The following is a 57,671-nucleotide window of genomic DNA, read 5'->3' on the forward strand; positions in this document are numbered from 1 at the left end:
CGCCCATCTGGACCTGGTGATCGACGGTGGCGCCTGCCACCTGGAGCCGACCAGCGTGATCGACCTGCGCGACCTGCCGCCGGTGATTGTGCGCGAAGGGCGTGGCGATCTGGCTCCCTTCCAGGTCTGAACCGCTCGCCGGGGCGACGCCTATTGCTGGCATCGTCCCGGCTTCCCGAGCGTTATGGTTTCTCTGCGCCTTTCTCAGGGTCATCCTCAGAGTCCTTTTCTGAGCCCTGCTCGTCGGCCTCTTGTTGTTCTAGCTCTTCTTGCTCTCGCTCGGCTTCTTCGCGACGCGCGATCTCGCGAGGGTCTTCGGTGTTTTCGTCGAGCCAGGTCCCACACTTCATGCAGTACTTGGCTTTTTCCTCGTGACGGTCGTAGCCGCAGCCCGGGCAGGCTTCATCGGAGTAGCGGTCGGCACGGATAGAGCGAATCACTTCGGCCGAGAACACCCCGGTGGGAATGGCGATGATCGAGTAACCCATCAGCATTACCGTCATCGAGATGAACTGGCCCAGCGGCGTGGTGGGGGTAATGTCGCCATAGCCGACCGTGGTCAGGGTGACGATCCCCCAGTAAATGGACTTGGGAATGCTGGTAAAGCCGGCCTCCGGCGGCTCGATCATATAGACCAGTGAGCCGAAGATGGTCACCAGCATGAAGACCGTGAACAGGAACAGCAGGATCTGATGCGAGCTGCGCTTGAGCGCCGCGACCAAAAGCCGGCCCTCGCCGACGAATTGCATCAGCCTGAGCACCCTGAAAATCCGCAATACCCGCAGCAGACGGATCACCACCAGTGAATGCGCGCCGGGAAGCAGCAGCACCAGCCAGGTCGGCAGGATCGAAATGAGGTCGATGATGCCGTAGAAGCTTCGCAGGTAGCGGGCCGGTCGCTCCAGGCAGTAAAGGCGCACCAATAGTTCGATGGTGAAAAGCCCGGTGAAGCCCCATTCCGCTGCCGCGAACAGCTTGCCATAGGCGGCGTTATAGCTCGGTACGCTGTCGAGCAGCACCACCGTGACGCTAGCCAGGATCAGCACGATCAGCGCGATATCGAAGCCCTTGGCCAGCCGGGTATCCGATTCGAAGATGACTTGAAAGATCCGGGTACGTAGGCCTTCGCCGGCGGGTTTGAGAGTGGGGAACAAGGGACCTCCCAGTCCTGGAGTTAAGAGCGGGCCTAAGGCGCAGGCACCGAAGCGATGCGCTTCAGGTGCGCGCGTCCGTTAGACCCGTGTACTGGTCAGGCTGGCGCATATAGGGCGCGGGCCAGCGCCAGCGCCGCCTGGCCGAAGGCTACATCGAGCCAGGCATCGTCCTTTGCTGCCCGATGGCTCAGGGCCGCGAGCAGCGTGGCGGCCGGGCTCGTCAGCCGATCATCGCCCAGGGCGACCAGCCGGTCCAGTGACTGGCGGGCCTCGTCCTTGAAACGGCTGTCTTGGCTGTCGGCCAGGGCGTCCAGCGCCAGGATGGCGCGCTCGAAGAGCGCCGCCGGATCGTCACCGGCCTCTGGCAGTGGCCACTGGCCTTCGCCCAGGGCTGCGCCGCGGGCCGCCTTGCTGGCCGTAGCGGGGCGCAGCGGCACCGTGGCGGCAAGCTCTTCGGCCAGCGCCCAGAGCGTCTCAGGGTCGCCGCCCTTGAGTTCGAGTTCCAGTTCGCGAATCGTGGCCCGGCGTCCGCCCGCCTGGACCTCGCCATCATCCAGTGCCACCTCGATGCGCCCCTGCTCGACCTCGACCAGCCAGGTGCGGCGGGCGAAGTCGGTGGCGAAGCGTGGCGCCAGGGCGGCGAGCGTCTCATCGCCCAGGGCCTGCATGGGCGCCAGCGCCTTGAGGCCATCGAGGTCCAGCCGGTTCTCGTCGATCGGCCATTCCCATTCGCCGCGCACCGACAGGCCACCCTGGCCGCTGCCGGTGGTCTTCAGGGTCTGCACTCGCCCCGTGCCGGTATCGCGTATGCGCAGCGCCACCCGCGCCGCTTCCAGGGCGCCATCCGGGGTGTCGTAGTAGGTGTTGGCAAGCGTACGGTCTGCGGCGGGGAGCGCCGCCAGACGCGGGTGACGGCGCAGTTGCTCGGGGCCTTCTGGCGCTAGCGCGAGCTTGAGTTCGATTTCCTGGCTCATGGCCGATGCTTCCTAGAATGACAAATTGGTGAATTCTTTATGACGTGAGTCGGTGCCACCACTATAATGTCGGCGCCATTTCCAACGCGAATCGCTTACCTATCATGGTGACATCTAATCCGTTTTCGGCGATCTTCGGTCGCTCGCCCTTTCAGCCGCTGCTTTTGCATATCGTCAAAGTCAGCGAGTGCGCCGACGAGCTGCTGCCCTTCTTCGAGTCCACCCTTAGCGGTGACTGGGCGGCGGCAGAACGCCACCGTGGCGCTATCACGCGCATCGAGCACGAGGCCGATGAACTCAAGACCGAGCTGCGTCTGAACCTGCCTAATACCATGTTCCTGCCGGTCTCTCGCTCAGACCTGCTGGATCTGGTCAGCGTGCAGGACAAGATCGCCAACAAGGCCCGCGATATCACCGGCATCATGCTTGGCCGGCAGATGCAGGTGCCCGAGTCGCTGGCGCCGACCATGCGCGACTACCTGAGGACCTCGGTCGCCGCCGTGTCCCAGGCCCGCAAGGCCCTCGGCGAGCTCAAGGATCTGCTTGAATCAGGATTCGGCAGCAACGTCGCCGATGTCATGCAGAACCTGATTCGTGAGCTCCACGTCCTCGAGCATCAGGCCGACGACCAGCAGGTGGCCATTCGTCGCCAGCTGTTTCAACTCGAGAATTCGCTGCCGCCGGTCGACGTGATCTTCCTCTACAAGATCATCGATTGGGTCGGTGAACTCTCCGACGGTGCCGAGCGCGTAGGCAGCCGCCTGCAGGTGCTGACCGCTCGCTGATTCTCCCTCGAACCCCCGCTTCCACGTCCAGGTGAGTGCCATCTTACGCACTCGCCAAGGATTGGCGCATCGAGGCGTGTCATGGCGGGTCTTCAGTCATCCCTAAGGATGTAGCTTTTATGTCGATCATTGCGCAACACGGCGACATCTTCATTATTCTGGCCTGTGTATTCGGCTTCTTCATGGCCTGGGGCGTTGGGGCCAATGACGTGGCCAACGCCATGGGCACGTCGGTGGGCTCAAGGGCCATCACCATCAAACAGGCGATCTTCATCGCCGTGATCTTCGAATTCCTGGGCGCTTGGCTCGCCGGTGGCCAGGTCACCGAAACCATCCGCAAGGGCATCATCGACCCGGCACTGCTCGAGAGCGATCCGCAACTGCTGGTCTACGGCATGCTGGCCTCCTTGCTGGCCGCCGGTACCTGGCTGCTGGTGGCCTCGATGCGCGGCTGGCCGGTGTCGACCACGCATTCCATCGTCGGCGCCATCGTCGGCTTCGCGATGGCAGGCCTCGGTCTGGAGGCGGTCGGCTGGGCCAAGGTCGGCCAGATCGCCGCTAGCTGGGTGGTCTCGCCGCTGATGTCGGGCTCGATCGCCTTCATGCTGTTCAAGTCCGTGCAGCACCTGATCTTCGAAAACCGCGATCCTTTCGCCGCCGCCAAGCGTTACGTGCCGATGTATGTGTTCCTGGTCGGCTTTATCGTCGCCATGGTGACGCTGACCAAGGGGCTCAAGCACGTCGGCCTCGATCTCAGTTTTGGCGTCAGCCTTGCCTACGCGGTGTTGATCGGCCTTGCGGTGATGGCGCTCGGCGGCGTGCTCGAGCGTCGCATCAGCCGTAACCGCACGGAGGATGATGCCTTCGGCTTCGGCGGCGTGGAGCGAGTGTTCGCCGTGCTGATGCTGTTCACCGCCTGTGCCATGGCCTTCGCTCACGGTTCCAACGACGTCGCTAACGCCGTTGGCCCGCTGGCCGCCGTCATCAGCGTGGTCTATAGCCACGGTGATGTTGGCGGGGCTTCGCTGGTGCCCTGGTGGGTGCTGGTGCTGGGCGGCGGCGGCATCGTGGTCGGCCTGGTCACCTACGGCCACAAGGTCATCGCCACCGTCGGCACCGGCATCACCGAGCTGACGCCGAGCCGCGGCTTTGCCGCCACCCTGGCCGCCGCTACCACCGTGGTGCTGGCCTCGGGGACCGGCTTGCCGATCTCGACCACTCATACCCTGGTCGGGGCGGTGCTCGGCGTAGGTCTGGCGCGCGGCATGGCAGCGCTCAACCTGCGCGTGATCGGCACCATCGTCATGTCCTGGCTGATCACTCTGCCGGCCGGTGCCTTCCTGGCGATCATGTTCTTCTTCATGTTCAAGGGCATGTTCGGCTAAGCGCAGTAATTTGCTGCTTCGCGCGACGCAAATGCCTCGCGCTTAGCGCGCTTGCCAGTCGTCATAAGGCGGCACCGTGAGGCGGTGCCGCCTTTTTTCACCTTTGATATAGTCGTGGTTGGTGGGCTCGCTGCCCGATTTCACCCTCTAGCTGCCGGAGTGCGGCCCTTGAATACGCGCTTTCCCTTCGTCGATTGGTTTCGTCAGTCATCGCCCTACATCAATGCTCACCGAGGACGAACCTTCGTGGTGCTGATCGAGGGCGAGGCGATGGCGGCGGGTCATAGCGAGTCGCTGATTCAGGACCTGGCGCTACTGCATACCTTGGGTGTGCGGCTGGTGCTGGTGTTTGGCATTCGCCCCCAGGTCAATGCGGCGCTGGTCGAGGAAGGCATCACGCCGCGACTCGAGGAGGGCCGTTGGGTGGCGGATGACGCCATCATGGCGAGGGTCGAGCGCATCGCCGCCGAGCAGCGGCTGTGGTTCGAGGCCCGGCTGTCGCTGGGGCTGCCCAACACGCCCTTGCACGGCATCGAGCTGACGGCGGTTTCCGGCAACCTAGTGATGGCCAAGCCGCTGGGTGTGCGCAACGGGCTGGACTTCGCCCGCAGTGGCGAGGTGAGGCGGGTGCGCGCCGATGCAGTCGATGCGCTGCTCAAGCAGGGCTCGCTGGTGGTGTTACCGCCGCTTGGGTTCTCGAGTACCGGCGAGGTGTTCGACCTGGACGCCGCCGAAGTCGCCCAGCAGGCCGCGGTGGCGCTGGGCGCCGATAAACTGGTGCTGCTTGGCGATGCCGAAGGCCTGCATGACGCAAGCGGCGCCCTGCAGCGCCAGTTGACGCCGGCCGAGGCCGAGCCGCTGATGCAAGAGGCGGCGCCCGGCAGCGAGCTTGCTCGCCATCTGGCAGCGGCCTGTGCCGCGGCACGTCATGGTGTGGCCCGCACGCACCTGCTTTCCTGGCATGACAGCGACGCGCTGCTAGGCGAGCTGTTCACCCGCGACGGCGTGGGCACCATGATCACGCAGCATCGCTACGAGCAGCTGCGCGATGCCGAGCTAGGCGACGTCGGCGGCTTGCTCGAGCTGCTCGAACCCTTGGAGCGGCGCGGCATGCTGGTGCCGCGTTCCCGGGAGCGCCTGGAGCACGAGATCGAGGACTATCTGGTCATCGAGCGCGACGGCATGATCATCGGCTGTGCTGCCCTGCATGAATATGCGGATGCCCAGATGGGCGAGCTGGCCTGCGTGGCCGTGCATGGCGATTATCGTGGCGGCAATCGCGGCGAGCGGCTCTTGGCCGACGTCGAACGTCGCGCCCGGCGCCGTGGGCTTTCGGCGATGTTCGCGCTGACCACCCATACCGCCCACTGGTTTATCGAAAAGGGCTTCGGGCTCGCCGATATCCACGACCTGCCGCCGCTCAAGCGCGATGCCTATAACCATGCCCGCAAGTCGAAGATCCTGCTCAAACCCTTGAGTTGATGACCGGCGGCGTGCCCTGCGGGGTCGCCGCCCGCTTGCCTGGTGGATTAGCCTTTCGCCACGCCTGCCTCCTGCATGAGTGATGCGCTGGGAGTCTGCCGCTAGAGCCCTTTGGGAGCGTCCGTCGCGAAGCCCGTTGCGAGAGTCCGTGGTACGGGCTTGCAGCGCGAGTGTCGCCGCCAGCGACACCGGATTCGGCGGATGTCGCCAAAATAATACATTTTAAGTATTTGATTTATCGGTTATTTTTATTTTTCTGTGATATGGCGTCGCCAATTGGAGACGGATGTGGCCGGCCATGAGTGCATTTTCGCCCCTTATGAGCGTCCCTGGCCAAGTTGGCACAGGTGTGGCGTTTTTAAGTCATTGAAAATAAAAGAGTATCAAGTTTTTTGGCACGCTCCTCGCAATATGTAAATCGAGCAAGCAAGGGATTCGGTTCATCACGGCTCGAACCGTTTCCTGGCCGGCCTGTCAGGGCGCATTTACTACCCTGTGCATGTCACCCGATCGGGTCGGCCCGCGTCTGCTCCACGCGATGTGTGATTGATGTAGCGATGAGACGGGTACCGCCGACAGGCATGGAATGGTACCGCTACGGGCAAGGATGCTCTTGGCAAGGATGCCTCGCCCCCTCGGGGGCTGAATCCGGCGGCGACGCAGTAAGCGGCGCTGCCACCTGAACGAAGAGGGGATGCGTCCTCACACAAGATGGTCAGCTTCTGGCGAGTGACGATACCGTCTTGTGACTTCGGGGCTTAGGCCCAGAAAGAATGTCGACCAGTCCGCCCAGACGCGTCTGCTCCCCCGACATTGTTTCACCTGAAGTTCCCTGCGTATTGGGCCGGCTATGCCGGCCCTCTTTTTTTGCCTATGACTTTTGCGCCTACGACTTTTCGCATACGACTTGGCGTGGCTCAGCATGACCAGGTCGCGACCATGCCCAAGGTCTGGTTCATTTGTCCGACCGGCTTCGGTGTGCCGTGAAAGGTCGCGGTCGTTCCCGGCAACTCTGGTATCCTGCAGTGGTAAGCCCCATGACATCGTCCCAACTCCTTCTGCAAAGAACTCTTGTCATGACCACTCAGGTCTCGCGCCGTTGGCGCCCCCGTTCCCTGCTGCAGCTCGTACTGCTGGCCTTTCTAGTGGTAATGCTGCCGCTGGGCATCTTGATGTTTCAGGCCGGCCAGGCGCTCTCCGAACTGACCCGGCTCGCCGACGACAGCGCGCGCCAGGCGGTCGAAGAAACCCGCCGTGCTCGGGCCCTGTCGTCGCTCGCCGTGGAGATGGAGCGCAGTGCCCGCCAGTATGCGGTGCTCGAGGAGCCCGGCCTGCGCGAAATCTATACGCAGCGAGCCGACGAATTCGAGGCCATGCTGGCCAGGCAGCAATTGTTGTTGCCCGATAATGCCGACGCCCGGGCACTGGCCAGCCGCATCGATAGCCTCAAGACCCTGCTCGATGCCCCGGTAGAAGACATTCAGACCCGGCTCGATGAGTTCGTGCCCTTCGCTCAGCGCACCGAGGCCGTGCGTCAGGCGACCAACCGGCACATCGACGCCCGCATCGAGCGTATTCGCGAACAAGCCGGCGGCGTCCAGACTCGCCTATGGGTGCAGACCACGGCACTGGTCTCGGCGAGTCTGTTGCTGATGCTGCTGTTTACCTGGTTGATCATTCGCCCGATTCGCCAGCTCGAGCGGCGCATTCTGAGCCTGGGTAGCGCCGATCAGCCTGCGCCGTCGAAGGGGCTTCAAGGGCCGGCGGAACTGGTGCAGCTCGACGAGCGACTCGACTGGTTGTCGGCTCGGCTGGGCGAGCTGGAGGCTCAGAAACGCCAGTTCCTGCGCCACATGTCCCATGAACTCAAGACCCCGCTGGCAAGCGTCAGGGAAGGCACGGCACTGCTGTCCGACGAGGTGGCCGGCGAGCTGACCACACGTCAGCACGAGATCCTCGAGTTGATTGAGGCCAGCGGTGAAGAGCTCCAGCGCCTCATCGAGCAGCTACTCGACTACAATTTGCTTCAGCACCACGCCGAAATCAGCGTCGATCGTTTCGATGTCACCGCGCTGATCAGGGAACTGCTGGCCAAGCATCAATTGGCCCTGGACGCCAAGGGCATGCAGGTGAACTGGCGCGACCGGCCGCTGGACTGGCAAGCCGATCGTACCGCCACCGGGCGCATCCTCGATAATCTCTTGTCCAACGCCATTGCCTATGGCGAGGACGGCGGGCTGCTCGAGCTGCGCGCCCAGCAGCGTGGCGACCTGCTACTGCTGGAAGTGGCCAACAGCGGCGATGAGATTGGCGCTGAAGACCGCAAGCAGGTCTTCGACCCCTTCTATCAGGGACGCGCCCGACGCAAAGGGCCGCTCAAGGGATCGGGAATCGGCCTATCGGTGGCCGCCGACTGTGCCAAGGCCCAACAGGGTCATCTGGAGCTGGTCGACGACGCTCGCCTGGCGGTGTGTTTTCGCCTGACCTTGCCCTGGCAGGCCTGTAGTGTGCAGAGCGAACATCAGCAGGATACGAATACGATAATGATGCCGTCGCCGCAGCATCGTGCGGCAGACGCAGACGCAAGGAACTCATGACTCATGCTGTACCGCACCCTGACGGGGCTGGTCGCCGTTTCGCTGCTGGCAGGATGCCAGTGGCTGCCGGCGCAAACGTCCTCCACGCCACCGACGCTGACGGAGCTGCCCTCCGGCTGTCAGGAAGAGTGGCCTAGCCTGACCGTGAACGCCTGCCAGACCGAGGCCTGGGTGGCCTTCGGGCTCGCCTCTCAACGCGGCGATCGTGACTGGCGTGACCGCCAACTGGCGCGCCTCGATGGCGACGATACCCAGGAGCGGCTGGTCCGCGCCGTGGTGCTGTCCTGGGGCACCGAGAGCGAATGGAACAAGGCCTCTGAACTCTACAAGGCCGACTTGGAAAAGGCGCCCGAGGAGTTGCAGCCGCTGCTGCGCTACTGGCTCAACGAGCTCGAAGGCCGCCGTGCCCTGTCGGCCAAGCTGGCCGAGCAACGTCAGTCGCGCCAGGCGCTGACCGAACAAAACGCCGCTCAGGCCGAGCAGCTGGAGGAGATGGCCCACAAGCTCGAGGCCCTGAGCGATATCGAGCAAAGCATCAACCTGCGACAGCAGGCCCCCTGAGGCGCGATGCGCCGGGCGCCTGGCAAGCTTTGTCTGAATAGAAGGGAGATCACCGTGAAAGACGCCGCGCAATTGACCGGCGCCCTCAAGGGCAACAAATCCAGCGCCCATATCTTGCTGGTCGACGACGACGCCAGCCTGCTAAGGCTTCTGGGCATGCGGCTTGAAAGCCGTGGCTTTCACGTTACCACCGCCGACAGCGGCCGCATGGCGCTGGATCGCCTGGCCATCGAACGCCCGGACCTGGTGCTGTCGGATCTGCGCATGGACGAGATGGACGGCCTGGCGCTGTTTCAGGAAATCCAGCGCCAGGCCCCGGGCCTGCCGGTAATCATCCTCACTGCCCATGGCTCGATCCCCGATGCGGTGAGCGCCACCCGCCAGGGCGTGTTCAGCTTCCTGACCAAGCCCGTCGACCGCGACGAACTGTTCACGGCGATCGACGAGGCGCTGCTTCAGGCGCCGGCCGCCAGCGACGGCGACGACGCCTGGCGGTCGGCGATCATCACCCGCAGCCCGCAGATGGAGCGTATTCTCGACCAGGCCCGCATGGTGGCCGGTGCCGATGTCAGCGTGCTGGTCAGTGGCCCCTCGGGCTCCGGCAAGGAGCTGCTGGCGCGTGCGCTGCATGATGCCAGCCCGCGCGCCGACAAGCCGTTCGTCGCCATCAACTGCGGCGCGCTGCCCGAACAACTGCTGGAAAGCGAGCTGTTCGGCCACGCCAGGGGCGCGTTTACCGGCGCGATCAGCCAGCATGAAGGGCTCTTCCAGGCCGCCGATGGTGGCAGCCTGTTCCTCGATGAAATCGGCGACATGCCGCTTTCCCTACAGGTGAAACTGCTGCGCGTACTGCAGGAGCGCCAGGTGCGGCCGCTGGGCTCGACCACCTCGGTGCCGGTCGATGTACGCATCATCTCGGCCACGCACCGCGACCTGGACCGCGCCATGCATGAGGGCGACTTCCGGGAGGATCTGTACTATCGCCTCAACGTGGTTAACCTGCGCCTGCCGCCGCTCAAGGAGCGCGCCGAGGACGTGCCGCTGCTGGCCAAGCACCTGGTCAGCCAGGCCGCCGCCCGCCACAAGCCCTTCGTCAAAGGCTTCTCCACCGAGGCGCTAAACCTGCTGGCGTCTTCGTCCTGGCCCGGCAACGTGCGTCAGTTGGTCAACGTGGTCGAGCAGTGCGTGGCGCTGACCAGCGCGCCGATCATCCCCGAAGCGCTGGTCGCCCAGGCGCTGGTGGCCGAGGAGAATGCGTTGCCGTCGTTCAATGACGCCCGTGCGAGCTTCGAACGGGGCTATCTGATCAAGGTGTTGAAGATCACCGAAGGCAACGTCACCCAGGCCGCACGCATTGCCGGGCGCAACCGCACCGACTTCTACAAGCTCCTGGGGCGCCACGAACTCGAACCCAGCAGCTTCAAGGCCGTGGCCAAGAGTGACAGCTAGTCGGCCTCGTTCTGGCGCTGTGGATCTTTGGCCTGATCCTTGGCTTGAGTGGCTGCCTGGTCCGGGGCCGGCGCCGACTTGAAGCGCCGCTTCACTTCCACCTTGAGCCTGCCTTCGCCCAGCCGGGCGGTCAGTTGCTGACCGGGCTGGGTATCCTGACTGCGCCGGATCACCCGGCCCTCATCATCGGCTAGAATCGAGTAGCCGCGCCCGAGCACGGCCAGCGGGCTGACCGCCTGCAGTTCCCGGACCAGCGACGACAGCCGCTGGCGATGTTCGGCGAGCTGGCGGGGCAGGGCCGCCATGAGCCGGTTGTCGGCCTGAGCGAGGCGCTGGCGAGCGCTATCCAACTGCTGGCGCGGGTCGAAGGCCTTCAGGCGGGCGCCGGCGTGTCGCTGGCGGGTGCGGGCTTCCACAAGCCGTGACTGCATGGCGCGCTGTAGGCGTCCTTCGAGCTGGCCAAGATGCGCGCGCTGCTGGGCGAGCCGCTCACCGGGATGACGCAGCCGGGCGCGCAGGTGATCCAGGCGCTGGGTCTCGGCGTCCAGCCGGCTGCGCTGGGCGCGGGCGAGGCGGGAAAGGGCGCTGTCGAGCCGCTGGCGCAGGGCCGTCTGGTCTGGCACCAGCCGTTCCGCCGCCGCCGAAGGCGTCGGTGACCGAGCATCGGCGGCGAAGTCTGAAAGCGTGACGTCGGTTTCGTGGCCCACCGCCGAGAGCACCGGCAGCCGCGAATGGAAGATCGCCCGGGCCAGATGCTCGTCGTTGAAGGCCCAGAGGTCTTCGAGGCTGCCGCCGCCGCGCGTCACCAGAATGGCGTCACGCTCAGGGTCGAAGCGTGCGTCGCGGTTAGCCAGCGCCAGCGCCCGAATCATCGCCGGCGCCGCCTCCTTGCCCTGTACCGGCACCGGCAGCACGCTGACCCGGGAAAGCGGCCAGCGAGCGGCAAGCACCGCCAAGACATCGCGGATCGCCGCGCCGGTCGGTGAGGTCAGCACCAGCAGGTGTCGCGGCGGACAGGGCAGCGGGCGTGCATTGGCAAACACTCCCTCGGCGCCGAGCTGATGCTTCAAGCGCTCGAAGGCCGCCAGCAGGTCGCCCTGGCCGGTCGGCTGTACCGCCTCGACGATCATCTGATAGTCGCCCCGGGGCTCGAAGATCGACACCTTGCCGCGCAGGCGTACCCGATCACCGTCGTTCAGCGGGCTGCCCACGAAGCGCGCGCGATTGCGAAACAGCGCGCACTTCAGCTGGGCGCGCTCGTCCTTCAAGGTGAAATAGACGTGTCCCGAGGCCGGCCGCGCCACCCCGGAAAGCTCACCCTCGACCCAGCAGTCGCCGAAGTCGCGCTCCAGCATCAGCCGGGCGCGGCGGTTGAGTTCGCTGACGGAAAGGGGCGGGGTATCGGCCTGTGGCATGGCGGCGGCATCCTTGATCGAAACGCCGCTCAGCCTAACATGCCGGCGGCTGTTGGCTCTGGCACTTTGGGGCTCAATGTCAGTCGCGGCTAGTCAGGCGCTCTGGTTCGCCAGGCAATCGGTTCCCGCCCCTAGGCGACCGTCTGGCCGAGACGCTTGAGCAACAGCGGCAGGCAAAGCACCAACAGGGTGATGCGCAGCAGGTGGTGGGCGGTGACGAAGGCCGGGTCGATGCCCAGTGAAAGCGCCACCAGGCTCAGCTCCGGGGCGCCGCCGGGCATGTAGGCGAGCAGCGCGGCGGCAATCGAGATGCCGGCCAACTGCTGGGCGCCCCAGGCGGCGAGGCCTGCAATGACCAATAGCCCCAGGGCCTGAATAACCGCCATCGCCAGGGTGTGGCCGACCGTGGCAAGCGAGGTGCCGGTAAAGCGAACGCCCACCGACACGCCGATCAGCACCTGGGCCAGGGCGATCAGCGTGGGCGGCACCGCGGCATCGCTTACCCCGGAAAGGTGCAGCGCCGCCGAGGCCAGCGCCGGGCCGAACAGCAGGGCGTTGGGCAGTCGCAGGCGCTTGCCCAGCCAGGCGCCGACAAGCCCCGCCGCGACTAGCCAGGCGGTATCCATCGCCCCCGGGAGCCACAGCCAGTGCGCGATATCGGTGCGATTCTCCGGCATGCTGACATGGCCAAACAGCGGCAGTGCCAGCGGGATGGCCAGCAGCAGGATCAGAATGCGCACCGCATGGGTCATGCCGACCACCCGCAGGTCGGCACCGGATTCCAATGCCATCAGGGTGACCGCCGATACACCCCCTGGCACCCCGGCATAGAGAGACGTTTCCACCGAATAGCCGCCGATCTTGCGCGAGAACCACACCGAGAAGGCCATCATGACGGCGGTGGCCAGCAGCATGATGGCGAGACTCGCGCTCCAGGCCGCCACATCGATCTCGAGGCCCTGATGAAAGGCCGAGCCCAGCATGACCCCGATCACCACCAGCACGCCCTTGCGCCCGCGCCCGGGGGAGCGCAGCCGTGCCCCGCCAAGGCTTGCGATGGTGGTCGCGATCATCGCGCCCAGCAGCCAGGGCAGTGGTAGGTTGAGCTGGAAGGCGATGGCGCCGCCGGCAAGCCCTAGGCCAAGCGTGGGCAGAAAGCGGCACAGGGCGATGAAACGGGAGGTGAGGGGGGTATTCAAGCGTCGGTGACCTCCTGTCATGGTGTCAGGCCCCGCCGGGATAAGCGGGGCCCGATGAAACGCGAGCGATGACCCACAATGATGCTGATACGGAATGACTCAGTCTTGCTGGGGTTCCTCGCGCGGCTTTTTGGACAATAGCTTGGGCACTAGCCAGGGCAGCACCAGCAATGCCGCCGCGGCGATCCATAGGCCAAGCGAAATGCCCGACTGCCAGAGGATATCGATATCGCCGCCGCTGATCGATAGCGCCCGGCGCAGGTTCTGCTCCATCAGCCCGCCCAGCACATAGCCGAGAATGACCGGCGCCAGCGAGAAGCCCAGCTTGCGCAGCAGATAGCCAAACACACCGATGATCAGCATCAGATAGATGGCGGTCAGATCCGAGTGCAGCTGATAGACGCCGACGAAGGCCAGGATGGCGATGGCCGGCACCAGCACCCAGCGGGGTATGGTCAGCACCCGCGCGAACACCCCAGCCAGCGGCAGGTTGAGCGCCAGCAGCACGATGTTACCGATATACAGCGAGGCGATCAGGCCGCCGGCCACTTCGGGACGTTCGGTGAACATCATCGGGCCCGGTGTGATGTTGTAGAGCATCAGCGCGCCGAGCAGCACGGCGGTGGTGCCGGAACCCGGAATGCCCAGCGTCAGCATCGGCACGAAGGAGCCCGCCGCCGAGGCGTTGTTGGCCGCCTCCGGGGCCGCCAGGCCGCGCATATCGCCCTTGCCGAAGGTGCCGTCCTTGTCGGAAAGGCGCTTCTCGGTGGTATAGGACACCGCACCCGCCACCGAGGCGCCGGTCCCCGGCAGTATGCCGATGATGAAACCGAGCACCCCTGAACGCCAGATGGCGCCCTTGCAGTAGAGCACTTCCTTGAGACTGACGAAGACGCGGCCCAGTGGCGGTATCTCGTCGTCGGCGTTCTTGCGATTGGCATGCTCGAGCATCAGCAGGATCTCGCTGATCGCGAACAGGCCGATGATCATTACCACGAAATCGATGCCGTCATAGAGCTCTGGCATACCGAAGGTGTAGCGCATCACGCCGGTGCCGGAGTCCACGCCCACGGTGGCCAGCAGCACGCCCAGCACCGCGCCGATGGCGGTTTTGACCGGATCCTTGCCCATCATCACCGACATCGACGAGAAGGCAAAGACCATCAGCGCGAAGAACTCGGCGGGGCCGAACATCACCGCCACTTCGGCGAGTAGCGGCGCGAACAGCGTCAGGCCGATGATGGCGATGGTCGCGCCGATAAAGGAACTGACCGCTGACAGGCCCAGTGCGGGGCCGGCAAGGCCTTTCTTGGCCAGCGGGTGGCCGTCGAGCGTGGTCATGACCGCACCAGCATCGCCGGGCACGTTGAGCAGAATGCTCGACATGCGGCCGCCATACTCGGAGCCGGTATAGATGCCGGCCAGCAGGATCAGAGCGGATTCGGCCGGCAGGCCCAAGGTATAGGCCAGTGGCATCAGAATAGCGATGCCGTTGATCGGCCCGATGCCCGGCAATGCCCCGAAAAGGGTGCCGAGCAGCGCGCCGAGGAAGGCCAGGCCCAGGTTGAGGGGCGTCAGCGCGACGCCGAAGCCCTGGATCAGGAAGTCGAACATGGTGGCATTCCTCTAGGTAATAGCGGCAAGCCAGGTGCCGGTAGGCAGGCCGATACCCAGGCCTTCGGTGAACAGCACATAGCTGCATGCCGACATCAGCACACCGGTGATCAAGGCCTTGGTCCAGGTGGCATCGAACAGCCGTGCCAGCGCGGCGACCACCAGCACCGAGGTGGGCACGAAGCCAAGGCGAGTGAACAGCAGGGCGTAGACCAGCAGCAGCCCCAGTACCACCAGAAGCCGGATCGACAGCGCACGGTTCGGCCAGTGGCCGTCGGCGCCGGGTTTGAAAATCAGCACCAGCGACAGGCCGGCAAGCAAAATGGAGAGCCCCAGGGGGAAGGCCTTGGGGCCCACGGGTTCATAGCTGAAGGGGACGTCCAGTTGAATGGCCTGGACGGCGACGAACGCCGCCAGGCCGATCAAGACGATCCCCAAGAGCCGGTCAGCGACCGGCTTTTGGATATTGCTCATTTCAGTCCCACTTCCTCGGCCAGGCTCTTGAAGTCGGCGACCTGGTCTTTCACATAGCTGTCGAATTCATTCCCGAAGCGAGACATCGGGAAGAGGCCGCGCGCCTGGCGAAGCTCGGCGAACTTCTCGGACTCGGACAGTTCGGTGAGGCGCTGAACCCAGGTGTAGTAGGCCTCGTCGTCGACCTCAGGGCCCATGTAATAGCCGCGCCAGATCGGCCACTCGACGTCGTAGCCTTGCTCCATAGCGGTGGGAATATCGGCGTAGGGTCCGCCCATGCGCTCTTCGGACAGCGCCGCCAGCACGCGAATCTTGCCGCTCTCGAGCTGTGACTTGAGCTCGGAGAGATCGCCGGTGAAGACCTGAATGTGATCGCCAAGCAGTGCCGCCAGCGCTTCACCGCCGCCTTCGAAGGCCACGTAGCGCAGATCGCGCGGGTTGATGTCGCCGGACTTGGCGGTCAGCGCGGCCTTCATCCAGTCCTGGCTACCCACGGTGCCGCCGGCGCCGAAGGCGATCTCGCCCGGATTGTCCTTGAGGTCGGCCATCAGTTCATCGAGGGACTGCCAGGGGGCGTCGGCATTGACCACGATGGCGCCATAGTCGACGCCCAGGGCGCCCAGCCAGCGAACCTCGTCGGCGTCGTACTGGCCGAACTTGCCAAGCGCCAGGTTGACGGCGGCGCCGGTGCTGGCAGCGACGATCAGGTTCGGATCATCGGTGCGCACGCCGTTGACGTGGTTATAGGCCACCGCGCCGATGCCACCGGGCATGTAGGTCACCATCATCGGCTCATCGATCAGCCCGGTTTCGAGCAGACCATTGGCGGCCAGGCGACAGGTGAGGTCGTAGCCACCGCCGGGCTTGGCCGGGGCGATGCATTCGCTTTCGCCGGCGGCCTGAACCTGACCCGCGAGCAATGCGCCGCCCAGCAGGGCAATGCCCGAGGCGTGGCGAATGGCTGTATTGATCTTCATGGCGATCTCCTGTTCTCTTGTTATAAGCGGCTGATGACCAGCCGCCGGCTTGCTTTGGTGATGCCACCCTGTTTTGTGATGGCCAGCGCGATGCTATGCCTGCCACCTTTCATCAACCTGTCACTTTCCCTGTCACCCCCTGAGACATTGGTCGTATGCGCCTGCTGGTCATCGAGGACGATCCGCTGATCGCCCGCTCCCTGGAACACGCCCTGCAACCGCTGGGCAACACGGTCGAGGTGTTTCGCACCTACGCCGAAGCTCAGGCCGCGCTGCGCCATGATCGCTTCGATCTGATCCTGCTCGACCTCGGCCTGCCCGATGGCGACGGCCTGGATCTGTTGGCGGCCCTGCGGGATCGGGGCGACACCACCCCGGTGCTGATTCTCACCGCCCGGGATGGCGTCGATGACCGGGTCAGCGGGCTGGACCTGGGCGCCGACGACTACCTGGCCAAGCCGTTCTCGCTCGCCGAGCTCGAGGCCCGGGTGCGCGCCCTGCTTCGGCGCAGCCAGCAGCGCAGCGACAACCGGCTGCGCTTCTCACGGCTCTCGTTCGACCCGGCCACCGGCACCGCCGCCTTGGACGACACGCCGATGGCGCTGCCGCGCCGTGAGCTATTGTTGATGGAAGGGCTCTTGCTGCATGCCGGCAGCATTGCTCCGCGAGAAACCCTCGAGCGTCGGCTGTTCGGCTTCGACGAGGTCGGCTCCAATGCCCTCGAGGTCTATGTCAGCCGGCTGCGCAAGCGCCTGCAGAACACTGGCCTGAAGATCCGTACCTTTCGCGGTCTGGGCTATCGCCTGGAAGAGGACCAGGCGCAAGGCCGGGAACAGGGGCGTGAAGAGGGTCGAGAACAGGGTCGAGAGGACGAAACGGCGTGATCGAGGTAGCCGGCTCGCTCAAGCGGCGTTTGGCGGTATGGCTGTTGTTGACCGTGACGGGCCTCGGGGCGCTGCTGATGATCGAGGCCTGGTCGAGCACCCACCGGGCCGCCGAGCGCGCCTTCGACAGCCAGCTCGAGGCCGCCGCCCTGACCATCGCCGAGGCCGTGCAGTGGCAAGGTGGCGAACCGCTGGTGGAAATACCGGCGGCGGCGCTGCAGATCCTGGCCACCCGCCACCAGGAGCGAGTCTTCTATGCGGTGCTCGATGCCGACGGCCAGCCGGTCTCGACCAATATGCCGTTCACCATTAAGCCTGAATGGCGCGCACAGGTGGCCGACGCCCCCTGGACGCTGACGACCGCTTTCGACGACACCTCCTGGCGGCTATACGGCCGCGAGTATGACTCGGCGGGCTGGGTGTCCCAGGAACCGGTGCAGGTCTGGGTCGGGCATACCCGCGCCGGGCGCCAGGCGCTCGGCGATGAGCTCTTCGAGCGCACCCTTTCCCGCTTCCTGGCCATGGTGCTGCTGGCGGGCATTCTGATGGCGATGGCCCTGCGGGTGGCGCTGGGCCCCATGCGTCGGCTGCGTCGCCAACTGCGCCACCGAGATGCCGACGACATGGGCCCGCTGGACGCCCGGGTGCCGGAGGAAATGCGCGAACTGGCGCAGACGCTGGATCATCTTTTCGCCCGCCAGCGCCACAGCCGCGAAGCGCTACTGCGTTTCACCGCCGATGCTAGCCACCAGCTCAAGACGCCCTTGGCCGGACTCAAGAGCACCAGTGAGCTGGCGCTCAAGAGCCAAGACCCCGCCGACTGGCAGGCCGCGCTGCTGGCGGTGCACGATGGGGCCGACCGCACCAGCCGTCTGGCAAGCCAGCTATTGAGCCTGGCCCGGCTGCGTCATATCGGTGAAGAAGGTAAGGTCACCCCGCTGGATATCGTCGCCGTGCTGCGCGAATGCGTGCTCGACTGGGCCGGGCGCGAGGTGGCGCGCGACCATGACCTGGGCCTCGCCGAGCTGCCCGGCGGGCCGCTCTGGGTGCGCGCCGACGGCTGGGCGATTCGCGAGCTGCTGGGTAACCTGATCGATAACGCCCTGCGCTACACCAAGGCGGGCAGCGAGATCACCCTGGGGCTTTCCCGACACCGCGACACGGTTAGCCTCTACGTCGAGGACGATGGCCCCGGCGTGCCCTTCGAGGCCCGCGAGCGACTATTGCAGCCCTTCGAGCGCGGCGGCCGCCAGGATACCGATGGCTCTGGGCTGGGGCTTGCCATCGTCGACTCCATCGCCCGCCAGTTGGGTGGGCGGCTATCGTTGAGCGAGCGCAGCCCCCACGGCCTGATCGTGACGCTGCACTTGCCCCTTATTGACCCCCCAAGTGACCACGACGCCAGCCGCCCTGGTGAGCCGGGCGCGACAAGAGAGACGCCGCCATGACCCTGCATCGCCACCGTTTCGCCTGGATGCTGCTAGTGCCGCTTTGCGCGCTGGCGCTGTCCGCTCGTGCCCAGGCTACACCGCTGGTGGTCGAAGCGGCGCTGGATATTGAAGTCGTGGAGCCCTTGCTCGAGGCCTTTCGCAGTGCGCATCCCGAGATCGACCTGGAATTCCATGATCGCTCGACGCTCACCGTCGATGCGCTGGTCAGCGAGGCAGACCCCGCGCCGGACGTGGTCATCAGTTCGGCGATGCCCTGGCAGATGGCTCGCGTCAACGAAGGCTACGCGCAGCGGCTGGATTCTCCGGCGGCGCGCAACTGGCCGGCTTGGGCCAAGTGGCGCAACGAGGTATTCGGCTTCACCTTCGAACCCATCGTCATGGCCTACCGGCTCGATCTGTCGAAGCAGATGATGCCGCCGCAAACCCATGCCGACCTGCATACCCTGCTGACCACCGAAACGGCGCAGCTGCAGGGCAAAGTGACTACCTACTCACCGCTTAAGAGCGGTGTGGGCTTCTCGCTGTTCCAGCAGGATGCCCGCTATACGCCGCGCTTCTGGGACCTGGTCGCCGGCATGGGGCGGGTGAACGCCCAGCTAGAAGGCAACACCCGGACCATGCTCGAGGGCCTGAGCGACGGGCGCTATTGGCTCGGCTACAACTTGCTGGGCTCCTACGCGATGGTTTGGGCGCAGGAGCACCCCGAGGTGATCGTGCAGGTGCCGCAGGATTATTCGCTGGTGATGATGCGCATGGCCTTCATCCACCGCGACGCCCCGCATCCGGCAGCGGCCGCCGCCTTCGTCGATTTCCTGCTCGGCCGGGAAGGCCAGCGGGTGCTGGCCGGCCAGACCCCGCTGTTCAGCGTCCGGCCCGACATCGTCGGCCCCTATACGGCGGCCCGGCTGCGCGATCAGGTGGGCGATCGTCTCTATCCGATTCCTCTCAACGCCTCGCTGCTGGCGTTCGTCGACCCTCAGCGCCGCGATGCCTTCCTGGCGCGCTGGCGCCGCGAGTTCGAACACCCACGGCCGGCAGCCGACGAACAGGTTTTCATCCAGGACTCGGATTGATGGAAGGTGGGGCTCGGCGTTATAATGGTCGATTAACTTCCCCTCACCACATCCTCCATCTGCTCAACATTGGGTGTTGCCGATATGTTACGTATGGCGCAAGAAGCTCTTACGTTCGATGACGTATTACTCGTTCCCGGCTACTCGGATGTCCTCCCCAAGGACGTCAGCCTCAAATCCCGCCTGACCCGCAATCTCGAACTGAACATCCCGCTCTGCTCGTCTGCCATGGATACCGTGACCGAAGCCCGCCTGGCCATCGCCATGGCGCAGGAAGGCGGCATCGGCATCATCCACAAGAGCATGACCATCGCCGGCCAAGCGGCCGAGGTGCGTAAGGTCAAGAAGCACGAGAGCGTGATCGTCAAAGATCCGGTGACCGTTAGCCCCCAGGCCAAGCTCACCGACCTGCTGGCGATGGCCGACGAGTACGGCTACTCCGGCTTCCCGGTGGTCGAGGGCGAATCACTGGTCGGTATCGTCACCGGTCGTGACATGCGTTTCCAGCCGGATCACAGCGACAGCGTCGAAGCGATCATGACGCCGCGCGAGAAGCTGGTCACCGTACCGGTCGGCACGCCGCTCGAGCAGATCAAGATCAAGCTGCAGGAAAACCGCATCGAGAAGATCCTGATCGTCGATGACGAATTCCACCTGCGTGGCCTGGTCACCGTGCGCGACATCGAGAAGGCGCGCACCTACCCGAGCGCCGCCAAGGACAGCGACGGCCGCCTGCTGGTCGGCGCTGCTGTCGGCACCGGCCCGGAGACCCCGGACCGCATCACCGCACTGGTCGAAGCCGGCGTCGATGCCATCGTCGTCGACACCGCCCACGGGCACTCCAAGGGCGTGATCGACCGCGTCGCTTGGGTCAAGGAACACTTCCCCGAGGTACAGGTGATCGGTGGCAACATCGCCACCGCTGATGCGGCTATCGCGCTGGCTGAAGCCGGCGCAGACGCCGTCAAGGTCGGCATCGGCCCCGGCTCGATCTGCACCACCCGCATCGTGGCCGGCGTCGGCGTGCCGCAGATCAGTGCGGTCGCCAACGTCGCCGAGGCGCTCAAGCCCTACGACATCCCGCTGATCGCCGATGGCGGCGTGCGCTACTCCGGTGACCTGTCCAAGGCCATCGCCGCTGGCGCTAGCTGCGTGATGATAGGTGGCCTGCTGGCCGGTACCGAAGAAGCGCCGGGCGAAGTCGAGCTCTACCAGGGCCGTACCTACAAGGCTTACCGTGGCATGGGCTCCATGGGCGCCATGTCTCAGACCCAGGGCTCTGCCGACCGCTACTTCCAGGACAAGTCCGAAGGCGCCGAGAAGCTGGTACCGGAAGGCATCGAAGGCCGCGTGCCCTACAAGGGCATGATGAGCGCCATCGTTCACCAGCTGATGGGCGGCCTGCGCGCCTCCATGGGCTACACCGGCTGCCGCAGCGTTCTCGAGATGCGCACCAAGCCGGAATTCGTGCAGATCACCGGCGCCGGCTTCAATGAGTCTCACGTCCACGACGTGCAGATCACCAAGGAAGCCCCGAACTATCGGGCTAGCTGATCACAGCATGCGCTAGACGGCGGCGGGGCTTATCCCCGCCGTTCGTTTTTTGACCCGCTGGTTGACTGACCCGGGACCCAGACTCGGTTTCTTGACCAGCGAGCTTTTGGACTGGCTTGCGGCCTCACAGAGATGTTTTCTTCATGACCGATATTCACGCCCACAAGATCCTGATCCTCGACTTCGGCTCCCAGTACACCCAGCTGATCGCCCGCCGCGTGCGCGAGATCGGCGTGTACTCCGAAGTACGCGCCTTCGATATCACCGAAGACGAGATTCGCGAGTACAACCCCAACGGCATCATCCTCGCCGGTGGCCCAGAGTCCGTCACCGAGCTCGACTCGCCCCGCGCGCCGCAGTGCGTGTTCGAGATGGGCCTGCCGGTGCTCGGCATCTGCTACGGCATGCAGACCATGGCCGAGCAGCTCGGCGGCAAGGTGGCCGGTTCCAACAAGCGCGAGTTCGGCTACGCCCAGATTCGCCTGGACGCCGAAACCGCGCTGTTCAAGAACATCTCGGATCATATCGACCACGACAGCGGCAAGAGCCTGCTCGACGTGTGGATGAGCCACGGTGACAAGGTTGCCGAAGTGCCGGACACCTTCACCGTGACCGCCTCTACTCCGAGCTGCCCGATCGCCGCCATGAGCTGGGAAGAGAAGCGCTTCTTCGGCGTGCAGTTCCACCCCGAGGTGACCCACACCCTGCAGGGCCAGCGCATCCTCGAGCACTTCGTGCTGGATATCTGCCAGTCCGAGCGCCTGTGGACCCCGGCCCAGATCATCGAAGATCAGGTCGCCCGTGTGCGTGATCAGGTCGGCGACCGCCACGTGCTGCTCGGCCTGTCCGGTGGCGTCGACTCCTCCGTGGTCGCCGCTCTGCTGCACAAGGCCATCGGCGATCAGCTGACCTGCGTGTTCGTCGATAACGGCCTGCTGCGCAAGGCGGAAGGCGACCAGGTGATGGAGACCTTCGGCCAGCACATGGGCGTCAAGGTGATTCGCGTCGATGCCGAAGACCTGTTCCTCGGCAAGCTCGAAGGCGTCAACGACCCGGAAGCCAAGCGCAAGATCATCGGCAACACCTTCATCGATGTCTTCGATACCGAGGCCGCCAAGATCGAAGGCGTCGATTTCCTGGCCCAGGGCACCATCTACCCGGACGTGATCGAGTCCGCCGCCAGCAAGACCGGCAAGGCGCACGTGATTAAGTCGCACCACAATGTCGGTGGCCTGCCCGAGACCATGAAGCTCAAGCTCGTCGAGCCGCTGCGCGAGCTGTTCAAGGACGAAGTGCGCAAGCTCGGCGTCGAGCTCGGCCTGCCCTACGACATGGTCTATCGTCACCCCTTCCCGGGGCCGGGCCTGGGCGTGCGCATTCTCGGCGAAGTGAAGAAGGAATACGCCGACATTCTGCGTGAAGCGGATGCCATCTTCATCGAAGAGCTGTACAACGCCGGCTGGTACCACAAGACCAGCCAGGCCTTCGCCGTCTTCCTTCCGGTGAAGTCCGTGGGCGTGGTCGGCGACGGTCGCCGCTACGAGTGGGTGATCGCCCTGCGCGCCGTCGAGACCATCGACTTCATGACCGCCCGCTGGGCGCACCTGCCGTATGAGCTGCTGGAGAAGGTTTCCAACCGCATCATCAACGAGCTGGAAGGCGTTTCCCGCGTGACCTACGATGTGAGCAGCAAGCCGCCCGCGACGATCGAGTGGGAGTGATAGCCAGGGCAGGGCGGATAAGCGCCGCCTAGCTCCGCCGCATTACCCGCGTCATATGAAAGCCTGCCGTTATCGGCAGGCTTTTTTGTTGCAGAACGTGACCAAGCTAAGATTAACTGGGATTCAGCGGCCGAGGCGGTGGCCGATAGAACGGAGCAGGAGACAACAACGCTACAGGAGTCGCAGGGAAAGGATGTGATCCCCGGGCGGCAGCGTGTTTTTTCTGTGAGTAAATCGCTTGGCTCGGGCCCCTGGCCGCCGGAAGGGCGTCAATGGGCGAGTTGCAAGATGTGTGATCCTCGACGTTGAAGCAGAGGGTAGCTTCCGGCCCCATAAGAGTTACCCCATGCCCTAGCGGATAGCCCTATCCGTGTTATGCCGTCGAACGATGTTTGTTTTTATTACGCTTGGTTATAATCGATTTATAGTAGAATCCTATAGTAGGGTGTGCCCAAGAGTGCGGCATAACACGAATGAACGTGCCGGCGCGTTCAAGTGGATAAACGCGCCGGCTATCTAGTGCCTGTTAACTTTTAAAGAGCGATCGCGTACATTGGCCAAATTTAATCGAGGCGATACTTTTATATGAAAGCAGAGACTATCGATAGGGAGGCTGGGGACTCTGGTAAAGGCTTTAGGTTACAGCTCATAAGGGCGATAAAGCTAATGCTGAAGACGATTAATCAGGATGCAAACACAGTATTTTTCACTGCGGTTGAGAACTTTGAAGATGTTTCTCATCAGACTATCGTCGATGGTGAAGTTGTTAATTACTTCGAAGAAGACAAAAATTATGATCTGAAAGGTAATTTCACGATTTTTAGCCACCCTGTTACTAATACGCTGGTCAGCTTTTTTGACATATATGTGGACCAATTTCGTACCAGTGACAATGTCTATTTGGGGTTTTATACAACGAGAGAATTTGGAAAGGAAAGGAAGTCCAAGCTCAAAAGTGGTGAGCAAATAACTTTGCCAGAAGAGCCGGTTTTAAAAGCTCTTCAGTCTTTAGATGATGCTTCAGATGAAACGGTTAGTTTAGTAAAGGACATTCTCGTTGAAGAGTACGCATCTCAGTATGAAGGAAAATCCAAATCAGGAAACTTGGAAACGCTTCGAAGTATAAATGTCGGAAGGTTTAAGGAGTTTTTGAGAAAGATCTCGTGGCATTTCGGTCAGGAAAATGAGGATGCGCTCAAGAAGACGGTTTTAAAAGATATTGAAAGTTCACCCATTCACAATAATGCACACATAGGAAAAGAAAATATAATATTTTGCTTGCTGATGGATAAGTTGAGTGAAAGGCAAAGTAGTGATAATTTAGTTGATAAAATGGTTCACAGTTCAGATGTAAAATTAATTTTCAAAGAAGCAGAGTCACAAATCCCTGATGAAAGTATAGATCCTACATGGCGCTATATTTCTGAGTTGAAAAATGATGTGACCGACAAGCGCAATTTGAAAGAAAAGGTTCTTTCAGTGATAGAGGATATTCCAGATCGTAGAATTAGGCAGTTAGCAAGGAAAGCAAGTGGTTCGAAGTATGAGGAGCATGAAGCAGACAAGTCTTTTTTATCTTTGAAATATCGTGTTTTTGAAGCCTGTGAAGAATATTTTTCAAGTAGTGAATATGTGGCTCCTGAAAATGGAGGCGATTTAGATGCGGTTCTTAATATACTTGTGTCGAAAGCGGTCGAAGATGTTTCTAAGTTAAAGGCCGATTATAAATATACGATTATCCAATGATAAAACAATAGAGGGGATTGTTTGGAATTTGTTTGACGGCTGCTTTTTAGCTTTTGATGAGTATGGTGATGAGTGACGTAAGCACAAAGAAAAGGCTAATGTATCTAAGTGGTGAAGATTTTTATCTTTACTGCTATTCCATTTTCGTGATTTTGGATTTTTTAGGCTGCCGAGATTGTAAGTATTTTAGAGACTATAGAAAGCTGGCGTTTTTAACTGACGTTATCAGTGATGATAATAAAGTTTATGTGATTTCTCATTCTTCAGGAGAAAAGCTAAACCCTAAAGATTTTGAGTATTTGCTTGATAGCTATTCAAGCGGATTAACTAGAAGGAGTGAAATTCTTAAGTTGTTGTTTGTTCTTGAGAAGAGAGGTTATGTAAGTCTAATCAGAGGTAAAGCTCAAGAGATTGATGTGACTTTGACTAAGGGAGGTCTTCCTGATGACTTTTTTGGCAGCAATGTTTTCGATTCAGAATTTAAGAATATAAAAGACGTATCAAAGAAAGTAGGTAGGCTAGCGACGTTAACCCTGGATACCATGTTAAAAAAAATTTACGTTGAGAATGGAGTTCGCACATGGGTCTGATGCGAGTTAATAAGCTTGTGTATGAGGGGGATAAGTATTATTTCGAATCTGAAGAGTTCGATAAGAATATCATCTTAATTGAAGGTGATAATGGAACAGGGAAAAGCACTTTTTGCAACTTGATTTATTTTGCATTAGGTGGTGAAGTTCCTATATTTAGAAAAAATAACGATAAGCGTCACGATGAAATTACTTCAGATAGCGATAACTATGTCGATCTTTATATATCGATCAATGATGAGAGTTATATACTAAGGCGCTACTTTGGCGATAATGAAATAACTGTAATTCCCTATAGGCGGGAAGTTGATAAAAAATGCTCAGAAGATAATGAAGGCTTGCTTGAAGAACAGGTGAGGTTTGTTCTTTCGGAAGATGAGGTTGAAATATATCCTGTTAATAGAAGCAAAGATGCTGCATATGTTTTTTCTGACTGGATTCTTGGGAAGTTGGGAATATCAGTGGTTGAGCTTTTTCATGGATACAACACGTTTAAGATCAACATGTCAGATTTGATGCGTTTGATTTATCATGATCAACAGCCGAACCCCGAGGGTATTTATAAAAAGCCAGATACTAATTCAACATATGTTTCTGATTCTGAGTTGGTTAGAAAAGCTATTTTCGAACTATTGGTTGGTAAAGCTTATTCTGATTACTACGACTCTATTGTCGAGGAAAAAAAGCTCTCGAGAGAGAAAAGTTTAGCTAAAGAGGTTGTGAATGAATACACGCTGTTAGCCGATAAAATGCGGAAAAATGGCGAGACTAAAAACGTCAGTTTCTTGCAGAAAGAAATATCAGATAAAGAAAAGCAGATTGACAACCTGCATGATGAAAGAAAGATGTTTAAGCGTAATAGGTCTGGGTCGAATACTATCAATCAAGATATTGAGTCGTGCAAGAAAGAATTAATTGAATGTGAGCTCAGATTAAGTCGATTGAAAGGAAGTTTGGTTTCTAATCTAGATGAGCGTTACAAATTAAACGTAGTTAGAAGTGAAGCTGCTTCAGAAATCAGGCGTATTGAAAAAGTCATTTTTTCTCACGATCAGTTGAATATATTTACATCAGATACTTGTCCATACTGCTTAAATCATGTTGATCGTGTGGAAGGTCATTGTGTTTGTGGTGCTTCGATTGAAGAAGAGCAATATGAGAGGTTTTTCTACACGTCAAAAGAATATAAAGATATTTTAAAGTCAAAGCTTAAGACGCTGTCAACAATTAAAGCCGCATACGACGATTGCGACTCTGAGGTTCAAGAAACAAAGAAAGAAATCGAACTGGTAGAGAAAAAATCGGTGCTGTTGCGTGAAAAGCTACAGGGAATGCTTGAGCGAGTGGATGAGATTGTCGATATAGAAAGCTTAAATGATATTGACGATAAAATATTGCAGCTCAGAGAGGATGTTGCGAATTTAAATCAATTGTTAGAAGTTGAGTCAAAGTTGGAGCGTTTTCAAAAAGACTTTGATTTGGTTGGCTCCAAAGCAAAAGATGCCGAACTAAAAAGGAAAGGTCTTGAGATTAAAGCTCAGCAGGATGTTGCCTCAAAAGTTAATGCTTTCAGTAAGAAATATGATGAGCTGATCAAGAACACCTTGCCTGATTGTAGGTCAGCAAAGATCACGCTTGATAACTATTTGCCTTCGATCAATGATGGTCTTTATCGGGAAACCAGCGCGCTTGTTTCAATTAGATTGATGTACTTTGTTACTCTGATGCATTTGTCGTTGTCTGATAGATCGGTGACATTCCCTCGCTTTCTGCTGATTGATACGCCTGAAACTGCCGGGATTGAGTTAGACTATTTACAAAACTGTATTGGGCAGCTTGAAGACTTAAAAGAATATGGGGTTGATTTCCAGGTTATTATTTCAACAGGAATAAATAAGTACCCAGATTCACTGAAAGGCAGTCGTGTGCTATTTATGCCAGATAGGAAGCAGAAGGAGCACATGCTTTTGAAGGAGAAACCATCGGGGACAGGCCCTAATTAACGGATGCCTGTGAGTCGCTGACGAAATCCAGTAAGTCCTCGAGCCACCGGCGGCAAGCGGGTCGCCATGATCAGGGCGGATGCGGTGGCGTACAGGGTCCACTCTCCGAGATCGGCAGGAGAAATCGGGGACAGACCCCAATTAACGGATGCCTGCGAGTCGCTGACGAAATCTGGGGAGGCGCCGCGCCACCGGCGGCAGGTGGGCCGCCATGATCAGGACGGATACGGTGGCGTACAGGGTCCATTCACCGAGGTCGGCGCGCACCACCCAGAGGCCGGTTCTCAGCAGCCGCGGTAGCGCGATCAGCGAGACTCCCAACATCAGACTGATGGCGAAGGTGAGTTTGGGGCCGGAGAAACGGTTGACCTGGGCGCCGGGCTATTTAAGCTCCAGGTCGCCATCGTATTCAATGCGCCTGGGCTCATTTGTCACGGGGTCAATGAACTCGAAGCCCTTGGAGAGCAGCTGCAAGGGGCGCGTGTAGTCGTCCGGGGAGAGCGGCTGCAGCACTGGGTAGTAGCGGTCATTCAAAATCGGCCAGCCGAGTGACTGCATGTGCAGGCGCAACTGGTGGCGGCGCCCGCTGACGGGGTGCAGTTCGAACAGCGCCTGGGTGTCGGTCTGCTGCACGCAGCGAATCACCGAATGGCTGTTGGCGTCGCCCTCGCTGACCCGCATGCGAAAGCGCTGCTCGCTTGGCTCGATGCGATTCTTTACGTCCCATTGCTGGCCCACCAATGACTTGTCACCGTCTATCTCGGCGATGGCCTGATAGGTCTTGTGGATATGTCGTGACTTGAACAACTGGTGATATAGCCCGCGGGTCTCGGGATTGAGGGAGCACAGCACCAGTCCTGCCGTGACTCGATCCAGACGATGCACCGCCTGCAGCGTCTCGATTCCCGTGCTTTTGCGCAGGCGCTGTTGCAGACACTCGTTCACGTAGCGCCCGCCGGGCGTAACGGGCAGAAAGTGCGGTTTGTAGGCCACCAGAATGTGCTCATCTCGATAGAGGATCTTCTCTGCGAAGGGAATGCTCGGCTCGCTTGCCACTTCGCGGTAATAGAACACGCGTAGATGTGGCTTGAAGGGCGAGGCCGGCGTAATCCATGAGCCGTCATCGCGATGGACCTTGCCGGTGGCCATGCGCTCACGCCACGTCGCCTCACCGATGGCCGGAAACTTGAGCAGCAGATACTCCAGCACCGTCGACACACCGGGATTGACCTGAGGCAGGCTCAGCTTCGAAGGGCGTGCGGAAATGGACATGTAATGCATCACTGGTCGGGAAGGGGCTGGATGAACAAGAGAGAGAAAGCCTCACCCTAACGGCGGTCGCCTAGTGTAACTGAGAGAGGAATTCCTGTCGGGCTTGGCATGATAGGGCTGAGTGATGCGGCCAATCTGCTGGCGGCGGGGCTCGAGCCGGACGCCCTTGCCGCCATGTGGTGAATCTCCCCGAACCCGGCCAACGGCGGGTTGTTTTTTGCCTCGCGTCTGCGCGTCCGGCTATTCTGCGCTAACCGATTCCGCTTATCTTGCTAAGGAGCCCTGAAGTGCCTCCCTCCATGCCTATCCTCTCACGCCGCCAGGTTCTCGGGACCATGACCGCCGCCGGTGCCATGCTCGCCGCGGGCCAGCCAGCGTTCGCCGCCACCTCGGCCTCGACCACCTCCGCTGCCACCTCCGACCTCAACCAGCGGCTGGCGGAACTAGAGCGCGCGGCTGACGACCGCGTGGGCGTGGCCCTGATGAACGTGACCACCGGTGCGGTGGCCAGTCATCGCGGCCACGAGCGCTTCTTGTTCAACAGCACCGGCAAGTTCTTCATCGCCGCAGCGGTGCTGGCCCGCGTGGATGAAGGCAGCGAGACGCTGGATCGCCGCATTGTGGTCGAGAAGGGCGATCTCGTCGGCTGGACGCCGATCACCGAGAAGCGGCTGGGCGAGCCCGGCCTGACGGTTGCCGAGCTGTGCCAAGCGGCGGTGGCCTGGAGCGACAACGCGGCGGCGAACGCGCTGATCGAGAGCGTCGGCGGTCCTGAGGCGGTCACCGCCTTCCTGCGCGCCATCGGTGATGACACCACTCGGCTGGACCGCGTTGAGCCCGATCTAAATACCCACGACCATGAGGGCGACGAACGCGACACCACGACCCCGCTGGCGATGATGGTGACGCTACGGACCCTGCTGCTTGGCGACGCCCTGTCGCCGTCCTCCCGGCACCAGCTCGCGGCGTGGATGATCGAGGGCAAGGTCGGCGATGCGCGGCTGCGCGCCGGCATGCCGTCTTCGTGGCTGGTCGGCGAGAAGACCGGCACCAACGGCGTGGGCAACGCCAGCGATATCGGCATCGGCTGGCCTGGCGACCGCGGCGCGGTGATCGCCGTCGCCTATACCCTGATGCCGAGTGCCACCAAGACGCAGCGCGACGATACCATCGCCGCCGTCGGAAGGCTGGCCGCCCGCGTATAATCTCGCCCCCGGTGCGGTATCGGGCATGGCCCGATTCGCGCCGGTATATATGCCGCCGCGAAAATCACGGCGATATGAACGCGGCAAGAAGAAGTGGGCGACCCTTGAGCACCACGCCGTGCGAGGCGCTGGCCTACTAGCTCGACGTGGATATGCTGCACGAGAATGGCAGCACCTAGCGTTCCTGCGAGCGGCCACAATTCGCTATCGGCAAGTAGGTTAGGTGCGCCTTTTGCCGGCGTATAAGAAATGCTCGCATGGTCCTGTCGAAAGCGAAGGGATGGCGAACCCTCTCAAAGACGAGTGCACGCTATACCGCGCGCATTCGTCTGCCTCATCAGCCACATCTGTACGCCCATTCCCATCAGCGCCACTACCCCCGCGCCCACTGACAGCATGTCGACCGGTACCTGCATGGCAAGGGCTAGGCCGCCGACTGATGCGCCGATAGCACTCCCCAAATAAAGCGCCGATTCGTTCAATGCCACCGCCAGGTTGCCGTCACCTTGGGCTTCGCGAGCTTTCATCAGTTCATTATTCTGCGGTACCTGTAGCGCCCAGCCCACGGCGCCCCAGAGCGCGATGGGGATCAGTGCCAGCCAGGGATTGATTCTCAGCAGCAGCGGTAGCGCGATCAGTGCGGTTCCCAGCAGCAGCATGATGGCGAAGGTGAGCTTTGGCCCGGAGAAACGGTCGACCAGGGCGCCGATCAGGAAGCTGCCGAGCACGCCGCCAACGCCCCACACCCACAGCGAGAGCGTTACCGAGTTTTCGCCATGGGCGCTGATCAGTGGCGCGATGAAGGTATACATGCCCAGGCTCGCGATGGCGGCCAGCAGGGATATGCCGAGCAGGCCGATGACCCGGCGGTCGATCAGAATGGAGAGCTTGCGGCGCATCGGTACCACCTGGGCGGCGGGTATCGCCGGTAGGCGGAAGATCAGGCCGACCAGCGTCACTAGCCCGATCAGGGCGATCAGCCACAGGGCGGCCTGCCAGCCCCAGTGCTCCGCCAGTATCAGGCCGAGCGGCACGCCAAGCACGGTACCACTGGCCATGCCGCCCATGATGATCGAGATCGTCTTGCCGCGTTCGGCGTCTGGCGCAACGCTGACGGCCGCCGCAATGCCGATGGCGAGATAGGTGCCGGCCGCCATGCCGGCCAGAACTCGCCATGCCATCAGAGCGACAAGGCTGGTCGACAGGGCGCTGGCTGCATTGGCGATGACGAATAGCCCCAGCATCAAGAAGAGCCCGCCACGCTGCCGGTGGGCGGGCAGCAGGGCGACACAGAGTGGCGAGCCGAGCCCGTAGGCCAGTGTGAAAGCGGTGACGAGTTGCGCGGCCACCGAGACGGAAACCGCAAAGTCGGCCTGGATCATCGGGATCAACCCGGCGGTGACGTAGGAAGCCATGCCCAGGGCGAAGGCGCCGGTGGCGACAAGGTAGGTCGTGCTGCGTGAAGCCTGTGTCATGCGTACGTTTCCTTTTTTCTAAAAGGCGTAATCAAGCGGAAAGTACGCGCAGTCTGCTGCTAGTATGAGGGGGTTACAATTTAACCTCTTATGCTATTACTAAAGGCAACAGCATGGCTCAGGAACGAACCCTCGCCCGGACCCGGCATGAGCTCGCCGACTTTTTACGCACGCGGCGTCAGCGGGTAGCGCCGGAATCGGTCGGGCTGCCTGCGGGTACGCGACGGCGGACACCAGGGTTACGGCGTGAAGAGGTGGCGGCGCTCGCGGGTGTCGGGGTGACCTGGTACACCTGGCTGGAGCAAGGGCGGGAGATTGGGGTGTCCTCCACCTTTCTGGACAACCTCGCCAAGGCGTTGCAACTGGACGCTTCAGAGCGGCGCCATCTTTTTTTGTTGACCCATCAGCGCCCGCCCGTCGAGCCGGGTAAGACTTGGTGCCAGGTGCCGCCCTTGGTCAAACGCCTGATGAATGACTTGTCGTCGCGGCCAAGCTACGTGCTGAACCTGCGTTGGGACGTTCTGGCCTGGAACGAGGCGGCAGACCGCGTGTTCAACTTCGCGGCGCAGCCGGTGGAGTATCGCAACCTGCTGTGGATGCTTTTTCTCGACCCCGCCCTGCGGCGGATATTTGCCGATTGGTCGGCTCAGGCGCCGCAGATACTTTCCAGTTTTCGGCGCGACCATGCCCGCGCGGAAAATGACTTGGCCATCGACTCCCTGGTGGCCGAACTCAAGAAGGTTGCGCCGGAATTCCGGCAGTGGTGGCAACAGCACGACGTTCACGCACCCTGTGAGGGGCGCCGGTCGTTGGGTATCGAAGGGCTCGGCGAGGTCGGCTTCGAGCACACCAGCCTGATCGTCGATGAGGTGAGACATCTGCGCTTGGTGGTGTATGCCGTGCAGGAGACGGATCCTCGAGCAGAGGCGTTCGCGGGGTGGGTAAGTGGCGAAAAGCTAGGAAGCTAGAGGGAGCACGTCACTGCTGAGCCTCAGGCGTTATTGTGTTGTGTTAAAAGCCTGCCCTGACCGGCAGGCTTTTTTATTGCCAAGTGCTTGTTAGTTAAGGCTAACTCGAGGGTGGCCTAGGCAGAAGGACTCTCCCAAGGCCATACGCCTGATCAATCAACAACCTGATAGAGATGCAATGAAGCGCAATATACTCGCCGTGTTGGTTACGCTAGCCAGTTTTCCTGTCTGTGTGAGTGCCAAGGATGCGCCCGCCAGTCCCCCCGATGTGGCCGACCGCGTCATCGAACAGCAGCGTGAGATGCTCAAGGAGAGCACCGAGGGCACTGGTTTCGGCCCGCAGTCACCCCGTGATATCGACTCGAGCGCCGGGAGCAATCCGGTGGTTTTCAGTGCCGCCCCCGCCTCTGCGGACATGAACCTGTGCAACATACACTTCCACAAGAATGCCGAGCACAAGGGCGGGGAGTTCACCGAGTACGCCGGCAATGGCGATGGTCATGGTTATCACAGTGGCTATCGCTATGCGGGCGACTTCAGTGAGTCAGAACTTAGGCCTGTCAGCGAGGCGGTGTGCCCAAGCGAGCATGGCCGCCTTGCGCCGGGTGACACCATCGAAGTGCATTACGTTTACTCGACGGCCCAGGTCGAGCCTGGCTCGACGCTGGGCGCGTGCATGAATGCAGCCAACAAGAACCCGCAGTTGCGCGTAGAGACGCAGGTGTACGCGCTGGTCAACGACGCCGCCGCCAGGGACTTCGGCGAACTGGCCGCACACGGAATCCAAGACGGCCTACACCAGGCGTTGAATATTCCGACCGACACCGGCGAGCCGGTGCAATATGCGGGCTCGACGACGGGGCCGGCATATAATGAGATCGGGTCGCCCTTTCAGGTCACCTGGAGCGTTCGCCCCGAGGTCGCCAAGGTGAATATCCGCTCCGTGGGACAATGGTGTGAAGGTAATGTCTTCGCGGAAGATCATGCTCACGGGGTGAGGAACCTGGTGGTTAACCCGGAGCTGCTGTCACCGCTTTCACGATAGCTTCACGAATCAGCGTTGCTGGTGAGACGCTTTGGCGGGCATGTTGCGTCAGCGCTTCGTCGATTCGCTAGCGTGTTATTTCGCATCGCCGCTGAGCCAGGCCGGTCGCTGGCATAGGTGGGGATCTCACCGAACAGAGTAAGGCGCGTATGAAGACAAAGGGTCTATGGCGACGGTGGCTAGTGGCCGCGGTGGCGCTGACGTTATCAAGCCTGGCGATCGCTCAAGCGTCGAGCGAAGACAGCGAGGAAACCCGCTGGTTCGTCGTCGATTCGCTCAACGTGGGGCTGGATGCTCCACCCGAGGCGGTCGAGCGCGTCACGCCTCGGCAGTCGATGCGCAGTTTTCAGGCGTTGACCGAAAAGGAGGACTTCGCGGCGGCGGCCCATGTCCTCAACCTTGCTGATGTGCCCCCAGCGGAGCAGCAGCAAAAGGGAGCCCAGTTGGCCCAAGAGCTGGCCGAGGTGCTCAAGCGCGGCGAGCTGCTGCAGGTGTCCGATCTCTCCGGGCGCCAGGATGCCGCCATCGAAGATGCCTCGGGGAAGAACACACAGGCCGGCAAGCCGCGCCGAAACCTGAAGCTGGCATCGCTGAAGGCCAATGGCGAAACCTATGACATTCGCCTGGGCCGGTACCGGGTCGGCGACGAGGAACCGGTGTGGCTGGTCATGCCAGAGAGCGTGTCATCGATTCCTGCGCTCTATGAGCGATACGGTCCCTCCTGGGTTGAGGCCTATATTCCCAAGCGCTTCAAGGCCTCGTTCGGGGTGCTCAAGATTTGGGAGTGGATCGCCATTCCGGTGTTCCTCATGACCGTGGGGCTGGTGGGGTACAGCATCCACGGCCTAGCCGGGATAGCGATGCGCTGGCTACCGTCCGGCGCACCCACCATCTTCGTCAGCCGCATCAAGGTGCCCCTGGCGCTCATCGCTATGTCCCTGATCACCCAGGTGCTGCTCAACTATGTGGTCTCGTTCTCGGCCGTGGCCACCACCTCCTTCCGGGTGCTGCTGATCGCCATACTGGCCTGGGGTGCCGGCACGGTGGCGATTCGCCTCGTCGATACCCTGATGCTGAAGATGATTCGTCGTTTGACGGGGCAGATCGATGACACCAAACCCAAGGACGAGCGTAAATTCCTGACCACGCTCTATGCCCTGCGCCGGATCATCATCCTGATCTCGGTCACCGCCGTTACCATCTATGTGCTCAGCCAGATCCAGCTCTTCGAGACGCTGGGGTTGTCCCTGCTGGCATCGGCCAGTGTGTTGACGGTGCTGGTGGGTATCGCCGGCCAGGCGGTGCTTGGCAATATCATTTCCTCGTTCCAACTGTCGCTGGCCAAGTCGATTCGCATCGGCGATCTGGTGCAGTTCGAGGGGGAGTGGTGCTATGTGGAAGGCATCTTCTATACCTTCATCCGCCTGCGTGCCTGGAACGAGCGGCGCTTGATCGTGCCGGTCACCTACTTCATCTCCCGGCCCTTCGAGAACCTTTCGGTCAAGAGCACCAAGGAATACAGGTTCCTGGAGATTCCCTTGCACCTGAGCGCCGATGTCGAGTGTCTTAGAGATAAGTTTCTGGAGTTCGCAAAAGAGGAAGACAACGTCATCGAGCACCACAAGCTATCGTGTTACGTGACGGGGCAGGTCGAGATGGTCCAGACGATCACCTGCTACCTGATGACCTCAGATCCCCACGCTGGCTGGGTCGCGGAAATGAATGTGCGCGAGAAGATGATGGCCTTCATTCGCGATAACCACCCCGAGTGGTGGCCGAGATCGGCGATGGTCATCAGCCGTCACGATATCGAGGGCGATTTGCCTAAATTTAGCGAGAAAGGCTGAGACCATGTTTTGGCGTGATGAACGCATGCCCCATGTGGAACTGCGCAGAGTCGAGGACGGGCGGAAGGTTCGCTATGCCCCGCATAGCCATACGCAATGGTCCTTGGGCGCCATCATCGACGGGCAAAGCACCTTTCGCTATCGACAAGAAAAGATACCGGTCAGTGAGGGGGCGTTGGTCATCATCAACCCTGACTGGGTGCATGCCTGTAATCCGGTCGATAACGAGCCCTGGGCCTACCTGATGTTGTACGTTGACACCGAATGGCTCGCCAAACTGCGATACGGGGCTGGTCTTCTCGATACCCCTGCCTGGCAAGATATATCGCTCGCTACCATCAATGATGCCGAGTGGTATGCAGGCTATTGCCGGATGGCGAAGTGCCTGCTGGATCCCGGCCGGGAGCTGCTGGAAAAGCAAACGGTAGTGGTGGAGTACCTGACCGCCTTGATGCACGAACTCTCAGGCCATGCAGCCAAGCAGCAGCCGGAGGCACCCGATAACCTGCAATTTTTGGCGGATTATTTGAAGGATAACGCGACCGCGGACGTGTCCTTGGACGCGCTGTGCGAGCTTTCCGGATATAGCCACGGGCATTTGATCCGATCTTTCAAAAAACACTTTGGTTTCACGCCACATGCGTATCTGATCAATTACCGGGTTCAATGCGGACAACGGCAACTGAAAGGCGGCAAACCTATTGCTGAGACCGCGGTGGACACGGGGTTTTCTGATCAACCACATTTCCAGCGCACCTTTAAAAGGCTGCTGGCTGCTACTCCCAGGCAGTATCGGCAGTCGCTACTCAACCAGCAAAAAGACACAACTGGCGACGAGTAACAGCGCCAGTGTCCGGTTCAGGGTGACCAGCACCTTAGGCTGTTGAATGTAGTGGCGCAGGAAGGCGCCAGCGTAGACCCAGCAACTCAGTGATAGCCAACAAATGGGCACATAAAGCGCTGCAAAAATGATGATCTCAGCCAGGTCATTACCGCTCGTATAAGCGCCTATGCCGGACGCTGACGCTAGCCAGGCCTTGGGATTGAGCCATTGCATGATGGCGCCGGTCATGAAGCCGGGTGATGGTTGCTGGTCACCAGAGGACAGGCGGCCGTCCGCGCGGAAAAGCTGGAAACTCAGATAAAGTAAAAAGGCGATACCGGCCCAACGCAATATGGCATTGAAGCCGGGGACAACGCTAAGTAGCGAATGAAGCCCCAGGCCGATGGCCAGGAAAAGAGCGACGAAGCCCAAGGTCGCCCCGGTGACGAAGACTAGCCCTTGGTTAATGGGATGACGGGTGCCGCTGCTCAGGCACACCAGGTTCACGGGGCCTGGAGAAATAGAGGCCGCTAAGGCAAATGCCATCATGGGTAACATCAAGGTGACGGCCATTGTTTCCTCTTTGTTCATCAATTCTCGCTGAAGCTTGCGATAGCCTCAGCGCGAAGTATTGAACAAAATTGCCGTCGTCCATGCGGGCGCTCTGCTGGTTAGGTTGCCCCGTGAGAGTGAGTGCGCCGTCGAATCAGTCGCTGTCCTTTGACTCGGACTCAGGCTCGGGCTCGGAATCTGACTCTGACTCTGATGCGGGTTCGGGCTCGGGCTCGGGGGCGGCCGGGCGTCGCGCCACCAGGGTAATCTCCACGTTAGAGCCGCCGTGCAGCTTGGGTGACTCGGTGCAGGTGCGTGCCGGGTAGTTCGGTGCGGTGAAGAACTCCGCGTAGACTCCATTCAACTCTTCGATCCGATCCAGGTCGGTGAGGTGTATATCGACGCGGACCGCGTCCTCCATCCCGCAGTCCACCTGTTCGAGGAGGTGCACGAGGCGACGCATGACCAAGTGGGTCTCTTCGGCGATATCACCTAGCACGGCTCCGCCGCCCTGGATATCCGCCGCGGTAAGGCCTGACAGGTGCACGTAGTCATCGTCGAGCACCACGTGGCTGCCGGGAAAGGCCGGGGTAGGCAGGGTTGAATCGTTGTGAAACATCGGCATCGGGACGTCCTCCTTGTCGTGTGGCCGTAAGACTTTCAGACAGGCCAGATGCCGGGGATGTTCCTGGCAGGGTACCGATTGTCTCGTATCACAAGCGCCGACGAGGCTCATTGGCCTGCCACTGAGGCAGGCTTTTTGCATTCCGTTCCCCCCTCATCCATGCCATGTGCCATCATTCGTGGCCAGTCAACGAGCCCCTATTTACCAGACGGTGAGGCAAGACATGAGCAACACCCCCTTTCAGGCGCTGGCCTGCCCGCTGGATGGCGATGTGCTGCACAAAAACGGCAACACCTGGCGCTGCGGCGTCGGTCACAGTTTCGATATAGCCAAGCAGGGCTACGTGAACCTGCTGCCGGTGCAGAAGAAGCGCTCCCACGACCCCGGCGACAGCAAGGAGATGGTGGCGGCGCGTCAGCGTTTCCTGAATGCCGGCCACTACCGGCCGATTGCCGAGGCCGTCGGCCGGGTTGCGCTGAGCCACTTGGCAAGCGATGAGCCAAGCGATGCGTCTACCGACACCCCACTGAGCTGCCTGGACGCCGGCTGCGGTGAGGGCTACTACCTGCGCGAGCTGGCCAAGGCCTGGGGTGAGGCAGCAGACGAAACGACAGGCGGTGGACAGACTCTCTCCTTACTGGGTGTGGATATCTCCAAGTGGGCGGTGCTCGCCGCCGCCAAGCAAGGCAAGCAGGCCGGTCAGCAGGCCAGCTGGGTGGTGGGCAGCAACGCCAACCTGCCGGTGCAGCCCGGCACATTGGATATTGTGCTGTGCATGTTCGGCTTTCCCGTCTATCCGCAGTTCGCCCGCGTGATGAAGCCAGGTGGCATGCTGCTGATGGTCGAGGCCGGGCCGGATCATCTGCGGGAACTGCGCGAGATCATCTACCCGAGCCTGAAGCCCGAGCGCACCGAGGCCTCTCAGGTACCTGAAGGGTTCACGCCCTTGGCCACAGAGAGCATTCGCTATTCGCTCGAGCTTGCGGGCACTGAGGCCATTGCCGATCTGCTGGCGATGACACCGCACCTGTATCGCACCGGCGCCGCAGGCCGCGAGAAGGCCGCGGCACTGGAAGCGCTGACCGTCACCGTGGACGTGCGGCTGTCGTGCTTGTGTCGTGACCGCTGGTAGGGGAGGGCATGGCACTTATCGCTAAACTATCGCGCGCTATTTTTTTGCCAGAGGTTGATAGCAAGCTATCGTGCCCCCACCCAAGTGGGTAAACCAAGCCATTTGATACCGTCATTTGATATCGCCATCCGATACCGAGGAGCGTTTCATGAGCCAAGGCAACGAGTACGTCCCACCGAAGGTTTGGACCTGGGATCAGGCCAGTGGCGGCAAGTTCGCCAGCACCAACCGTCCCATCGCTGGGCCGACTCATGACAAGGAGCTGCCGCTCGGCAAGCACCCCTTCCAGCTCTATTCCATGGGCACGCCCAATGGGGTGAAGGCCACGGTGATGTTCGAGGAGCTGCTGGCGCTTGGCCATAAGGATGCCGAGTACGATGCCTGGCTGATTCGCATCGGTGATGGCGATCAGTTCGGCAGCGGCTTCGTGGAGATCAACCCGAACTCGAAGATTCCGGCCCTGCTGGATCATAGCACTACGCCTGCGACCCGGGTCTTCGAATCCGGCGCCATTCTGCTGTATCTCGCCGAGCGCTTCGGGGAATTCCTGCCGAATAGCCTGGCGGCCCGCACCGAGACCTTGAACTGGCTGTTCTGGCAGATGGGCAGCGCGCCCTTCCTGGGCGGCGGCTTCGGCCACTTCTACGCCTATGCGCCGGAGAAGCTCGAGTATCCGATCAACCGCTATGCCATGGAGACCAAGCGTCAGCTCGACGTGCTGGACCGTCGCCTGGCCGAGTCCGAGTACCTGGCCGGGGATGAGTACACCATCGCCGATATCGCCAACTGGGCCTGGTACGGCCAATTGGTGCTGGGCCGGCTGTATGATGCTGCCGAGTTCCTGCAAGTGCAGGAATACACCCACGTGCTGCGCTGGGCTAAGCAGATCGATGAGCGTCCGGCGGTCACTCGCGGGCGGATGGTCAACCGCACTTTCGGTGAGCCGGAGATGCAGCTCCACGAGCGCCACGACGCCAGCGACTTCGAATTGAAAACCCAGGACAAGCTCGAAACTCAAGACTAGGGTTAGCGCTGCCGGCCGCGCGGGCAGCTAAATGACCTGTGGATCACCCAGCGCCCATGAGGAAACCCTTGTGGGCGCTGTCCTGTTGGTGGTCTCGCCAATTTCCACTCTTGGGTGAGGTTAACCGTTAACAACACCGATCATCGCCGCCGCCAGTGAGCGTCGCGGCCGGCTGCGGCCCTGGGAGAAACGTAATGATGGGAGCTAGGTTATGAAAGCGCTGCTGCGCACCTATATGGAGGCATCGCTGATTCTTCGCGTCAGCATCGCGCTGGTGCTGGGGGTCGTGGTCGGCCTGCTGGGCGGCCAGGAGGCTGCCCAGTGGCTGGCGCCCTTTGGTGAGCTGCTGCTGCGGCTCTTGAAGTTTCTGATCGTGCCGATCGTGCTGTTCACGCTGATGGTCGGCATCAACCAGGCGCCGCTTGGCAGCACCGGGCGTTTGGGCCGCAAGCTGTTCGGCTACTACGTGGTGACCTCAGCGCTGGCGATCATGGTTGGGCTGGCGGTGGCGACCTTCTTTGCTCCCGGCAGCGGCATGACGCTGGATGAAAGCGCTCAGATCAGCGTGCCCGATAACCCGGGCATCGCCAATGTGCTGCTGAACATCGTGCCGGATAACATCGTCGCCGCCTTCGTCGATGGCAACCTTCTGGGCATTATCTTTACGGCGATGGCATTCGGCATCGCGCTGTTGATGCTGCGCAATTCCGATAGTCACGCCGAGCTTGGCGAGCGGCTGTATGGCGTGATCGAGGCGCTGAATGAAGTGACCCTCAAGGTCATGTCCGGCGTGCTTCACTATGTGCCGATCGGGGTGTTTGCGATCGTCGCCAAGACGGTCGGCCAGCAGGGCATGGAAACGCTGCTGTCGCTTGGCGACATGGTCGCAGTGCTCTACATCGCCCTGGCGGCGCAGTTGGTCGTCTACGCGGTGCTGATGAAGCTGTTCGGCGTGCGGCTGCGCGCCTTCTTCCGCGAGGCCCGCACCCCGATGGCCACGGCCTTCGCCACCCAGAGCAGTTCCGGCACCCTGCCGCTGACCCTGAATGCCTCACGCCGGCTTGGCCATGCGCGCAGCCTGTACGGCTTCAGCCTGCCGCTGGGGGCAACCATCAACATGGATGGCGCGGCGATTCGCATCGCGATTTCGGCGGTGTTCGCAGCCAATGTGATCGGCGCACCGTTGGATCTGATCAGCATGGCTCAGATCGTGCTGATCGGTACCCTGACCTCGATTGGCACCGCTGGGGTGCCGGGGGCCGGCATCGTGATGATCGCGACGGTCTTCGCTCAGGTGGGGCTGCCGATCGAAACGGTGGCGCTGCTGGCCGCCATCGATGCTCTGGTGGGCATGGGCTGCACCGCGCTCAACGTCACGGGGGATCTGGTCGGCACCTCGATCATTTCCCGTACGGAAGACAAGCACGCCGCTAAGCCCGAGGCGGAGGCCTCAACGGCCTGAGCTGCCGTCTGGCGGTGGGGAGAAGCGCCGGCACAGGGCGCGGCGCTTACTTCCAGCCCATCCGCCAGGTCTCGTCATCCTTGAGCGCCTGCCAGGGCAGGGTGAATTCCCGGCGGGTGATCACGGCTTCCAGCACCACCTGCACCACCTTTTCTTCCTCGTCGCGCACCAGCTTGGTCACCATGAAGTGCTTTTCCTTGTGCTTGGGCGCAACGGCCGTCCACTTGCTTTGCTGAAGCTTATCGGGATTGATCCTGTGCATCGGTGCGCCACTCCTGCGTTTTTCTGTCTTGAATAGGCGGTTTCGCCGTATGCAAAAACGCCCCCTGACGCTGTGGTCCGGGGGCGTACTGTTTCGATTTATCGAACCGCATGGCCTTACGTAGGCTGGCCGGCATCCTGCGGCTGCTGGTTGAGCGGCCGGGCGGGGAAGTGCTTGTTCAGCTTGCCGATCTGATAGAGGTCATTTAGGTAATTGTCGGCTTTGGCAATCAGGTGCGTGAACAGGATCAGCGCGTAGATCAGCAGCATCAGGACCGATTCATCATGCATCCAGGCCGCCGGGACATCGTAGCCGATGGAGTAGACGCTCAAGCCACCCAGGAACAGGGCCAGCAGGCAGTTGATGATGATCAGGGCGATAGCAATGCCGCGGGAGTCCTTAGACGGCGGATTGGTCTTGATGCCAAAAGGATGACGAATCCGGATCTTGCCGTTGCAGATGATGTTGTTCTTGCGGCGCAGCAGCGGTTCCACGTTGGGAAGCTCGTCGGCTCGAGAGAAGGCGGCCAGCGCCACCCGCGGGTCGAAGTCGTTACCGAAAAAGGCCTTCACGCCTTTGATGAACCCCATTGATGAACCCGTTTCGCGGTATTCCTTGGCCCCGTTTGCCAGTTCTTCCACTTCTTGCTTGCCGATGCGGGCGCGCTTCTCTTCGTCAGCGAAGTTCTGGCTGTGATAGATGTCGTATAGCTGATAGACGGCAATCGAAACACCCGCATAAATCAGCAAGAAAATCAGAATACTCAGCATGTCACTAGGCTCCTTATGTGGTGGCACGTCACTGTGATGAAGACCGGCTGCCCTGATGCCCTGAAACGTGTTGGCGCGAGGCGATGACAGGACGGCTGGAGGGATACTGCAGGGTGTCTCCAAGGCAGTATCGAGACGTATCTCTTGCCACCTCTTTTGTCATTTCCTTTGCAACGCCCTTGAAGCAGTAGCGAAAAGTCTCGCAGCAAAGAGGTTCACTCATATGCTGGAAATGTTGCTCCCACGCTTGACCTGAATCAACCGCCAAGGCCTTGAGTGCGCGCATTTACCGCACCCATGACAGGGCCTGTGTGACGTTTCCATCAAGCGGAGAGGCCGGCTGGGCGACTTAAGATCGCGGTAAGGCAGGGCCAAGGGCCAACTGCTGAAAGGGCCTGAACGAAAACGCCCCATCCAGCATGGCTGAATGGGGCGTAGTGGCGGTCTAGCTTGCATCGATTGACTCTCTAGCGGCTAACGCTTTCGCCGCTGCTTGCTTCAATACTGCGGGTTTTCCTCGTAAAGCTCCGCCTTGGCGTCACGCAAGACATCTTCGCAGGCGGCCTGATGAGCAAGCTGGGTGAGCAGACTGTGCGTCACCTCAAACCCTTTACCCAGGCAAATATCGACATCTTCCTGGCTCACCCGAGGGGTCACATCGCAGTCAATCTGGATCGTACGTCCGCCACCATCCAGCCTGTTGGCAAGCGCCCTGATGCTCCAGGCGATGCGTTCCTTCCAACTGGCTGCTTCTTCCACGCCTTCGTTTACGTTAAACGTGCACTGCCATTCAGGTCGATATACCTTCATGAAAACCTCCGTGCTGGCTTGGTAAGAATGATCGATCGTGATGCCTACTCCATTGACTGTCGGTGGTGCACGGTCAGCATACAGGTTTTTAGCCGCTGATCCAGTACTGTGCTGTCGTGCCGGGCCGCAGACGTCCATGCTGGCCTATGCTGAGAGGTGAGCGAGCGCTATCTATTCTTTCTCGCTGCGCAGTGCCGCCAGTTTGTTCAGGTACTGGCTGCCCCAGGCTTCCAGTTCCTTGAGGATCGGCTCGAGCGTCTCACCGAAAGCGGTCAGGCGGTATTCGACCCTGGGCGGCACTTCAGCATAGACGTGACGGTGGACGATGCCGTCACGCTCCAGCTCGCGAAGCTGCTTGGTCAGCATGCGCTGGGTCACCGATGGCATCAGCCGGCGCAATTCGTTGAAGCGTTTGGTGCCATCCATCAGGTGGAAGAGAATCACGCCTTTCCACTTGCCGCCGATGGCCTCGATGGCCGCTTCCACGGAGCAGCCGAAGCTGCAGGCGTAGCTCTTATGGCGCATGTTTTGATGATCCATGTTCGGGTATCGCTGGGTCAGGTGTCGCGGGACGGGGCTTTGCCCGTTGGTTGCAGTATACAAAAGTGTACCTAGGAGCCTTGGGGAGACTAAGGCACCCAAAGATCACTACCGCACAGCAATGTGCATACTTGTTCGTCACCATGGTACCCCTATACTCGGTCAGCCATACACTTACCGATAGGAGCCCGCCATGAAAGCCGTTGGTTACAAGCAGTCGCTGCCGGTCACCGCCGCCGGAGCGCTCGAGGACATCGAGCTGCCGACCCCTGAGGCCCGTGGCCGCGATCTTCTGGTGCGCGTCGAGGCCGTCTCGGTCAATCCGGTCGACACCAAGATTCGCCAGAAAGTGTCGCCCGAGGGCGGCGAGTACAAGGTGCTTGGCTGGGATGCCGCCGGCGTGGTCGAGGCCGTCGGGGAAGAGGTGACCCTGTTCCAGCCCGGCGACAAGGTCTGGTACGCCGGTGCCGTCGATCGCAGCGGCACCAACGCGCAGTTTCATCAGGTCGATGAGCGCATCGTCTCCAAGATGCCCACGTCGCTAAGCTTTGCCGAAGCGGCGGCGTTGCCGCTGACCACGATCACCGCCTGGGAGATGCTCTTTGATCGCCTGCAGGTGCCCGAGAGCAACGCCGGTTCGCTGCTGATCATCGGCGCGTCGGGCGGTGTGGGCTCGATCATGATCCAGCTCGCCAAGCGGCTTACCGACCTGACCGTGATCGCCACTGCCTCAAGACCGGAAACCCGTGCCTGGGCCAAGGAGTTGGGCGCCGATCATGTCATCGACCACCGCCAGTCGCTGGTCGACGGGCTGAAGGCCGCCGACCTGCCTGCGGTGGACTATGTGGCAAGCCTGACTCATACCGACGAGCATCTGGCCGCTATCGCCGAACTGATCGCGCCTCAGGGGCGGCTCGCGGTGATCGATGATCCTGCGTCCTTCGACATCATGCCGTTCAAGCGCAAGAGCGTATCGGTGCATTGGGAGTTCATGTTCACTCGTTCACTCTTCCAAACGGCGGATATGATCGAACAGCACCGGCTGCTAGAGCGCGTCGCCCAGATGGTCGACGGCGGTGAGCTGGTCACCACGCTAGCCGACGAGTTCGGCACCATCAACGCTGAGAACCTGCTGCGCGCCCATGCGCTGCTGGAGTCCGGCAAGGGGCGCGGCAAGATCGTGCTGCGTGGTTTTTGATGGGTTCGTCAGCCGTCCTGTGATGTGTCGGGGGCTTGTGACGCAGCCCCGTACGGCGCCTGGGCCGTCTGCATGTCGCCCTCGGCCGGCTCATACGGGGCGATAGCGGGCGCGATCACGTCCATGTAGTTGCGGATGCGCTTTACGTAGTGCACCGGCTCGTAGCCGCGGGCATAGCCGTAGCGCGTCTTGGGGTAGTAGCGCTTGTCGGCCTTGAGCGGCAATACCTCCTTCATGTCTTCCCAGGAATCCGGGTTCTTGCCCAGGCTGCGGGCCAGTTCTCGGGCATCCAGCAAGTGGCCACGCCCGATGTTGTAGCTGGCAAGCGCCAGATAGGTGCGATCCGGTTCGGGGATATCCTCGGGCAGTCGGGCATGGCGGTCGGCCAGATAGCGAGCGCCGCCCTCGATGGCGGCCTCGGGGTCCAGGCGGTTGGTGACGCCGAGCGACTCGGCGGTGTTGCGGGTCAGCATCATGATGCCGCGCACGCCGGTCGGGGAGACCGCGCTGGGGTCCCAGTGGGATTCTTGATAGGCCAGGGCGGCCAGCAGGTCGGCCGACATGCCGGTGTTTTTCTCTGCCTCGATAAACAGGTCGACGAAGTTTGGCAGCCGGTCGTCGATGCGGCGATTCAGGGTGCGCAGGTCGACGAAATCAAACTCACCGATATAGGCGTAGTAGCGCTCGTTCATCGCCTCGATGGCGGCCTGGCCTGCGTCACTATTCATCCACTGCCTGGCCTCGCCGGCCAGCGCTTCCTGCCCGTCAGGCAGGTACCAGCCCAGGGTGCTGCCGGCGGTCAGGTTCATGGCGACTTCCAGGTGCGGGAAGTGACGGCGCACCATCTTGACGATATTGGAGTCGGCGACGGTGCAGTCCAGCGTCCGGTTGGCCACAGCTTCCAGCAGCACCTCGGTGGAGCGCGGGTCCTCCTCGAAGGCGATGCCGGTGTGATCATTGACCAGCGAGGCAAGCTGCTGGGAGTAGCTTGAGGCCGCGGTCACGCGGATCTCGACGTCGGTCAGTTCCTCGAGTTGGCGGGGCAGGGGGCGCATGTCCCGATGGCAGACCAGTTGTTCGACGATATCGGTATGGCTCGGCCCCGGCGTGAAACGCTGATCCCGGCTGGGCAACCGGGTCAGCCCTGCCGCGGCCAGGTGTACCTTGCCGGATTCGAGGGCCTCGAGCACCTGGGAGGTGGAATCAAACACCGACCACTCGATCTCCCAGCCTTGGGCCTCGGCGAAGCGCCGTGTCAGGTCGAATTCGGGGCCGGCAGGCGTTTCGTGGCGGTCGAGATAGTAGGTGGTGGCGCCGTTGCGGGTGGCGACCTTGAGGACGCCGGTCTCTTCGGGCGTGGCTAAATCGTGGGAATCGCCACAGCCTGCGAGCATGAACAGGACCGCTGCCAGCAGAATGCCCAGCGAAAATCGGGTCATGAGGTTGCTCCATAGCCAACGGCATTCGAGACAGTGCGCACAATCATTCGAATACCCAAGAGAAGTCTTTTACATTAACAGCCTAATGCCGATGGCTTCTCAACGGCGGACTGGCTGAGTGACGCGCTATTGATGCATCGTGATCGCTCGAGCCTGCTTGGCTGACCTCGGATTGAAACGATATGAATTCAGAGCTGCTCCTCGATAAACTGCTGGATCTCTTGCCTGATGCGGTCTGCGCGGTCGATGTCGAGGGGCGCTTCGTCTTTATCAGCTCCGCCTGCGAGCGCATCCTGGGTTACTCGCAGCAGGAATTGATGGGCACGCCCATGATCGATCTGGTTCATCCGGATGACCGGCAGCGCACGCTGGCGACCGCCGCCGAGGTGATGGACGGCCAACTCAAGATGCATTTCGAGAATCGCTATATCCACCGGGATGGGCATGCCGTCGATATCATGTGGACGGCACGTTGGCTGGAGGAAGAGCGCATTCGTCTGGCGGTGGCGCGTGACGTCACCGCGATCAAGCGAGCCGAACGCGTTCAGCAGGCGATCTACCGTATTTCCGAGGCGGTGTATCAGGTCGATGGCCTGGTCGAGCTCTACCAACGGATTCACCGGGTGATCGGCGAACTGCTGCCGGCCGACAACTTCCAGGTGGTGCTGTTCGATGCGGCCAAGGGCTGGCTGACCTTCCCATATTACATCGATGAGCGCTTGCCTTTGCCGGCATCGCAGCCGCTCACTCCCGGCACCCCTCTCTCTGACGTTCTTCACTTCGGCCAGGCGCTACTGATCACCGCCGAGCAGGCCGAAGCGCAGGGCCAGGCATGGATCGATTGGTTGGGCGTGCCGCTGATTTCGCAGGATGGGGTGATCGGTGCGGTGGTCATGCAGAGCTATAGCGATGTCATTCGCTACACCGAAGAGGAAAAGGCGCTACTGCAGTTCATCTCCACGCAGGTCGCCGCCGCCATCTCGAGAAAGCAGACCGAGGCCCGTCTCGAGCACATGGCCCGTCATGACCCGCTGACCGCGTTGCCCAACCGCATGCTCTTCAATCAGCACGTAGATATGTGCTTGAAGCGCGCCATGCGTAATGGCGAGCCCCTGGCGCTTTTGTATCTCGATCTGAATGACTTCAAGGACATCAATGACACCTTGGGTCACGAAGCGGGCGACGAGCTGCTGTGCGAGGTAGCACGGCGGCTCGAGAAGAGCGTGCGTGACTCGGATATGGTGGGGCGCATGGGCGGTGATGAGTTTACGGTGCTGTTGACCGATGTTGCAGATCAGGCCGCCGTCAGCGTCGTGGCGGACAAGATTCGTGCGGCGCTTGCCGAGCCTTTCCGCCTGGGCGGTCGACGGCTCGAGGTCGAGATGACGGTGAGCATCGGCACGGCGCTTTACCCCGAACAGGGCAGTGATCGCCAGCAGCTGTTCCGCCACGCGGATAATGCCATGTATGCCATCAAGCGTTGCCTGAGCTGAGCACCGCTTCGCTCAAATCTCTTTATCGATTCTTGCTCGACGTCAGCTGCCAATAGGGGGTACAGAGAGCGCCGGGCGTGGGAATAGGCCCGGCGCGATGGGGCTACAGCTCGGCGTTATGGTAGACGTTCTGCACGTCGTCCAGGTCGTTGAGCATATCGAGCAGCTTCTCGAACGGTGCCACGTCATCGCCCTCGACCGGGGTGTGGGTCTGGGGCAGGAACTGGATCTCGTCGACTTCGAAGTCCAGCTCGCCGTATGCGTCGATCAGCGCCTGCTTGGCCTTGGCATACTCGGTGTGCGGCGCAAAAACGGTGATGTGGCCGTCCTCGTTCTCGATGTCGGTGACGTCGACTTCGGCCTCCATCAGTGACTCCAGCACGTCCTCCTCGTCTTCGCCGACAAAGCGCAGGATCGCGCAGTGGTCGAACATGTGGCTGACGCTGCCCGGCGTGCCGATCTTGCCCTTGCCCTTGTTGAAGGCGTTGCGGACATCGCCGAAGGTGCGATTGGGGTTATCGGTCAGGCATTCGACGATGATCATGCAGCTGGCCGGACCAAAGCCTTCGTAGCGGGCCGGCGAGAAGTCCTCGCCGCCGGCGCCGGCGGCCTTGTCCAGCGCCTTGTCGATCACGTGCGAAGGCACCTGATCCTTCTTGGCGCGCTCGATCAGGCCGCGCAGCGACAAGTTGCTGCTGGGGTCGGTACCGCCCGACTTGGCGACCACGTAAATCTCACGGCCGTACTTGCTGTAGACCTTGGTTTTCGCATCGGCCGTCTTGGCCATGGATTCCTTGCGGTTCTGGAAGGCCCTGCCCATCGTGTCATCCTGTTGCGTCGTGATCGAAGCCGAAATCTTACTTAACAACCGAAATCGGTAACAGGGGTATTTGTTACCGTGAGATGTCGTGCGGTTTCCAGACGATCCCGCCAAGGGTCTGGTATCCTGCTCGTCCTCGCTTTTTCCCGCTGCCAAGGACCCCACACCGTGTCTGATGCCACCTCTTTCGCGCGCCTGCCACTGGCCGATGCGCTGCTGACCAATCTCGACGCGCTGGGCTATCACTCCATGACGCCGATCCAGGCCCAGAGCCTGCCGCCGATGCTCGATGGCCGCGACGTGATTGGGCGCGGCAAGACCGGCTCGGGCAAAACGGCGGCCTTCGGTCTGGGGCTGCTATCGAGACTAGATCTCGCGCGTCTGGATGTCCAAGGACTGGTGCTGTGCCCGACCCGTGAGCTTGCCGACCAGGTGGCCGGCGAACTGCGCCGTCTGGCCCGCGCCCTGCCCAACGTCAAAGTGCTGACGCTGTGCGGCGGTGCTCCCTTCGGCCCGCAGCGTGGCTCGCTGGAGCACGGCGCTCACCTGATCGTCGGCACCCCCGGCCGGGTCGAGGAGCACCTGCGCAAGGGCACCTTGTCTCTCAATTCGCTCTCGACCCTGGTGCTCGATGAGGCGGATCGCATGCTCGACATGGGCTTCAAGGATGCCCTGGAGGCGATCATCGGCGAGACGCCGGAAGATCGTCAGACGCTGCTGTTCAGCGCAACCTATACCGATGCCATTCGCCCCATAGCCGAGGCGCTGATGCGCGAGCCGGTCACCGTTGAAGTCGAGTCGACCCACGACAGCGCCAGCATCCGGCAGCACTTCTTCCAGGTGGCCGACGAAGAGGCGCGCTTCGAGGCCCTGCGTCTCTTGCTGCTGACTCATCGCCCCGCCACCAGTGTGGTGTTCTGCAATACCAAGCGGGAAACGCGCGAAGTGGCGGATGCGCTTTGCGAGCACGGTTTCAGTGCCCTGGCCCTGCACGGCGATCTCGAGCAGCGTGACCGGGATCGCACCCTGGTGCTGTTCGCCAACCAGAGCGCCTCGATTCTGGTCGCCACCGACGTGGCCGCCCGCGGCCTGGATATCGACGCCCTGGATGCGGTCTTCAACTACGGTATCGCTCGCGAACTCGAGGTGCACGTGCACCGTATCGGCCGCACTGGCCGGGCCGGGGGCAGCGGCATGGCCTGCACCCTCTATGGCCCGAAGGAGGCCTTTCGCCTCGAGAAGCTCGGCGAGCGCCTGGGCGAGACCTTCGCGGCTGAGACGCTGCCATCTCGCCAGGCGCTCGCCGAGGCGCCCTTAGCGCCGCCGATGGTCACCCTGCAGATCGACGGCGGGCGCAAGCAGAAGGTGCGCCCCGGCGATATTCTTGGCGCCCTGACCGGCGAAGGCGGTCTCTCCGGGGATGCGGTCGGCAAGATCAAGGTGCTGGATCGCAGCACTTTCGTCGCCGTACGCCGCGAACAGGCCAAGGCGGCTCTCGAGCAGCTCGGCAATGGCAAGCTCAAAGGGCGCTCCTTCCGTGCCCGGCGGGTTAGCCGCTAGGCTCGTCCCTCATACTGGGGTGTCAGGCCATGCAAACGGATCGTTACCAGGAGACGCATATGGATCAGCAGCGCACCGAAAACTCGCTTACCCTGCACCTGGGCCACGAGGAGCTGATTATCCGCCAGCGCTACGAGGCGTTGAGCATCTTCAACGATGTGTTGATCGCGCTGTGGTTTCTGGCGGGCAGCATTCTGTTCCTGTATCCCGAGCAGGAGCATCTGGCGATCTGGATGTTCATCATCGGCAGCTTCCAGTTCCTGGTGCGCCCGGCGATTCGCCTGGCGCGCCACCTGCATTTGCAGCGCATTCCCGAGGCCGACAGCGGCGGCTAGTCGGCGGGCGCTTGGCAGCACGAGCGGTCTCGGTTGCCGGGCTAGGGGCACGGCACCTGCTAGCCGCTTCGGTCACCGTCGGACGTCCACATCCGAGGCGTCCGGCGCACCGGCCATGACAGCCTTCGGGCTGGCTTGCGCGTCTTGATCAAGCTTTAGCAAGAGGCACACCGAGTCACTGCCGTGCTCCAGCGCCTGCTCCTTGAAGCCGAGCTCCTTGGCCATGCGCCGCATGGCCGCGTTTTCCAGCATGACCTCGCCTTCTACCCAGGTGATGCCCATGCGTCGGGCGTGATCGAGCATGGCCTGCATCAGGCAGTAACCCAGCCCAGACTGCTTCATGTCGCTTCTTACCATCACCGCGAATTCGGCCCGTTCATGATTGGGCTCGGCGATCAGATGAACGGCGCCGAGAATGCTAGTGGCCCCCTGAGGCTGAGCGACGAAGGCCATTTCGCGCTCGTAATCGAGCTGCGTCAGGCGGGCGGCGAAGGCATGATCGAAGCGTTTGATGGCGGCAAAGAAGCGTAGCCGGATATCGCTGCGATCGGAGCGCTTGAGCATCTCCACCAGGGCGTTTTCGTCTTCGGGGCGGATGGGCCGTAGGCGGTAGCGCTGGCCGGTTTGGGTGACGATGTCCTGCTCGAGCTCCCGTGGGTAGGGGCGAATGGTCATGGGGGCCCGGGGCTTGCTGGCTACGCGCACCACGATCCGGGCATCCAGGGCGATCACGCCGCTGGCATCGGCCAGCAGCGGGTTGATATCCAGCGACACCACTCTTGGCAGACAGGCGACGAGCTGCGAGAGCTTGACCAGCGCCAGCACGATGGCCTCGATATCGGCGGCGGGGCGGTCACGATAGCCCTCGAGCAGCCGCGATATCCGGGTGCGCTGGACCATGTCCTGTGCCAGCAAGGGATTCAGCGGCGGCAAGCCGATCACCCGGTCGCCGATCACTTCCACGCCTGTGCCGCCCTGGCCGAATAGCATCACCGGACCGAAGATCGGGTCTTCGGCGACGCCCAGAATCAGCTCGAAGGCGCCGGGGCGGCGAATCATCGGCTGCACGTTGACCCCCTCGATACGTGCCTCGGGGTGAGACTGACGCACCCGGGCCAGCATGTCATCGGTGGCCTGGCGCACGGCCTCTCGGGAGGTCAGGTCGATCTTTACGCCGCCCACATCGGACTTGTGGCTGATGTCCTTCGACAGAACCTTCACCACCGCCGGGTAGCCTAGCTCGTCGCTGCAGCGGGCGGCCTCTTCGCCGTCTCGGGCTTGGCGAGCGGGCACCACCGGTACGCCGAATGCGGCCAGCAGGGCGCTGGCCTCGGGCTCGGTGAGCACCTCTCGGTTCTCGGCGAGTACCGTGTCGATGATCGCATTGGCCTTGGCCGGCGCGTCCTCGGGAAGGTCCGTCACCGCCGGGGGCGTTTCCATCAGCAGTTCTTGGTTGCGGTGGTGGTGCCACAGATGCCCGAAGGCCTGTACCGCCTGCTCGGGCGTGTCGTAGAAGGGCAGGCGCCTGTCGGCGAAGAGTCGGCGTGCCTGGGCGCCAGCGGCCTCGCCCAGCCAGCAGCTGAGCACCGGTAGGTGGCGGCCATGCAGGGTGTTGATCACGGTCTTGGCCGCCTCGAAGCTGTCGGCCACGGCCGTCGGGCAGTTGATGACCAGGATGGCGTCGGCATCACCGGCCTCTATCAGCGCCTCCAGCGCCACCACATAGCGCTCGCCTGGGGCGTCGCCGAGAATATCCACCGGGTTGCCGTGAGACCAGGTGGCCGGCAGGCGAGTGTCCAGGTGGGCCAGTGTCGCCGGCGACAGCGTGGCTAGCTGGCCGTTGCCTTCGGCGAGCTCGTCCACCGCCAGCACGCCGATGCCACCGCCGTTGGTCAGCACCGCTAGCCGGTCGCCCTTGACCCTTGTGCCGGAGGCCAGGGTGCCCACTGCCTGGAATAACTCGTCGAGAGTCTTGACCCTGAGCATGCCGGCACGCCGGAAGGCGGCATCATAGACCGCATCGGCGCCGGCCATGGCGCCGGTATGCGATAGCGCGGCCTTGGCACCGGCGTCACTGCGGCCGGCTTTGACCACCACGACCGGCTTGTTACGCGAGGCCATGCGCGCCGCCGAGAGGAACTTGCGCGCTTCGCTGACTGCCTCGACATAGAGCAGGATCGCATGGGTATTAGGGTCGAGGGCCAGGTAATAGAGCATGTCGCCGAAGTCGACATCGCTCATCGCGCCTAGTGACGACATGTGCGAGAAGCCGATGCCGCGGTTTACGGCCCAGTCGAGTACCGAGGTGGCCACCGCGCCGGACTGGGTGACGAAGGCTATGTTGCCGGGGGGCGCGGCGAGATGGGCAAAACTGGCATTGATGCCGGCATGGGGCGCCATGATCCCCAGGCAGTTGGGGCCGACGATGCGCATCTGGTAAGGGCGTGCGGCATCCAGCATTGCCTGCTTGAGCGCCTGCCCCTCCGCATGGTTGCCTTCACCAAAGCCTGCCGTGATCACCACCGCGGCGCGACAGCCTCGCTCGCCAAGCTCACTGACCAGCGCCACCACCGTGTTCGGCGGGGTGCAGATCACGGCGAGGTCCGGGGCAATGGGTAGGTCGGCTACCGAGCGATAGTTCAGGGTCGAGCGGATCGCGGTTTCATGCGGGTTAACGGTCATCACCGGCCCTTTGAAGCCACCCTCGTAGAGGTTCTTGGCCAGCACCGCACCGACCGAGCTCGGTCGGTTGCTGGCGCCGATCAGGGCGATGGAAGAGGGGGTGAACAGGGCATCAAGATTACGAATCGACACGTTGGCGCTCACTTTTTGGCATTAGCCTGGCACGGCAGGAATAGTCACTAGACCTCAGCCTAGCCGATGCCCCCGGCGCTCACCCTGACAAGGATCAAGCTAGCCCGGATCAAATCAGTGCCGGGTGATGCCGTCGCCGTCCGCCGTGTCGGCCTGAGCTGTTAGCTGTCAGCTAGCGTCGGCCTCGATCAGGCTGCGAGCCTGGCGGCGGTCCTGCAGGGGGCTGGCGCCGAAGGTGCGTTTGTAGTCGCGGCTGAACTGGGCAACGCTGCGATAGCCCACCGCATCGGCGGTCTGATTGACGTTCAGGTCGTCATGGCTCAGTAGCTGGCGCGCCTTGATCAGGCGCAGCCGTTTCAGATATTGCAGTGGCGTGGCGCGGGTCACCTGCTTGAAGTGCTGATGAAAGGACGAGACGCTCATGTTGGCATCCCGGGCCAGCACCTCGACCGAGGCATTCTGGGTGACGTCGGCATGCATCTGGGTCAACGCCTGGATGATTTGAGAATAGTGGCCCTGATGATTCACCAGCGCGCGCAGTGCCGGGCCCTGCTCGCCCTTCAAGGCCTCGAAGATGACTTCTCGCACCCGCGCCTCGCCCATTACGCGTGCGTCAAGCGGGTCATTGAGGGCGCGCAACAGCCGCACGACCGCTTCCTGCATGCTGGCGGTCATGGCCACCGAGTCCATCGGCAGCGGTTCGTGTGAGGGCGAGGTCGCGTCGATTCCTACTTCATGGCCGGTCGTCTCGAGTACCAGCTCGCTGAGCACCGCCGGTTCGATGCGCACGGAAAGCCCCAGCAGCGGTGCCTCGGGTGAGGCAAAAGTTTCGCACTCGAAGGGCATGGGCAGGGTCTGTACCAGGTACTGGCCTGGGTCGTAGTGAATTTCGCGGTCACCGAGATAGCCGATCTTGCGGCCTTGGAACACGATGACCAGGCTCGGTTCATACATCAGTGGTGTGCGCGGCACCTGATGGTGGCAGGCCATCAGCGATACCGCCGGCACCGCGCTTTGGGTGAACCCGTCGCGATTGATCAGCGGCTCGATCAGCGTCATCAGGCGGGAAGAGAGCGCCATGGGAGTTCCTGTCGGTGGTGATTCAAAGTCGAGGCGTCGGTAAGAGCAGGGCGCTGCCGACATGGCTATATGATGACTGAATCATGCCGTTTTTGGCGAGAAACACCGCTGCTTGAAGCCCTGTTTTGTAGGAATAGGCAAAAATGGCGCAGGATCGTTTGTCGTCGTGGTGCGGTCATAGGGCCACAATGATGTCCTCTCATCATTTTTGCATGAGCCCAACTCTCTCAGGAGGACACGCAACTCATGAGCCATCAAGCCAATGCTTATGCCGCCCATTCGGCCGAGACGGACCTTGCCCCGTTCAGCTTCGAGCGCCGCACGCCGCGCCCGGACGACGTGTCCATCGAAATCGATTACTGCGGTGTCTGCCACTCTGACCTGCACTTCGCCCGCAACGACTGGGGCATGAGCCAGTATCCGCTGGTGCCGGGCCACGAGATCGTCGGCCGCGTCACCGCGGTGGGTAGCGATGTCACCCAATACAAGGTCGGCGATGTCGTCGGCGTGGGCTGCATGGTTGACTCCTGCCGCCACTGCAGTGCCTGTAAGGACGATCTGGAGCAGTACTGCCTGGAAGGCATGACCATGACCTACGGCAGCCCGGATCGCCATGACGGCACCATGACCCAGGGGGGCTACTCCGACTCGGTGGTGGTCAGCGAGCGCTTCGTGGTGTCGATTCCCGATAACCTCGACCCCGCCGTGGCGGCCCCGATGCTGTGCGCCGGCATTACCACCTATTCGCCGCTGCGCCACTATGGCGTCAAGGCCGGCGACCGGGTCGGCATCATCGGCATGGGCGGCCTTGGCCACATGGGCGTCAAGTTTGCCAAGGCGCTGGGCTGTGAAGTCACCCTGTTCACTCGCTCGGAGTCCAAGGTCGGCGAGGCCAAGAAGCAGGGCGCCGATCATGTCATCGTTTCAACCGATGAAGAGCAGATGGCGGCCGCGGCCGAGCATTTCGACTTCCTGCTCGACACCGTGCCGGTTCCCCACGACCTGAATCCGTACCTGGCGACCCTGAAGTACGATGGCACCCACATTCTGGTCGGCCTGATCCAGGAAGTGGACCCGGCGCTGGTGGGCGGTAACCTGGTGATGAAGCGCCGGGTGCTGGCCGGCTCGCTGATCGGCGGCATGGCGGAAACCCAAGAAGTGCTGAATTTCTGCGCCGAGCATGACATCAGCTGTGATATCGAGATGGTCGATATCCAGAACATCAATGAGGCCTTCGAGCGCATGCAGAAGGGCGACGTGAAGTATCGCTTCGTCATCGACATGGCAAGCCTCAAGGATGCCTCGGCGGCCTGATCCGTTCGCTGACAAGTCCTCTGCGCCCGCCTCGGCTTTGCCGTGGCGGGCGTTTTTATGCCGGTTTGAAAAACCACGGTGAGTCCCAAAGCGCAGCGCTGCCATGACGCCGGCCACATTTTGCCTGCGCGGGTTTACCCTCTTGCCCTGTGAACATGCGATGATGCACGCAGCGCCTGACTCATGGGCGCGCAACCGGCAAGGCAGGGCCCGTGAAGGCGTTATGAAGATACCCAAGAGACTGCAACCGCTCGTCGACGATGGCATGATCGACGCCGTGGAAGGTCAGCTGATGAGCGGCAAGGAAGCCAATGTCTACGTGGTGCGCTGCGGCGATACCCTGCGCTGTGCCAAGGTGTTCAAGGAAGCCCGCCAGCGCAGCTTCAAGCAGGCGGTGCAATATCAGGAAGGCCGCAAGGTGCGTAACAGTCGCCGCGCTAGGGCGATGGCGAAGAAGACCCGTTACGGTCAGCAGGAGCAGGAATCCGCCTGGCTGAACGCCGAGGTCGATGCCCTCTATCGCCTGGCGTCGGCCGGGGTGCGTGTCCCTGAGCCCCATGGCTTCATCGACGGCGTGCTGCTGATGGAGCTGGTCGCCGATAGCGATGGCAGCGCCGCGCCGCGCCTGGATGACTGCGAGCTGAGCGAGGCCGAAGCGCTGGCCTACCATGATCAGGTGATACGCGAGGTGGTGCGCATGCTGTGTGCCGGCCTGGTGCACGGCGACCTTTCGGAATTCAACGTGCTGCTCGATGCCGCTGGGCCGGTGATCATCGACCTGCCTCAGGCGGTGGACGCCGCCGGTAACAATAGCGCGGCGATGATGCTGCGCCGGGACGTGGATCGCATGCGCGCCTATTTCGGCCGCTTCGCCCCGGCGCTGCTGGAAACCGAGTACGGCCACGAAATCTGGGCCCGCTTCGAGGCCGGCGAGCTGACGCCGGACAGCCAACTGACCGGCCGCTTCGTCCACGACACTAACGAGGTCGATGTCGACGACCTGATGGCGGTCATCGATGACGTCATTGAAGAGGAAAGCGAGCGCCGGGACCGCGTCGCCGCCGATGACGAAGAGGATCGCTGAGCCGACCCACGGGCTTCGGGCCCTCTCATACGACTAACCCCTTTCCCGCGTCCCGGCGGCTGGTCGGCGGCCTAGATCAGCCAGGCCACCGCCAGTCCCGCTACCAGCGACGCGATCATCGGCAGGGCGACTCGCCAACGCAGTTGCCGGTTGCCGATGACGCTCGCCAGTCCCGCCTTGACCAAGTTGTTGACCGAAGCCGCCAGCACGATGCCGAGCACGGCGGTGGGCAGTGTCAGGCTGTGTTCGGCCATGCGTGTCAGCGATAGGGTGATGGCATCCACGTCGGCAATGCCCGAGACCGCTGCCAGCAGATAGATCCCGGCATCACCGAGCCATTCGCGCAGCCATTCGCCCAGCAGCATCACCGCTGTCAGCAGTGCGGCGAACAGCAGCGCCGATTTGAGCTCCAACGGGTTCTGAGTAGGTGTCGGTTCCTCTAGCGCTGCGCCGTCATGGTGGTTGTGCCATAGCCAGAACGCCGGCAGCCACAGCAGCAGCGCCATCACCGCGACCGGCATTACCAATGGGCCCAGCAGAGCCGGGTGGATCAATAGGCAATAGAGCAGAATACGCGGGAACATGGTGCCACAGGCGATCAGGATGCCGGCGGCCAGCAGCGGGTCGAGCCCAGGCGAGCGGCGTGACAGGCGGGCGAAATGCAGGGTCAGAGCGGTCGAGGAACTCAGCCCGGCAAACAGGCTGGTGAAGAGGATGCCGCGGCGGGTGCCACCCAGGCGCATGGCGAAGTATCCGACGAAGGAGATCGCGGCGATCATGATCACCAGCCACCAGATGGTGGTGGGGTTAATGGCGCCGCCCGGTCCCAGGTCTTGATTGGGTAGCAGCGGCAGGATCACCACCGTGATCAACAAGAGCTTGAAACCAGCATCCAGCTCGTGGCGCTGCAGCTTCTGGAGCAGGCCATGAATCTCGTGCTTGTTGTCGAGGATTAGCGCGGTGATCACCGCCGCGGCGGCAGCCAGCGTCGGGTCGACGGCCATCGCGAGGGCACCGTAGCAGAAGGTCAGCAGCATACCGACCATGCCGGTGATGCTGTAGTTGGGGACTTCGCGGACCCGGGCCTGATAGGCGATCAGGCTGGACACTGCGACGCCAAGGAAGATCGCCGGGAAGGCCCAGGGCGTGATGCGCTCGGCAAGCAGGGCTGCGATGCCGCCGAGCAGGCCCACCAGAGCGAAGGTGCGGATGCCGGCGATACGCTGCCCCGCCGCTTCGTCGCGGGATTCCCAGCCCCGCTCTAGGCCGATCAGGGCGCCCAGCAGCAGCGCTATCCCCAGCCGTATGGCCAGATGATGGCTGGTCAGGAACTGATGGGTAACCTCGTCCATGGGCATCGCTCCTTGCCCGCCCAACGTCGACGGGATTCGCACCAATAAGGTCAGTATGGCCCTCAGTCTGCATCGCTGTCGTCAGTGATGTCGGTCGCTCGCGCTTGGCGTCGTTGCCAATAGTGGGACGATTGGACAAGACTTCCCAGCCTGCTCATGTGGTCAAATGCCCTGCGCCACCCTTACCATCGCAGGCCTGGGTCTGACGCATGCCCTTCGGCCCTTCCTCTATACGGAGCCCCCATGTCGCGATCCGAGACACGACTCAAACAAGGCCTATCG

At 61.6% G+C, this 57,671-nt stretch carries 50 protein-coding genes and 1 pseudogene (2 of these 51 running past the window's edge); 30 read left to right on the plus strand and 21 right to left on the minus strand.

Features of this window, described 5'->3' with window-relative positions; all coding sequences use genetic code 11:
- On the plus strand, nt 1-130 hold the end of the coding sequence (locus BLR71_RS03305; protein WP_092523103.1) for an L-threonylcarbamoyladenylate synthase. Its footprint begins 494 nt before the window's first position; only the last 130 of its 624 coding nucleotides appear in the window; the start codon falls outside the window, past its left edge; the stop codon is at nt 128-130.
- Nucleotides 131-182: 52 nt separating this feature from the next.
- Here BLR71_RS03305 and BLR71_RS03310 read toward each other — a convergent pair whose 3' ends face one another.
- Nucleotides 183-1,154: an ion transporter gene (locus BLR71_RS03310; protein WP_092523105.1), complete on the minus strand. Its 972-nt coding sequence runs from the start codon at nt 1,152-1,154 to the stop codon at nt 183-185.
- A 95-nt stretch (nt 1,155-1,249) separates the two neighbouring features.
- Complete coding sequence (locus BLR71_RS03315) at nt 1,250-2,128, minus strand: CYTH domain-containing protein (RefSeq protein WP_092523107.1); 879 nt, start codon at nt 2,126-2,128, stop codon at nt 1,250-1,252.
- A 104-nt stretch (nt 2,129-2,232) separates the two neighbouring features.
- On the opposite strand from BLR71_RS03315, the gene BLR71_RS03320 reads away from it, so the two are divergent.
- The 6 genes from BLR71_RS03320 (at nt 2,233) to glrR (ending at nt 10,387) form a co-directional block, all read left to right on the plus strand.
- Nucleotides 2,233-2,913, plus strand: coding sequence for a TIGR00153 family protein (locus BLR71_RS03320; protein ID WP_092523109.1), 681 nt, complete (start codon nt 2,233-2,235; stop codon nt 2,911-2,913).
- 119 nt (nt 2,914-3,032) lie between these two features.
- Nucleotides 3,033-4,298: an inorganic phosphate transporter gene (locus BLR71_RS03325; protein WP_092523111.1), complete on the plus strand. Its 1,266-nt coding sequence runs from the start codon at nt 3,033-3,035 to the stop codon at nt 4,296-4,298.
- A gap of 168 nt (nt 4,299-4,466) precedes the next feature.
- Nucleotides 4,467-5,780, plus strand: coding sequence for an amino-acid N-acetyltransferase (argA, locus tag BLR71_RS03330; protein WP_092523113.1), 1,314 nt, complete (start codon nt 4,467-4,469; stop codon nt 5,778-5,780).
- A gap of 1,076 nt (nt 5,781-6,856) precedes the next feature.
- On the plus strand, nt 6,857-8,377 hold the full coding sequence (locus tag BLR71_RS03335; protein ID WP_092523115.1) for a sensor histidine kinase: 1,521 nt from the start codon (nt 6,857-6,859) through the stop codon (nt 8,375-8,377).
- A 3-nt stretch (nt 8,378-8,380) separates the two neighbouring features.
- Nucleotides 8,381-8,938, plus strand: a complete 558-nt coding sequence (locus BLR71_RS03340) for a hypothetical protein (RefSeq protein WP_092523117.1) — start codon at nt 8,381-8,383, stop codon at nt 8,936-8,938.
- A 54-nt stretch (nt 8,939-8,992) separates the two neighbouring features.
- A complete protein-coding gene (gene glrR, locus BLR71_RS03345) occupies nt 8,993-10,387 on the plus strand; it encodes a two-component system response regulator GlrR (protein ID WP_281241749.1) in 1,395 nt (464 codons plus the stop codon).
- 77 nt (nt 10,388-10,464) lie between these two features.
- Here the strand turns inward: glrR and xseA are convergent.
- The 5 genes and pseudogenes from xseA to BLR71_RS03370 all read right to left on the minus strand — a co-directional run.
- Nucleotides 10,465-11,802, minus strand: a pseudogene (gene xseA / locus BLR71_RS03350) (exodeoxyribonuclease VII large subunit); the annotation flags it as partial.
- Between the two features lie 131 nt (nt 11,803-11,933).
- On the minus strand, nt 11,934-13,001 hold the full coding sequence (locus BLR71_RS03355; RefSeq protein ID WP_245696325.1) for an AbrB family transcriptional regulator: 1,068 nt from the start codon (nt 12,999-13,001) through the stop codon (nt 11,934-11,936).
- A gap of 99 nt (nt 13,002-13,100) precedes the next feature.
- Entirely contained in the window at nt 13,101-14,615 is a 1,515-nt protein-coding gene (locus tag BLR71_RS03360; protein ID WP_092523125.1) for a tripartite tricarboxylate transporter permease, read from the minus strand.
- 12 nt (nt 14,616-14,627) lie between these two features.
- Nucleotides 14,628-15,089: a tripartite tricarboxylate transporter TctB family protein gene (locus BLR71_RS03365; protein WP_092523127.1), complete on the minus strand. Its 462-nt coding sequence runs from the start codon at nt 15,087-15,089 to the stop codon at nt 14,628-14,630.
- Nucleotides 15,086-16,066: a Bug family tripartite tricarboxylate transporter substrate binding protein gene (locus tag BLR71_RS03370; RefSeq protein ID WP_092523129.1), complete on the minus strand. Its 981-nt coding sequence runs from the start codon at nt 16,064-16,066 to the stop codon at nt 15,086-15,088. The genes BLR71_RS03365 and BLR71_RS03370 overlap by 4 nt, the downstream gene beginning before the upstream one ends.
- 155 nt (nt 16,067-16,221) lie before the next feature.
- Here BLR71_RS03370 and BLR71_RS03375 point away from each other — a divergent pair, with 155 nt between their 5' ends.
- The 8 genes from BLR71_RS03375 (at nt 16,222) to BLR71_RS03410 (ending at nt 27,088) form a co-directional block, all read left to right on the plus strand.
- A complete protein-coding gene (locus BLR71_RS03375; protein WP_092523131.1) occupies nt 16,222-16,950 on the plus strand; it encodes a response regulator in 729 nt (242 codons plus the stop codon).
- On the plus strand, nt 16,947-18,398 hold the full coding sequence (locus tag BLR71_RS03380) for a sensor histidine kinase (protein WP_092523133.1): 1,452 nt from the start codon (nt 16,947-16,949) through the stop codon (nt 18,396-18,398). Before BLR71_RS03375 ends, BLR71_RS03380 begins: the two co-directional genes overlap by 4 nt.
- Nucleotides 18,395-19,474, plus strand: a complete 1,080-nt coding sequence (locus tag BLR71_RS03385) for an ABC transporter substrate-binding protein (RefSeq protein WP_092523135.1) — start codon at nt 18,395-18,397, stop codon at nt 19,472-19,474. Before BLR71_RS03380 ends, BLR71_RS03385 begins: the two co-directional genes overlap by 4 nt.
- 84 nt (nt 19,475-19,558) lie before the next feature.
- A complete protein-coding gene (gene guaB, locus BLR71_RS03390) occupies nt 19,559-21,028 on the plus strand; it encodes an IMP dehydrogenase (RefSeq protein WP_092523137.1) in 1,470 nt (489 codons plus the stop codon).
- 143 nt (nt 21,029-21,171) lie between these two features.
- Nucleotides 21,172-22,749: a glutamine-hydrolyzing GMP synthase gene (gene guaA / locus BLR71_RS03395; RefSeq protein ID WP_092523139.1), complete on the plus strand. Its 1,578-nt coding sequence runs from the start codon at nt 21,172-21,174 to the stop codon at nt 22,747-22,749.
- 585 nt (nt 22,750-23,334) lie between these two features.
- Nucleotides 23,335-24,495: a hypothetical protein gene (locus tag BLR71_RS03400; protein WP_217629309.1), complete on the plus strand. Its 1,161-nt coding sequence runs from the start codon at nt 23,335-23,337 to the stop codon at nt 24,493-24,495.
- Nucleotides 24,496-24,563: 68 nt separating this feature from the next.
- The gene (locus BLR71_RS03405) at nt 24,564-25,085 is read left to right on the plus strand and encodes a helix-turn-helix domain-containing protein (protein ID WP_217629310.1); all 522 of its coding nucleotides are present in this window, start codon (nt 24,564-24,566) and stop codon (nt 25,083-25,085) included.
- Nucleotides 25,076-27,088: an AAA family ATPase gene (locus tag BLR71_RS03410; RefSeq protein ID WP_092523141.1), complete on the plus strand. Its 2,013-nt coding sequence runs from the start codon at nt 25,076-25,078 to the stop codon at nt 27,086-27,088. Before BLR71_RS03405 ends, BLR71_RS03410 begins: the two co-directional genes overlap by 10 nt.
- A 141-nt stretch (nt 27,089-27,229) precedes the next feature.
- Here the strand turns inward: BLR71_RS03410 and BLR71_RS03415 are convergent, their stop codons facing one another.
- Both BLR71_RS03415 and BLR71_RS03420 read right to left on the minus strand, forming a co-directional pair.
- Nucleotides 27,230-27,412 (minus strand): hypothetical protein, encoded by a 183-nt coding sequence (locus BLR71_RS03415; protein ID WP_092523143.1) that lies wholly within the window; start codon nt 27,410-27,412, stop codon nt 27,230-27,232.
- A 57-nt stretch (nt 27,413-27,469) separates the two neighbouring features.
- A complete protein-coding gene (locus tag BLR71_RS03420) occupies nt 27,470-28,360 on the minus strand; it encodes a pseudouridine synthase (RefSeq protein ID WP_092523145.1) in 891 nt (296 codons plus the stop codon).
- A gap of 299 nt (nt 28,361-28,659) precedes the next feature.
- Between BLR71_RS03420 and bla the strand changes: the two genes are divergently transcribed.
- Nucleotides 28,660-29,565 (plus strand): class A beta-lactamase, encoded by a 906-nt coding sequence (bla, locus tag BLR71_RS03425; protein ID WP_092523147.1) that lies wholly within the window; start codon nt 28,660-28,662, stop codon nt 29,563-29,565.
- Between the two features lie 293 nt (nt 29,566-29,858).
- On the opposite strand, the gene BLR71_RS03430 is transcribed toward bla, so the two are convergent.
- Nucleotides 29,859-31,040, minus strand: a complete 1,182-nt coding sequence (locus BLR71_RS03430; RefSeq protein WP_092523149.1) for an MFS transporter — start codon at nt 31,038-31,040, stop codon at nt 29,859-29,861.
- Between the two features lie 113 nt (nt 31,041-31,153).
- Here BLR71_RS03430 and BLR71_RS03435 point away from each other — a divergent pair, with 113 nt between their 5' ends.
- The 4 genes from BLR71_RS03435 to BLR71_RS03450 all read left to right on the plus strand — a co-directional run bounded on the left by BLR71_RS03435 (nt 31,154) and on the right by BLR71_RS03450 (nt 35,741).
- Entirely contained in the window at nt 31,154-32,008 is an 855-nt protein-coding gene (locus BLR71_RS03435; protein WP_092523151.1) for a helix-turn-helix transcriptional regulator, read from the plus strand.
- Nucleotides 32,009-32,186: 178 nt separating this feature from the next.
- A complete protein-coding gene (locus tag BLR71_RS03440; RefSeq protein ID WP_092523153.1) occupies nt 32,187-33,053 on the plus strand; it encodes a delta-class carbonic anhydrase in 867 nt (288 codons plus the stop codon).
- Between the two features lie 149 nt (nt 33,054-33,202).
- Nucleotides 33,203-34,900 (plus strand): mechanosensitive ion channel family protein, encoded by a 1,698-nt coding sequence (locus tag BLR71_RS03445; RefSeq protein WP_092523154.1) that lies wholly within the window; start codon nt 33,203-33,205, stop codon nt 34,898-34,900.
- A gap of 4 nt (nt 34,901-34,904) precedes the next feature.
- Complete coding sequence (locus tag BLR71_RS03450; protein ID WP_217629311.1) at nt 34,905-35,741, plus strand: AraC family transcriptional regulator; 837 nt, start codon at nt 34,905-34,907, stop codon at nt 35,739-35,741.
- Here BLR71_RS03450 and BLR71_RS03455 read toward each other — a convergent pair.
- Both BLR71_RS03455 and BLR71_RS03460 read right to left on the minus strand, forming a co-directional pair.
- On the minus strand, nt 35,703-36,296 hold the full coding sequence (locus BLR71_RS03455; protein ID WP_092523156.1) for a LysE family translocator: 594 nt from the start codon (nt 36,294-36,296) through the stop codon (nt 35,703-35,705). The genes BLR71_RS03450 and BLR71_RS03455 overlap by 39 nt on opposite strands.
- A gap of 133 nt (nt 36,297-36,429) precedes the next feature.
- Nucleotides 36,430-36,900 (minus strand): RidA family protein, encoded by a 471-nt coding sequence (locus BLR71_RS03460; RefSeq protein WP_092523158.1) that lies wholly within the window; start codon nt 36,898-36,900, stop codon nt 36,430-36,432.
- A gap of 223 nt (nt 36,901-37,123) precedes the next feature.
- Between BLR71_RS03460 and BLR71_RS03465 the strand changes: the two genes are divergently transcribed.
- The 3 genes from BLR71_RS03465 to BLR71_RS03475 all read left to right on the plus strand — a co-directional run bounded on the left by BLR71_RS03465 (nt 37,124) and on the right by BLR71_RS03475 (nt 40,518).
- On the plus strand, nt 37,124-38,032 hold the full coding sequence (locus tag BLR71_RS03465) for a putative RNA methyltransferase (RefSeq protein WP_092523159.1): 909 nt from the start codon (nt 37,124-37,126) through the stop codon (nt 38,030-38,032).
- Nucleotides 38,033-38,180: 148 nt separating this feature from the next.
- Nucleotides 38,181-39,056 (plus strand): glutathione-dependent disulfide-bond oxidoreductase, encoded by an 876-nt coding sequence (gene yghU / locus BLR71_RS03470; protein ID WP_092523161.1) that lies wholly within the window; start codon nt 38,181-38,183, stop codon nt 39,054-39,056.
- 211 nt (nt 39,057-39,267) lie between these two features.
- Nucleotides 39,268-40,518, plus strand: coding sequence for a dicarboxylate/amino acid:cation symporter (locus tag BLR71_RS03475; protein WP_092523162.1), 1,251 nt, complete (start codon nt 39,268-39,270; stop codon nt 40,516-40,518).
- Between the two features lie 46 nt (nt 40,519-40,564).
- On the opposite strand, the gene BLR71_RS03480 is transcribed toward BLR71_RS03475, so the two are convergent.
- The 4 genes from BLR71_RS03480 to BLR71_RS03495 all read right to left on the minus strand — a co-directional run bounded on the left by BLR71_RS03480 (nt 40,565) and on the right by BLR71_RS03495 (nt 42,885).
- Complete coding sequence (locus BLR71_RS03480) at nt 40,565-40,780, minus strand: TIGR02450 family Trp-rich protein (protein WP_092523164.1); 216 nt, start codon at nt 40,778-40,780, stop codon at nt 40,565-40,567.
- Between the two features lie 116 nt (nt 40,781-40,896).
- A complete protein-coding gene (locus BLR71_RS03485; protein ID WP_092523166.1) occupies nt 40,897-41,550 on the minus strand; it encodes a hypothetical protein in 654 nt (217 codons plus the stop codon).
- 498 nt (nt 41,551-42,048) lie between these two features.
- Entirely contained in the window at nt 42,049-42,360 is a 312-nt protein-coding gene (locus BLR71_RS03490; RefSeq protein WP_092523168.1) for a hypothetical protein, read from the minus strand.
- Between the two features lie 171 nt (nt 42,361-42,531).
- Nucleotides 42,532-42,885: a winged helix-turn-helix transcriptional regulator gene (locus BLR71_RS03495; protein ID WP_175491606.1), complete on the minus strand. Its 354-nt coding sequence runs from the start codon at nt 42,883-42,885 to the stop codon at nt 42,532-42,534.
- A gap of 208 nt (nt 42,886-43,093) precedes the next feature.
- Between BLR71_RS03495 and BLR71_RS03500 the strand changes: the two genes are divergently transcribed.
- The gene (locus BLR71_RS03500) at nt 43,094-44,098 is read left to right on the plus strand and encodes a zinc-binding alcohol dehydrogenase family protein (protein ID WP_092523172.1); all 1,005 of its coding nucleotides are present in this window, start codon (nt 43,094-43,096) and stop codon (nt 44,096-44,098) included.
- Nucleotides 44,099-44,106: 8 nt separating this feature from the next.
- Here BLR71_RS03500 and mltF read toward each other — a convergent pair whose 3' ends face one another.
- Nucleotides 44,107-45,537: a membrane-bound lytic murein transglycosylase MltF gene (gene mltF / locus BLR71_RS03505; protein WP_092523174.1), complete on the minus strand. Its 1,431-nt coding sequence runs from the start codon at nt 45,535-45,537 to the stop codon at nt 44,107-44,109.
- A gap of 182 nt (nt 45,538-45,719) precedes the next feature.
- On the opposite strand from mltF, the gene BLR71_RS03510 reads away from it, so the two are divergent.
- Nucleotides 45,720-47,030 (plus strand): sensor domain-containing protein, encoded by a 1,311-nt coding sequence (locus BLR71_RS03510; protein ID WP_092523176.1) that lies wholly within the window; start codon nt 45,720-45,722, stop codon nt 47,028-47,030.
- Between the two features lie 103 nt (nt 47,031-47,133).
- Here the strand turns inward: BLR71_RS03510 and BLR71_RS03515 are convergent, their stop codons facing one another.
- On the minus strand, nt 47,134-47,850 hold the full coding sequence (locus tag BLR71_RS03515; protein WP_092523178.1) for a YebC/PmpR family DNA-binding transcriptional regulator: 717 nt from the start codon (nt 47,848-47,850) through the stop codon (nt 47,134-47,136).
- Nucleotides 47,851-48,018: 168 nt separating this feature from the next.
- Between BLR71_RS03515 and dbpA the strand changes: the two genes are divergently transcribed.
- Both dbpA and BLR71_RS03525 read left to right on the plus strand, forming a co-directional pair.
- Complete coding sequence (gene dbpA / locus BLR71_RS03520) at nt 48,019-49,410, plus strand: ATP-dependent RNA helicase DbpA (RefSeq protein WP_092523180.1); 1,392 nt, start codon at nt 48,019-48,021, stop codon at nt 49,408-49,410.
- Between the two features lie 29 nt (nt 49,411-49,439).
- On the plus strand, nt 49,440-49,745 hold the full coding sequence (locus BLR71_RS03525) for a YrhK family protein (protein WP_245696326.1): 306 nt from the start codon (nt 49,440-49,442) through the stop codon (nt 49,743-49,745).
- Between the two features lie 72 nt (nt 49,746-49,817).
- Here the strand turns inward: BLR71_RS03525 and BLR71_RS03530 are convergent, their stop codons facing one another.
- Both BLR71_RS03530 and BLR71_RS03535 read right to left on the minus strand, forming a co-directional pair.
- Entirely contained in the window at nt 49,818-52,559 is a 2,742-nt protein-coding gene (locus tag BLR71_RS03530; protein ID WP_092523184.1) for a bifunctional acetate--CoA ligase family protein/GNAT family N-acetyltransferase, read from the minus strand.
- Between the two features lie 168 nt (nt 52,560-52,727).
- Nucleotides 52,728-53,639, minus strand: coding sequence for an AraC family transcriptional regulator (locus BLR71_RS03535; RefSeq protein ID WP_092523186.1), 912 nt, complete (start codon nt 53,637-53,639; stop codon nt 52,728-52,730).
- Nucleotides 53,640-53,885: 246 nt separating this feature from the next.
- Between BLR71_RS03535 and BLR71_RS03540 the strand changes: the two genes are divergently transcribed.
- Together BLR71_RS03540 and BLR71_RS03545 are read left to right on the plus strand one after the other, a co-directional pair.
- The gene (locus BLR71_RS03540) at nt 53,886-54,953 is read left to right on the plus strand and encodes an NAD(P)-dependent alcohol dehydrogenase (protein ID WP_092523188.1); all 1,068 of its coding nucleotides are present in this window, start codon (nt 53,886-53,888) and stop codon (nt 54,951-54,953) included.
- A gap of 223 nt (nt 54,954-55,176) precedes the next feature.
- A complete protein-coding gene (locus BLR71_RS03545) occupies nt 55,177-56,037 on the plus strand; it encodes a PA4780 family RIO1-like protein kinase (protein WP_092523190.1) in 861 nt (286 codons plus the stop codon).
- A 71-nt stretch (nt 56,038-56,108) separates the two neighbouring features.
- On the opposite strand, the gene BLR71_RS03550 is transcribed toward BLR71_RS03545, so the two are convergent.
- On the minus strand, nt 56,109-57,389 hold the full coding sequence (locus tag BLR71_RS03550; protein WP_092523192.1) for an MgtC/SapB family protein: 1,281 nt from the start codon (nt 57,387-57,389) through the stop codon (nt 56,109-56,111).
- A 243-nt stretch (nt 57,390-57,632) separates the two neighbouring features.
- Between BLR71_RS03550 and BLR71_RS03555 the strand changes: the two genes are divergently transcribed.
- On the plus strand, nt 57,633-57,671 hold the start of the coding sequence (locus BLR71_RS03555) for a DUF1206 domain-containing protein (RefSeq protein WP_092523194.1). 774 nt of this gene lie beyond the right edge of the window; 39 of the gene's 813 nt are visible here — the first part of the coding sequence; it begins with the start codon at nt 57,633-57,635; its stop codon lies off the right edge, out of view.

The sequence above is a fragment of the Onishia taeanensis genome (assembly GCF_900100755.1).
Classification (GTDB): Bacteria; Pseudomonadota; Gammaproteobacteria; order Pseudomonadales; family Halomonadaceae; genus Onishia; species Onishia taeanensis.

Coding starts and splice junctions, on each gene's coding strand:
- BLR71_RS03335 (WP_092523115.1), top strand. CDS start 6,857: ATGACCACTCAGGTCTCGCGCCGTTGGCGCCCCCGTTCCCTGCTGCAG.
- guaB (WP_092523137.1), top strand. CDS start 19,559: ATGTTACGTATGGCGCAAGAAGCTCTTACGTTCGATGACGTATTACTC.
- bla (WP_092523147.1), top strand. CDS start 28,660: ATGCCTATCCTCTCACGCCGCCAGGTTCTCGGGACCATGACCGCCGCC.
- BLR71_RS03430 (WP_092523149.1), bottom strand. CDS start 31,040: ATGACACAGGCTTCACGCAGCACGACCTACCTTGTCGCCACCGGCGCC.
- BLR71_RS03320 (WP_092523109.1), top strand. CDS start 2,233: ATGGTGACATCTAATCCGTTTTCGGCGATCTTCGGTCGCTCGCCCTTT.
- BLR71_RS03440 (WP_092523153.1), top strand. CDS start 32,187: ATGAAGCGCAATATACTCGCCGTGTTGGTTACGCTAGCCAGTTTTCCT.
- BLR71_RS03545 (WP_092523190.1), top strand. CDS start 55,177: ATGAAGATACCCAAGAGACTGCAACCGCTCGTCGACGATGGCATGATC.
- BLR71_RS03500 (WP_092523172.1), top strand. CDS start 43,094: ATGAAAGCCGTTGGTTACAAGCAGTCGCTGCCGGTCACCGCCGCCGGA.
- BLR71_RS03465 (WP_092523159.1), top strand. CDS start 37,124: ATGAGCAACACCCCCTTTCAGGCGCTGGCCTGCCCGCTGGATGGCGAT.
- BLR71_RS03460 (WP_092523158.1), bottom strand. CDS start 36,900: ATGCCGATGTTTCACAACGATTCAACCCTGCCTACCCCGGCCTTTCCC.
- BLR71_RS03385 (WP_092523135.1), top strand. CDS start 18,395: ATGACCCTGCATCGCCACCGTTTCGCCTGGATGCTGCTAGTGCCGCTT.
- BLR71_RS03365 (WP_092523127.1), bottom strand. CDS start 15,089: ATGAGCAATATCCAAAAGCCGGTCGCTGACCGGCTCTTGGGGATCGTC.
- BLR71_RS03415 (WP_092523143.1), bottom strand. CDS start 27,412: ATGTTGGGAGTCTCGCTGATCGCGCTACCGCGGCTGCTGAGAACCGGC.
- BLR71_RS03485 (WP_092523166.1), bottom strand. CDS start 41,550: ATGCTGAGTATTCTGATTTTCTTGCTGATTTATGCGGGTGTTTCGATT.
- guaA (WP_092523139.1), top strand. CDS start 21,172: ATGACCGATATTCACGCCCACAAGATCCTGATCCTCGACTTCGGCTCC.
- yghU (WP_092523161.1), top strand. CDS start 38,181: ATGAGCCAAGGCAACGAGTACGTCCCACCGAAGGTTTGGACCTGGGAT.
- mltF (WP_092523174.1), bottom strand. CDS start 45,537: ATGACCCGATTTTCGCTGGGCATTCTGCTGGCAGCGGTCCTGTTCATG.
- BLR71_RS03325 (WP_092523111.1), top strand. CDS start 3,033: ATGTCGATCATTGCGCAACACGGCGACATCTTCATTATTCTGGCCTGT.
- BLR71_RS03340 (WP_092523117.1), top strand. CDS start 8,381: ATGCTGTACCGCACCCTGACGGGGCTGGTCGCCGTTTCGCTGCTGGCA.
- BLR71_RS03445 (WP_092523154.1), top strand. CDS start 33,203: ATGAAGACAAAGGGTCTATGGCGACGGTGGCTAGTGGCCGCGGTGGCG.
- BLR71_RS03480 (WP_092523164.1), bottom strand. CDS start 40,780: ATGCACAGGATCAATCCCGATAAGCTTCAGCAAAGCAAGTGGACGGCC.
- BLR71_RS03540 (WP_092523188.1), top strand. CDS start 53,886: ATGAGCCATCAAGCCAATGCTTATGCCGCCCATTCGGCCGAGACGGAC.
- BLR71_RS03535 (WP_092523186.1), bottom strand. CDS start 53,639: ATGGCGCTCTCTTCCCGCCTGATGACGCTGATCGAGCCGCTGATCAAT.
- BLR71_RS03370 (WP_092523129.1), bottom strand. CDS start 16,066: ATGAAGATCAATACAGCCATTCGCCACGCCTCGGGCATTGCCCTGCTG.
- BLR71_RS03435 (WP_092523151.1), top strand. CDS start 31,154: ATGGCTCAGGAACGAACCCTCGCCCGGACCCGGCATGAGCTCGCCGAC.
- BLR71_RS03450 (WP_217629311.1), top strand. CDS start 34,905: ATGTTTTGGCGTGATGAACGCATGCCCCATGTGGAACTGCGCAGAGTC.
- BLR71_RS03400 (WP_217629309.1), top strand. CDS start 23,335: ATGAAAGCAGAGACTATCGATAGGGAGGCTGGGGACTCTGGTAAAGGC.
- BLR71_RS03405 (WP_217629310.1), top strand. CDS start 24,564: ATGAGTGACGTAAGCACAAAGAAAAGGCTAATGTATCTAAGTGGTGAA.
- BLR71_RS03475 (WP_092523162.1), top strand. CDS start 39,268: ATGAAAGCGCTGCTGCGCACCTATATGGAGGCATCGCTGATTCTTCGC.
- BLR71_RS03550 (WP_092523192.1), bottom strand. CDS start 57,389: ATGGACGAGGTTACCCATCAGTTCCTGACCAGCCATCATCTGGCCATA.
- BLR71_RS03455 (WP_092523156.1), bottom strand. CDS start 36,296: ATGGCCGTCACCTTGATGTTACCCATGATGGCATTTGCCTTAGCGGCC.
- BLR71_RS03375 (WP_092523131.1), top strand. CDS start 16,222: ATGCGCCTGCTGGTCATCGAGGACGATCCGCTGATCGCCCGCTCCCTG.
- BLR71_RS03495 (WP_175491606.1), bottom strand. CDS start 42,885: ATGCGCCATAAGAGCTACGCCTGCAGCTTCGGCTGCTCCGTGGAAGCG.
- BLR71_RS03410 (WP_092523141.1), top strand. CDS start 25,076: ATGGGTCTGATGCGAGTTAATAAGCTTGTGTATGAGGGGGATAAGTAT.
- BLR71_RS03525 (WP_245696326.1), top strand. CDS start 49,440: ATGCAAACGGATCGTTACCAGGAGACGCATATGGATCAGCAGCGCACC.
- BLR71_RS03510 (WP_092523176.1), top strand. CDS start 45,720: ATGAATTCAGAGCTGCTCCTCGATAAACTGCTGGATCTCTTGCCTGAT.
- BLR71_RS03515 (WP_092523178.1), bottom strand. CDS start 47,850: ATGGGCAGGGCCTTCCAGAACCGCAAGGAATCCATGGCCAAGACGGCC.
- BLR71_RS03360 (WP_092523125.1), bottom strand. CDS start 14,615: ATGTTCGACTTCCTGATCCAGGGCTTCGGCGTCGCGCTGACGCCCCTC.
- BLR71_RS03420 (WP_092523145.1), bottom strand. CDS start 28,360: ATGTCCATTTCCGCACGCCCTTCGAAGCTGAGCCTGCCTCAGGTCAAT.
- BLR71_RS03490 (WP_092523168.1), bottom strand. CDS start 42,360: ATGAAGGTATATCGACCTGAATGGCAGTGCACGTTTAACGTAAACGAA.
- BLR71_RS03315 (WP_092523107.1), bottom strand. CDS start 2,128: ATGAGCCAGGAAATCGAACTCAAGCTCGCGCTAGCGCCAGAAGGCCCC.